Consider the following 55,027-nt stretch of genomic DNA (forward strand, 5'->3'; position numbering starts at 1 on the left):
AGGAGCTGCTGCCGCACCTCTGCGTCGAGCGCACGATCGGTTCGGCCGTGCTGCACCCCACGTGCTCCATGGAGCACCTCGGTGACGTGGCCCAGTTGCGGGCGGTCGCCGAGGCCTGCGCCGACGAGGTCGTCGTCCCGGACAATGTGGGCTGCTGCGCCTTCGCGGGCGACCGCGGCATGCTCCACAAGGAGCTGACCGAGAGCGCGACCCGAAGAGAGGCCGCGGAGGTCGCCTCCCGCGACTACGACGCGTACCTGTCGGCGAACCGGATGTGCGAGGTAGGCATGGATCACGCGACGGGTCGTACGTATCGCTCCGTGCTGGTGGAGCTGGAGCGGGCGACGCGTCCCGCGTAGCCCGCCGGGCATGTGGACCATCCGGCATGTGATGCGTCCGGCGCGCGCCCGGCACGTGGACCGGCCGGCATGCGATGCGTCCGGCGCGTGAGGCATTCGGCGCGCGGTCCGTCCGGCGCGCGGTCCGTCCGGCGCGCGGTCCGTCCGGCGCGCGGTCCGTCCGGCGCGCGGTCCGTCCGGCGCGCGGTCCGTCCGGCGCGCGGTGACAGAAGTCCAACTTCCTGTTCTCTTCCGTCCCTTGCGTCCCTCTCTCGGCCCCTCCAAGGTGGCAGGCGTTTGCCCGGCACCGCACCCGCCAGCCTTGAGCCTTGGAGGTCCGATGCACGACGACAACCTGCCCTCGCACGAGACGCCCGAGCCCGACGAGCAGACCGGGACCGGCTCCGGGCCCGACGGCCACTCCCGACGCGACGTCCTGCGCACCGCGGGCGTCACGGGCGCCGGACTCGGTCTCGCCGCGTTCGGCGGCACGGGCGCGGCCCACGCCGCCGCCGAGCCGGACTCCGCACCCACCGCCGCCTCCCAAGCCGCCGCGCCCGCTCGCCAGGGCCGCACGATGGTCGGCGTACCGTTCGAACGGCGCTCCACGGTCCGCGTCGGCATCATCGGACTCGGCAACCGCGGCGGCAGCATGATCGACCTGTTCCTCGCCATGCCGGGCGTCCGCGTCGTCGCGCTCTGCGACCCGGTGAAGGAGAAAACGGCCCGCGCGGCGGCGAAGGTGACGGCCGCGGGCCAGCCGGCTCCGGCCACGTACACCAAGGGCGATCACGACTTCGAGAACCTCTGCACGCGCGGTGACCTCGACTTCGTGTACGCGGCAACGCCCTGGGACCGGCACTTCGAGATGGCGAGGACGGCGATGCTGAACGGCAAGCACGTCGGCGTCGAGTGCCCCATCGCCCTCCAGCTCGACCAGCTGTGGGAGCTCGTGAACCTCTCCGAACGCACTCGCAGACACTGCATGCAGCTGGAGAACTGTTGCTACGGCCGCAACGAGATGCGCGTCCTGCGGATGGCGCACGCGGGTAAGTTCGGACAGCTCCTGCACGGCGCGGGCGCGTACAACCATGATCTACGGGGCCTGATGTTCGACCCCGACTACTACGAGGGCCCATGGCGCCGCCTGTGGCACACCAGACTGCGCGGCGACCTGTACCCGAACCACGGTTTCGGCCCGGTCGCCAACTACATGGACGTCAACCGCGGCGACCGCGTCACCCACATCTCCAGCTTCGGCACCCCGTCCCTGGGCCTGGCCGAGTACCGCGCCGCGCACATGCCGAAGTCCGACCCGAGCTGGAAGGAGTCGTACATCGAGTCGGACCGCACGATCAGCCTCGTCCAGACGGCGAAGGGGCGCGTGATCCGCCTGGAGCACGACGTCAGCACCCCGCACCCCTACTCCCGCATCAACCAGCTCGGCGGCACGAAGGGCGTGTTCGAGGACTATCCGGAGCGCATCTACATCGAGCCCGATCACACGGACGACGCCTGGGGCGACTTCAGCACCTATGCCGACTTCGACCACTGGCTGTGGAAGGAGCACGCCAACCCGCCCGGCGGACACGGCGGCATGGACTACATCATGGTGTACCGCCTGATGCAGACGATGCGGCTGGGACTCGTACCCGACTTCGACGTGTACGACGCCGCGACCTGGACCTCGCCGGTTCCGCTGAGTCACCTCTCCATCAAGGCGAAGGGCGCGCCGCAGGAGATCCCCGACTTCACACGCGGCGAGTGGAGCAAGAGGCGCACCGGGGTGGACTCGGAGAAGCCCGCCGAGGAGTGATCCGGGCGGCGGCGCACGGCTGACGCGGGCCTCGACCGCCGCCCGTGCCGCCAGTACGCTCCCGGCGCACCGGCGCACCGCTGCGCCAAGGGGAGGCGGGGGACATGGGCGAGGACGACGCGCGGCCCGAACCGGGCGCGGCGGCGCTCGCACCGGTGGCCTGGCGGCCGCTGCTGTGCGTCGTCGCCGCGTACGCGGGCGCCTTGACCCTGCTCTCGGCGCGCTACGGCTACCACCGCGACGAGCTGTACTTCCTTGCCGCGGGCCGCCACCTCGACTGGGGCTACGTCGATCAGCCGCCACTCACTCCCCTGCTCGCCCGCGCCTCCACCGAGGCCTTCGGGGACAGCCTGGCAGGACTGCGCGTGGTGGCGACGCTGGCCGCGTCGGCGACCGTGCTCGTCGTCGCTCTGCTGGCAAGGGAGTTGGGCGGCGGGCGCGGCGCCCAACTCCTCGCGGCCGTGCTCGCCGCGCTCGCGGCGCAGGCGCTCGCGGTCGGGCACATGGTGTCCACCGCCACGTTCGACCTGCTCGTGTGGGCGACGGTCAGCTGGATCGTCCTGCGGGTGCTGCGGACCGGGGACGGGCGCTGGTGGCTCGCGGCGGGCGTGGTCACCGGGCTCGGCGTGCAGAACAAGTTCCTGGTGGTACTGCTCGTCGCCGTGCTGCTGGCGTCGATCGCGTGGGTGGGGCCGCGCCGGGTGCTGCGCGGCGGCTGGTTCCTCGGCGGTTTCGGGGTGGCGCTGCTCCTGGCCGCGCCGACCCTGTGGTGGCAGGCGACGCACGACTGGCCGCAGTTCACGGTGGCGCGCGGCATCAGCGAGGACGACGGGGCCGAGAACCGTGCTCTGCTCGTCCCCCGACAACTCATCTACCTCTCCCCGCTCTTCGTGCCCGTGTGGGTCGCCGGGTGGCTGCGGTTGTGGCGTACGCCCCGGATGCGGTGGGCGCGGTCGTTCGCAGTCGCGTATCCGCTGCTGTGTGCGGTGGTGCTGGCGCTCGGCGGCAAGGGGTACTACACGGTGCCGCTGCTCGTGGTGCTGCTCGCGGCGGGCTGTGAGCCGACGGTGCGGTGGGTGACGGCATCGGGGACACGGGCGGTGCGGCGCTCTCTGCTGGTGGCCGCCGTGGTGGTGTCCGCCTTGGTCAACGTCTTGATCACGTTGCCCGTGCTGCCGCCCTCCGCGCTTGCCGTGCCGATGGCGCTCAACAAGGAGCAGGGCGAACAGCTCGGCTGGCCCGAACTGGCCGACGCCGCGCGGCAGGGATGGGTTCGCATTCCACCTCGGGACAGAGCCCGCGCCGTTGTTCTCACCGGCAACTACGGCGAAGCGGGCGCCCTGGCACGCTACGGCCCGGGGCGGGGGCTGCCCGTCCCCTACTCCGGCCATATGAGCTACGCCGACTGGGGTCCGCCGCCCGACTCCGCGAACGGGCCCGTCCTGCTCGTCCGGATGGCCGACGCCTCCGGCATCGACCGGCATTTCACCGGCTGCCGCACGGTCGCCCGGGTCGACAACGGTTACGACGTGGACAACGAGGAACAAGGCGCGGCGATCGTCCTGTGCGACGGCCCCGCGCGGCGGTGGTCCGTGCTGTGGCCGTCATTGCGCCACGCGTACTGAACCCGGACCCGAGCCGGGGCGGCGGTCGTCGGGCCGCTGTCACGCCTTGAGTTCGGCCTTGTCCCCCATCACGACGACCGGGTGCTGCGCGGGGTCGAGCGTCTTGAGCAGGTACTCCATGTTCGCCTTCGACTGGCTCACACAGGCCGACGTCCCGCTGCCGTGGTCCATGTGCAGCCAGATGCTGCCGCCCTTGGACTGGCCCTGCGGGCGGGTCGGGTCGTTCGGCGGGGTGCCCTTGGCGCGGTTGTAGTCGATGGCGATGACGTAGTCGAAGTCGTGCCAGTGGGACTTGGCCCAGTAGTGCGGCGCCTGGATCGACGCGGTCTGCGTGTAGGGCAGCTTCGCGCCCGGGTCGGCGAGGACACCACCGGCGTCGCTGAGCGTGAACACGCCCACGGGGCTGCGCTTGTCACCCTCGCGGTGGTTCGTCGTCCAGCCCTTCTTGCCGTTGTGCCCGGACCAGCTGCGCTCCTTCTTCCAGGTGTCGCCGGACTTGGTGAACAGGGCGATGGTCGCGTTCGCCGAGTCCTCACCGTCCCCGTAGACCGCCACGACCTGACGCGAGTTCGCCGGAATCTGCTTCTGGTAGCGGTCGCCGACATCCGGGATGCGCTTGAGGTCGACGGCCTTGGCCTCGTCGCCGTGCGCGTCGTCCGCACCACGGTGACCGCTCGACGAGTCCTGCCGGCCGCCGTCGTCGGACCCGCACGCCGCCAACGTGGTCAGAAGGACTCCACACGCCGCCAACGCGACACCCGCTCGAACCGCTCCCGCATTACGCATGCGTTCCATGGTCGCACCACACGTCGGGAACCTTCGGCGCGGGCCGCAGGCCCCCGCCGATCCGGGCCGAATCTTTGCCGCGCACCGGAAAACCGTTTGCCTCCGGTCACGGCGGAGCGCGAACCTTTCACGGTTTGTTCCACCCGCGGCTTCTCCTGCCCTCGCGGTTCTCCCTTTCGAGCTCTGGGACGTCATGCAGATCTCCGACCTTCCGTATCCCGACCCGGGCGTGCCCGACGCGCGCTCCGGCCCCCGGTTCCTGCTCTGGCTCGGCCGCAACCAACTCGGCGGCCAGCTCAAGTCCCTCGCCTGGGGTCTGCTCCACTTCACGTCCGTCGCCGGTCTGCCGTACGGCGTCGGCTACGCCGTACAGGCCGTCGTCGACGGTTCCGGCGCCCGCCTCGCCGCGGCCGGCGGCCTGATCGTGCTCCTCGGCATCGCCATCGCGTGCGGGGACACGATGCTGCACCGCACGGCGGTGACGAACTGGATCACCGCCGCCGCCCGCGTGCAGCAACTCCTCGCCCGCCGCACCGCGGCGCTCGGCTCCGCTCTCACCAGGCGGGTCGCCGCGGGCGAAGTGGTGGCCGTGTCCACCGGCGACGTGGAGAAGATCGGATGGTTCGTCGAGGCGCTCTCCCGCTTCGCCGCTGCCGCCGTCACCGTCGTCCTCGTCTGCGTCGGCCTCCTCGTCTACCAGCCCGCGCTCGGTGTCGTCGTCGCGCTCGGCATGCCGGTGCTCGCCCTCGCCGTGCTTCCGCTGCTGCCCCGCGCCACCCGGCGCGCGGACCACCAGCGCGACAAGGCCGGTAAGGCCACCGAACTCGCCTCGGACACCGTCGCCGGACTGCGCGTGCTGCGCGGCATCGGTGGCGAGGAACTCTTCCTCGACCGCTACCGCCGCGCCTCGCAGGAGGTCCGCGAGGCCGCCGTGCGCAGCGCCCGCATGTGGTCGCTCATCTCCTCGGTGCAGGTGCTCCTCCCGGGGCTGCTCCTCATCGTGATCGTCTGGTACGGCGTCCACCTCGCGCGCGAGGGCCGGATCAGCGTCGGCGAACTCGTCACGGTGTACAGCGCGGTGATGATCCTCAATTATCCGTTGCGCCACTTCGAGGAGATCGCCATGGCGTACTCCTTCTCCCGGCCCTCAGCCCAGCGCGCCGCCAGGGTGTTGTCCCTGGAACGCGTCATCGAGCCGTCTGGCGGGCTGCGCGACGCGGCCGCTCCGACCGGGGATCTGTACGACCCCGCGACCGGCCTGCTCGCCCCGGCCGGGCTGCTCACCGCGGTGGTGTGCGGCGACCCGGACCTGGCGGGACGTCTCGCGGACCGCCTGGGCGGGCACGCGACGACCGGCGACACACCCGACCCCGGCTCCGATCCCGGGCCTGAGGTGGATACGGATGCCGGCTCCGGCTCCGGCTCCGGCTCCGGCTCCGGCTCCGGCTCCGCGAAGGGTGGCGGAGGTCGCGCCGGCACGCCCTCCGTACTCATGGGCGGCGTACCGCTCGACGAGTTGCCACTGGACACCGCTCGGACAGTGGTCCTGGTCCAGGACAAGGACCCGGTGCTGCTCTCCGGCACGCTGGCCGAACTCTTCGACGTGCCGTCCTCCGGGGCCGTCCGCCCCGAGGAGGCGCTGGCCGCGGCGCAGTGCTCCGACGTTCTCGCCGCACTCGCCCAGGCTTCGTTGGACGACGACCCGATGAACGCACGCATCACCGAACGCGGCCGGTCCCTGTCCGGCGGCCAGCGCCAGCGCCTGGCCCTCGCGCGCTCCCTCGTCACCGACCCCGAGGCGCTGGTCCTCGACGAGCCGACGTCCGCCGTCGACTCGCACACGGAGGCCGGCATCGCCCAGGGCCTGCGCACCTTGCGCCGGGGCCGCACCACAGTGGTCCTCAGTTCGTCACCGCTGCTGCTCGACCGCGCCGACCGCGTCGTGTTCGTGCACGAGGGCGAGGTGGCGGCGGTCGGTGAACACCGTGAACTGGTGCACACCGAGCCCCGGTACCGCGCCGTGGTCACGCGCGAGACGGACGAGGAGACGGCCGCCGCCCACGCCCACGCGAGCGCCGGGGCACGCGACTGGACCGGCGCCGGATCGAGCACCGCCCCCGGCCCCGGGTCCGCCATCGAGATCGACATCGAGGAGACGGCATGATCGGCGTAGCGCCACCGGCCTACGATCCGGCGGCCCCCACCACGGCGAACACGCTGCCGGTCGGCGCCCCGGCCACGGTCCGCGCGTACGTCCGCGAGCTGTACCAGCGGCACCGCCGCGCCTTCCTGCTGCTGATCGGGGTGAACACGCTCGCCGTGGTCGCCTCGATGGCGGGCCCCTATCTGCTGGGTGGCGTGATCCAGGACGTGGCGGACGGGACCGAAGGGGCCGGTGCCGCCCTGCGCGACCTGCCTCTGGAACGCACCATCGGCCTGTTCGCCCTGGCCCTGGTCGTCCAGGCCGTCTTCGTGCGGCAGGTGCGGCTGCGCGGGGCGATGCTCGGCGAGCGGATGCTGGCGGACCTGCGCGAGGACTTCCTGGTGCGGTCCGTCGGGCTGCCGCCGGGCGTCCTGGAGCGGGCGGGCACGGGTGACCTGCTGTCCCGGATCACCACCGACATCGACCGCCTCGCGAACGCGATGCGGGAGGCCGTGCCGCAGCTGTCCATCGGCGTCGTGTGGGCGGGGCTGCTCATCGGCGGGCTCGCGGTGACGGCGCCGCCGCTGGCCCCCGCGATCCTCGTCGCCGTACCGGTCCTGGTGTTCGGGTGCCGCTGGTACTTCAAGCGGGCCCCCTCGGCCTACCGTTCGGAGGCCGCCGGGTACGCGGCCGTCGCGGCAGCGCTCGCGGAGACCGTGGCCGCCGGGCGCACCATCGAGGCGCACCGGCTCGGTGCCCGGCGCGTGGAGCTGTCCGAGCGCCGCGTCAAGGAGTGGACGGCCTGGGAGCGCTACACGCTCTATCTGCGCTCCGTCTTCTTCCCGGTGATCAGCGCCGTGCACGTCCTGGTCCTGCTGTCCGTCCTGCTGATCGGCGGCGCCTTCGTCCTCCAGGGCTGGATCGGCGTGGGCCAGCTGACGACGGGCGCGCTCATCGCGCAGATGCTGGTGGACCCGCTCGGCCTGATCCTGCGCTGGTACGACGAGCTGCAGGTCGCCCAGGTGTCCCTGGCCCGCCTCGTCGGCGTGCGGGACATCGAGCCGGACGCGGGCGACGCCTCGGTCCGGCCCGACGGCCGCGACGTACAGGCGGACCAGGTGCACTTCGGCTACCGGGAGGGCGTCGATGTACTGCGTGAGGTCACCCTCGACGTCGCTCCCGGCACCCGGCTCGCCCTGGTCGGCCCCTCCGGCGCGGGCAAGTCGACGCTCGGCCGACTGCTCGCCGGGATCTACGCGCCCCGGCTCGGACAGGTCACGCTCGGCGGCGCGGAGCTCTCGCGGATGCAGGCGGAGCGGGTACGGGCCCACGTGGCCCTGGTCAATCAGGAGCACCACGTCTTCGTGGGTTCGCTCCGCGACAACCTCCGGCTGGCCAGCACGGGCGCGGAGGACGCCGAGCTGTGGGCGGCCCTGGGCGCGGTCGACGCCGACGGATGGGCCCGCGCCCTCGCCGACGGCCTGGACACGGAGGTCGGCTCGGGCGGGGCGGCGCTCACCCCGGCGCAGGCCCAGCAGATCGCGCTGGCCCGCCTGGTCCTCGCCGATCCGCACACGCTGGTCCTGGACGAGGCGACATCGCTGCTCGACCCGCGCGCGGCGCGGAACCTGGAGCGCTCGCTCGGCCGCGTCCTCGACGGCCGTACCGTCGTGGCCATCGCGCACCGGCTGCACACCGCGCACGACGCGGACCTGATCGCGGTGGTCGAGGACGGCCGGATCCAGGAGCTGGGCAGCCACGACGAACTGGTCGCGGCGGACGGGGCGTACGCGGCCCTGTGGCGCTCCTGGCACGGATAGCCGCCGCGCCCCGGAGGGGCGGCGGGGTGCGGCCGGGCTCAGATGAAGTTGAGCGCGGCCGCGCACCCGACGCCGCCGAGCACCATGAAGGCGGGCATCAGCACCTTCAGCTCGACCCAGCTGCCCGCCCGGAACCGCATCGCCTTGGGCGGCCCGATCGGGTACCAGCGCTTGCGGCCGATCGGGATGGGCCACAGGATCGGACAGCCCGAGACGGTGAGCGCGTCCCCGATGTCGTGGATCAGCGCGCCGAGGATGATGGGCAGCCCCAGCCACAGGTACTCCTGGCCCGGCTCCTCGAAGAGCCAGCCCGCCCCGTTGTTCGGCTGGTCCAGGATGCCCGCCAGGATCCAGGCGCTGGTGGCGGCGAGCAGCCACACCAGGATGTCGCTGCTCGAGCCGCGCGCGGCGCGCCAGAGCAGGCCCTCGATGGCGAGCACCATGTGGACGAACAGGATCCCGAGGACGGTCCAGCGTCCGCCGTAGATCGCGGCGGCGGAGGTGCCCGCCCCTATGAGGACCGCCCACAGCCAGGTGTGCGTGAGGGTGCGGTGTCCGCCGGAGCGACGCGGGTCGCCCTGCTTGCGGGTGGCCTTGTAGACGGCGTACGACAATTTGTCGACGATGCCGCAGACGGCGCGGGAGATCGGTCCGAAGGCGCGGGAGATGGTCGCCGACTTGTGGTCGAGGTCCGGGGCGAGGGCGGCGCCCGCGCAGATCAGCGCTCCGACGAGGACGACCGGCCAGGGCATCGGGTGCCCGGCGGCGGCCGCGGCCGCGCCCACCCCCAGCCAGGCCGCCGCTCCTGACAGCGAGTGTGCCGGTCCCATCATGGTGGTGTTCCGCCCCATTCTTCTTATGTCGACGCCCGATCGCCCCCGTCGGGCCGTGCGCGTGCTGACGCCGCGTCGGCCACTCAGCGTAGCGTTCATGATCTTCGTACGGGCATCCGATTCCCTGATCGGGACAGAAGCCAGGCAAGATGGTGACGTGACCCTTATCGATCAGCTTCCGCAGACCGCCGACCCGGACGCCCTCTACGACGCCTTCGAGTCGTGGGCCACCGAGCGTGGTCTCACCCTCTATCCCCACCAGGAGGAGGCGCTGATCGAGGCGGTGTCCGGGGCGAACGTGATCGTCTCCACGCCCACCGGCTCGGGCAAGAGCATGATCGCGGCCGGCGCGCACTTCGCCGCCCTCGCGCGCGACGAGGTCACCTTCTACACGGCGCCCATCAAGGCGCTCGTCTCCGAGAAGTTCTTCGAGCTGTGCAAACTCTTCGGCACGGAGAACGTCGGCATGCTGACCGGCGACGCGTCCGTGAACGCGGACGCGCCCGTCATCTGCTGCACCGCCGAGGTCCTCGCCTCGATCGCGCTGCGGGACGGCGCGCAGGCCGACGTCGGCCAGGTCGTCATGGACGAGTTCCACTTCTACGCGGAAGGCGACCGCGGCTGGGCCTGGCAGATCCCACTGCTCGAACTGCCCCAGGCGCAGTTCATCCTGATGTCGGCCACGCTCGGCGACGTCTCGATGTTCGAGAAGGACCTCACACGCCGCACCGGCCGTCCGACCTCGGTGGTGCGCTCGGCGACCCGCCCGGTCCCCCTCTCCTACGAGTACCGGCTGACCCCCCTCACGGAGACACTGACCGAGCTGCTCGACACACGGCAGGCGCCGGTCTACATCGTGCACTTCACGCAGGCGCAGGCCGTCGAGCGGGCGCAGGCGCTGATGAGTATCAACATGTGCACGCGCGAGGAGAAGGACAAGATCGCCGAGCTGATCGGCAACTTCCGCTTCACCACCAAGTTCGGCCGCAATCTCTCCCGTTACGTACGGCACGGCATCGGCGTGCACCACGCCGGCATGCTGCCGAAGTACCGTCGCCTCGTCGAGAAGCTGGCCCAGGCGGGTCTGCTCAAGGTCATCTGCGGCACCGACACGCTCGGCGTGGGCGTCAACGTCCCCATTCGCACGGTGCTGTTCACCGCCCTCACCAAGTACGACGGCAACCGCGTCCGCACGCTGCGCGCCCGCGAGTTCCACCAGATCGCGGGCCGTGCCGGGCGGGCCGGGTTCGACACCGCCGGCTTCGTCGTGGCGCAGGCGCCCGAGCACGTCATCGAGAACGAGAAGGCGCTCGCGAAGGCCGGCGACGACCCGAAGAAGCGCCGCAAGGTGGTCCGCAAGAAGGCGCCGGAGGGCTTCGTCGGCTGGACGGAGAGCACCTTCGAGAAGCTGATCGGCTCCGACCCCGAGCCGCTGACCTCCCGCTTCCGTGTCACGCACACCATGCTCCTGTCGGTCATCGCCCGGCCCGGCAACGCCTTCGAGGCGATGCGCAAGCTGCTCGAGGACAACCACGAGCCGCGCAAGGCGCAGCTGCGCCACATCCGCCGCGCCATCGCGATCTACCGCTCGCTGCTCGACGGCGGGATCGTCGAGAAGCTGGACAAGCCGGACCCGACGGGCCGCATCGTGCGGCTCACCGTCGACCTGCAGCAGGACTTCGCGCTGAACCAGCCCCTGTCGACGTTCGCCCTCGCCTCCTTCGACCTGCTCGACAAGGAATCGCCGTCGTACGCGCTCGACATGGTCTCGGTCGTGGAGTCCACGCTCGACGACCCGCGGCAGATCCTGCACGCCCAGCAGAACAAGGCGCGCGGCGAGGCCGTCGCCGCCATGAAGGCGGACGGGATCGAGTACGAGGAGCGCATGGAGCGCCTCCAGGACGTCTCGTACCCGAAGCCGCTGGAAGAGCTGCTCCACCACGCGTACAACACCTACCGCACGAGCCATCCGTGGGTCGGCGACCACCCGCTGTCGCCGAAGTCCGTCATCCGTGACATGTACGAGCGGGCGATGACCTTCACGGAGTTCGTCTCCTACTACGAGCTCGCGCGTACCGAGGGCATCGTCCTGCGGTACCTGGCGAGCGCCTACAAGACGCTCGACCACACCGTGCCCGACGACCTCAAGTCGGAGGACCTGGAGGATCTGATCGCCTGGCTCGGCGAGATGGTGCGCCAGGTCGACTCGAGCCTCTTGGACGAGTGGGAGCAGCTCGCCAACCCCGAGGTGATGACCGCCGAGGAGGCACAGGAGAAGGCCGACCAGGTCAAGCCGGTCACGGCGAACTCGCGCGCCTTCCGCGTCCTCGTCCGCAACGCCATGTTCCGGCGCGTCGAACTCGCCGCCCTCGACGACGTCCACGAGCTCGGCGAGATGGACGCCGACTCGGGCTGGGACGCGGACGCCTGGGGCGAGGCCATGGACAAGTACTGGGACGAGTACGAGGACCTCGGCACCGGCCCGGACGCGCGCGGCCCCAAGCTGCTCATGATCGAGGAAGATCCGGAGCACGGCCTGTGGAAGGTCCGGCAGACGTTCGCCGACCCCGAGGGCGACCACGACTGGGGCATCAGCGCCGAAGTCGACCTCGCTGCCTCCGACGCCGAAGGCCGTGCCGTCGTCCGGGTCACGGACGTCGGCCAGTTGTAGATCCGCGGCCGGGCGGACACCAAGGTCCGCCCGCGCCCACGCGCCGGAACCTTCCGGCCGCGCACACGAGAGAGAACCACGCATGACGAACCCTGCGGAACGGCTTGTCGACCTGCTCGACCTGGAGCAGATCGAGGTCAACATCTTCCGCGGACGCAGCCCCGAGGAGTCCCTGCAGCGGGTCTTCGGCGGCCAGGTCGCGGGCCAGGCCATGGTCGCGGCCGGACGTACGACGGACGGCGACCGTCCGGTGCACTCGCTGCACGCGTACTTCCTGCGTCCGGGCCGCCCGGGCGTGCCCATCGTGTACCAGGTCGAGCGGGTCCGTGACGGCCGCTCCTTCACCACGCGCCGGGTCACCGCCGTGCAGCAGGGTCGCACGATCTTCAATCTCACCGCCTCCTTTCACAAGCCCGAGGAAGGTGCCTTCGAGCATCAGTTGCCGCCGGCCCGGCACGTGCCGGACCCCGAGTCGCTGCCGACCATCGCCGAGGAGATCAGGGGTCATCTCGGCGCTCTGCCGGAGGCGTTGGAGCGCATGGCGCGCCGCCAGCCCTTCGACATCCGGTACGTCGACCGGCTGCGCTGGTCGCCCGAGGAGATCGAGGCCGCGGAGCCGCGCAGCGCCGTGTGGATGCGTGCCGTCAGCCCGCTGGGCGACGATCCGCTCGTGCACACCTGCGCGCTCACGTACGCGAGCGACATGACGCTGCTCGACGCGGTGCGTCTGCCGATCGAGCCGCTGTGGGGCCCGCGCGGCTTCGACATGGCCTCGCTCGACCACGCCATGTGGTTCCACCGTCCTTTCCGGGCCGATGAGTGGTTCCTCTACGACCAGGAGTCGCCGATCGCCGTGGGCGGCCGGGGTCTGGCCCGTGGCCGCATCTACGACATCGAGGGGCGCCTGCTGGTCTCCGTGGTGCAGGAGGGCCTGTTCCGCAAGCTCCAGGAGTGACCGGGCGCCTTCGAGGGCGCCGCACAGCCGGCTCAGCCTGTGTGGTTCAGCCTGGGCGCATCAGCCTCGTCTGCCGAGGAGTCGCCCCCACAGTCCGTGCGCCGGTCGGTCCTCCGCGGTCTGTGGGGCGGGTGGGGTCTGTGGGGTGAGCGCGTGCTCTGCCCGGGGGTCGGACTCAGGCATCGCTTCGGGCGTCGTGGGGCGTGGGGCGGGCCGCAGGCGGCGCGCCTCCGCCATGCTCAGCAGCAGGTTCGCCCGCAACCAGCTGATCTCGGCGGGGTTGTCGGCGATCACGATGCGCTCGACGACCTGTGCCGTCGCCGACTCGGGCGATCCGTACCAGGACTCCTCGGGCCGCAGGTGGCGCAAGTAGGCGCGCTCGTAGGGGTTCTCGACGAGTTCGGTGAGCTGGACCGCGTCCATGAGCGTCGCCATCGCGGCGGCCCGGTCCCAGGGATCACTGCTCTGTCCCAGGAGATATCCCGCGTGCCGCGCCCGCCACCTCCTGGGCCGCAGATCCTCACCGGCCGAGAGGCGGGCACGCAGTTTCTCCGGGGCGCGGCCGGTCAGCAGTGGCGCGTGCAGCTCCGAGGCCGCGAACTCCCGTAGCTCCTCGGCGAGATACAGCCACACCACCGTTCGATAGCGGTTCAGATAGAACTTGGCCGGGACGAGCAGGCCCGCGCGGGCGAGCCGGGTGAAGCGGGTCGGCGGGATATCCATGAGGCGCGCGCCCTCCGCCGTGCCCACCACCTTCACCTGCGCCCGAAGCGCCTCGGGGAAGCCGTCGCTGTCGCGGATCCGCTCGATCTCCGTGCGCGGCACCCGGCGGCGGCCTCCGTCCGTCGCCGCGACCGTACGGATACGGCCGAGGCGTACGGCGAGATCGAACTCGCTGCGTTTCAGACCCAGTTCACGGGCGGCGCTGCCCTGGGGCCTGGTCATGATGGAGCCCTGCATGGTGGTTCTCCCCCGTCGGTCGACGACCTCGGTCACGCTCCGTGACCGCTCGGGAGAACCGTAGCCCGTTCCGAAGATTTCCGTTCGGGCCTGTGGACAACTCTGCCGGGCCCACCCCACGCAGCGGCATCACCACAGGTCAGAGCTCTATAACGGGTGACCTGCCGGGATGCCTGGCATCGACCGCCAGATGTTCCCCGACCCGGTTCACGAGCAGCGTCATCTCGTACGCGACCTGCCCGATGTCGGCCTCGGCGGAGCTGAGCACGCACAGACAGCTACCGTCCCCGGCGGCGGTGACGAAGAGCACCGCGTCGTCGAACTCGATCATCGTCTGGCGCACACCGCCGGCGCCGAAGTGGCGGCCCGACCCCTTCGCGAGGCTGTGCAGCCCGGAGGAGACGGCGGCGAGATGCTCGGCGTCCTCGCGCCGCAGGTCCGTACTGGCTCCGGTCACGAGGCCGTCGTTGGAGAGGACCAAGGCGTGCCGCACATGTTCGACGCGCTGCGTCAGGTCGTCCAGCAGCCAACCGAGTCCCGCGTTCTGCCCCATGATCCCGTCTCCCCGCTTCCTCTGGCTCCCCATGCCCCGGAGGGGACCGCTCCCCTGCCCGGAGGATCTCTCTCGCCAGCCTTCCCCACGGTCGGCGTCCGGGCAAGCAGGATGACCTCATGGCACACAAGATGAACGATGAGGAATGGCATGCCTTCGTCTCCGAGGGCACGCGCACCGCGAAGCTGTGCACCGTGCGGGCCGACGGCAGCCCGCACGTCGCGCCTGTCTGGTTCGTTCTGGACGGCGACGACATCGTGTTCAACACCGGCAAGGACACGGTCAAGGGCCGCAACCTGGCGCGCGACGCGCGCGTGGCCCTGTGCGTCGACGACGAGCGGCCGCCGTTCTCGTTCGTGACGATCCAGGGCCGCGTCGAACTCAGTGAGGACCCGGCCGAACTCCTCGACTCCGCGACCCGGATCGGCGGCCGGTACATGGGCGAGGACCGCGCCGAGGAGTTCGGCCGGCGCAATGCCGTGCCGGGTGAACTCGTCGTGCGCGTGAAGGTGGAGAAGGCCGTCGCCATGGGCGACGTCGCCGACTGACCCACGCCCGAGGACAAGCCCCCCCCGGCCGTCCCGCCCCCCGCCCTCACGCGGGAGGACGGGGCGGCGGTCCGGCCGTGGTCAGCCCGCGGCGGACGGGTGCCGAGCGCGCCCGGTCCCCGTACGGAGGTGCTCGCCCTCCGTACGGAGGTGCTTGCCGACCTTGCCGACCAGGCGCGCCGTCTCGTAGGCGACGAGACCGATGTCGGCGGTCACGTCGCCCAGGACGGCGAGACAGGAACCGTCGCCTGTGGCGGCCACGAAGAGGAAGCCGCTGTCCATCTCCACCATGGTCAGCCGTGCGCCTCCCGTGCCGAAGCGCCGCCCGGTCCCCTTGGCGAGGTTGTTGAACCCGGAGGCGACGGCGGCCAGATGCTCGGCGTCCTCACGGCCGAGCGCGGCCGACGCGCCGACGGGCAGACCGTCGCTGGACAGGACCAGGGCGTGGCGCAGCTCGGGCACGCGGAGCGCCAGAGCGTCGAGGAGCCCGTCGAGCGCGGTGGAGCGGCGGGTCGCCGTGAGGGCTGCCGAATCTTTGATCATCTCGGGTCTCCTTCGCCGGCGTCGCCGCCGGGCGGACGTCCGCCGCCTCTGGCCCAGCCGTCCCGGAAGGACGTCATACGGGCCCGCGCCTGCTCGGGGGTGCGCTCACCCCGGTTCTGGACGTGCACGGGCGCGGTGCGGGGGTCGGGGCGCTCCCGCAGTTGGGGCGCGAGGCTCGCCCGACGTACGCGACGCGGCAACTCGTTCTCGGGTGGAAAGGCGGTAGGGGCGAAGTGGGCATCCATGGGCGCTGCTTCCGCTCAGGCACGTGCGCGTAGCGGCGCAGTTCCGGAAGATGGGTGAAGGTCGCGACCCGGCAAGCTAGTCATGGCGGGGGCGCACCACGGGAGCGCGTTTCGAAAGGTGCTGCGATCTAACGGAGATGCTCCAGCAACGACCGCCTTCACGCCGCCTTCGAACCATCTTCGAACCGGATCCGAACTGCCGCGGGGCCCGGTATCGCGGAAGCGGCGAGCACAGCGGCCGACACCCGCACCGCAGGGCGGGGCGCCGCCCGTCAGCGGGGAGCGCCATCATGGGGTCCATGAAAGATGACCACGCGCGCGTGCAGGAGTTCTTCACGGCCCGAGCCGCCGGCTGGGACACCCGCTTCCCCGACGACGGCCCCGCCTACGCCGCCGCCGTGGCCGCCCTCGGGCTCCGCCGGGGCGACAGGGTGCTCGACGCGGGATGTGGCACCGGCCGCGCCCTGCCGCCGTTGCGAGCGGCCGTCGGGCCGTCCGGTGTGGTGCTCGGCGCCGATCTGACATGGGCCATGCTGGAGGCCGCCGTGCGAGCCGGACGGGACCGCGAGGGGCAGCTGCTCCGCACGGACGTGGCGCGGTTGCCGCTGGGCACGGCCACGCTGGACGCGGTGTTCGGCGCCGGGCTCGTGTCGCACTTGCCGCAACCGGCGACGGACCTGCGTGAGTTGGCGCGTGTGGTGCGGCCCGGTGGGCTGCTCGCGCTGTTCCATCCGATCGGGCGCAGGGCGCTCGCCTCACGACAGGGCCGGGAGATCACCCCGGAGGACCTGCGGGCGGAACCGAATCTGCGCCCGCTGCTCGCCGGTTCCGGCTGGCGCATGACCTCGTACGTCGACGAGGACACACGCTTCCTCGCACTGGCGGTGCGCACGGACTGACCTCGCCGGGCATCCTGCCACCGCGCGGGTCAGCCCCTGCCGGCCGCCGCGAAGGCGTCCGGGTTGTCGAACATGACGTCGTGTCCCGCGTCCGGTATCTCCACGATGTGGACACCGGCCGCCACCGAGGCGCGCTGTCCCGGATGTTCACCGCTCCGCGCACCCTGGAGGCAGACCCGGTCGGCCTTCGCCTCCGCAGCATCTGCCGCATCGGGGGCTCCGTGCCGCGCACCGGATCGACCGCACCGCGGTGCAGCGCCGACGGGTCGGTGAGGCGCATCGTGGCCGCCCACAGGGGACCGGCCTCATTCCGCGCGCGCAACGAGCCGTGCCGGGCTCGCCTGGTTGCGCGCCACGCTCAAGAGCCTCGGTCCGGCGAACCGCTGACCGGTTCCGTACCGGCCCTCTTCTGTCACCATGAAGTCACCATGGCGCCGACTCCGCGTCGCGTGCGAGGAGTCGGCGGGACGGTGCCCTTCGGGGCTTCGGCCGGGGACGGTGACGCACATGCTCGACAGGGTCCGCAAGTCCTGGAGCGCCTGGCGCAGGAAGGTCGCCCGCCGCGAGGAGCGGCTGCGCGACGAGCAGCGGTCCGCGCGCAAGGCGCGTCGGCCGACCGAAGGACAGCGCCGGCCGCACAACCTGTTCGAGGCGGCGGCCGCTTATGTGGCGGCGTGCGCCGAGGACGACCAGGAGCGGATCGACGAGGCCGAGGGGTGGGTCGAGCCGAGCGCGCTGGTCTTCGGCGTCAACGAGCTGGCGTGCCGGGCGCTCATCGTCCTCGCGCGCGAGCGGGACGAGTCGCCACGCGCGGTGGCGCGCAACCTCCTCGGACTGCCCGCGGCCTGACGTGTCCCGACGGAAAGGTGGCGAAGGCGTCACCTCCCGCACTCCGGCACGAGAACCACACGAAGTGCACACGCGATGCCGACATGTCCCCGACAGAGCCGCCGACGACGGCGTGTCGCTTGATTTTCCTGGTCACCGCCCCTGTACGGCGTCGACCACGACTGACTAAGGTCACGCCGACGAACCGAAGCTCAGGGGAGGCAGGCATGGCCGGGACGGACGACGCTGTCGCCACCGAGGACGACGCGCTGTACGTACTGACGGCGCTGTTGCTCACTCCGGCGACGTTCCCCAGCGTGCTGGGCGACGACTACCCCGAGGCGTGCGCCGCCCTGGGCCTCGCTCCGTCGGCCGACGGTTACGGGCTGGTCCTCGGCCAGGACGGCGAGGGCGCGCGCTGGACGGTCGTCGTCGACGACGTGTCCCTCGTGGCCGTGGCCGTCGCCTCCTGGGACTGCGGCATGGAGTACGACCTCTCCCCGGACGAGAGGAGCATGGTCGCCGCGTTGCCCGGCTGGCCGCTCGCGCTGGCGGTGGCCGCCCCGAACGTTCCCGCGCCCCACGACCCGGAGCCCGATCCGGAGAGCGCCGACGTGCCGCCTCTCAGCCCGCCGGACACGCAGACGTGGGGTCCGGCGCAGCGGCGCCTCGGAGCGGACGAGATAGCCCTCCAGTGGGCTTCCTGGCGCTCCCAGCTCGACGACGACCAGTTCGCCACGGGCTCCGACGCCGAGGAGCCGAAGGAGGACGCGGAGAACCCACCCGTTTCGTCGGGCAGTTCGCACCAGGGTGTCCAGCGCGTCCTGACCGAAGCGCGCGCCTACGTGGACGCTCCCCCGCCGCTCGGTCGCGTACGGTCGGCGTTCGCGTCGGGCGGCGCCCGTACGCTGCGCGCCGACGGTCCTGGCTGGTCGATGGTGGCGCGCACGGACGACATCGCCTTCATCCTGCTCGACGACGAGCCGGGCGAGGTGCTGCCGGTCGGCCGCGGCCCGGAGCTGCCCGGTCTGCTGGAGGCGCTCGACAAGATGGCCGTCCGGCCCGCCTGAACCGCCGCCCCACATAGGGCGCGTACCCCGCATGTGCTCCCCGCCCATGGATGCGGGCCGGCTCCGCCCCGACGATGAGTCCTCTTCCCGCCGCTTCGAGGAGGTCTTCTCATGCGCACGCCCGGAACCGTTCCCCTGTTGGCGGCAGCGCTGCTGGCCCTGGCCGCGTCCGGGCCGCAGGCCGCGAGCGCGGCTCCCGCGCGCGAGGGCCACTGCGCCCGGTCGGCCCACGCGCGCGTGCCGGGCGCGCACCTGCAGCAGCGGGCCTGTCTGGACGACCTGACGACCGCCGGGCTCGCGGGCACCCCGTACACCGACGTGGCCGACCAGGCCGGACTGACCGCGACAGGGACGCGGAACCCGTCCGGTGTGCCCGGCCTTCAGATCGACGGGTACTTCGGGGACGGCTCCCGGACGAACACGACGCACGGCTGGAACCACGACGCCCAGTTCGTCATACGGCTGCCCGACCGCTGGAACGGCGGCCTGGTCGTCACCGCCGCCCCGGGCAACCGCAAGCAGTACGCGACCGACACGGCGATCTCCGACCGTGTCCTCGCCCAGGGATACGCGTACGCGGCGACCGACAAGGGCAACACCGGGCCCGACTTCTACCGGGACGGCACCCGCCCCGGCGACGCCGTCGCCGAATGGAACGCCCGCACCACGCAGCTCACCCGGGCCGCGAGGAAGGTCGTGGCCCAGCGCTACGGTTCCGCGCCGCGGCACACGTACATGACCGGCATCTCCAACGCGGGCTATCTGACGCGCCGGCAGCTGGAGAACCATCCGGAGCTCTACGACGGAGGCGTCGACTGGGAGGGCGTCCTGTGGACGGCGGACGGGCCGAACCTGTTGACGTCCCTGCCGACGGCCGTGGCGCTCGGCCAGGGAGCCGCCGACGCGGACGACATGTACGCGGCCGGTTTCGCGCGCGGCTCGGAGTTCCTGTGGCCCTACCACCAGAAGGCGTACTGGGGGCTCACGCAGAAGGTGTACCGGGCGGAGTTCGACCCCGCGTACGACCGTGACTGCCCTGGCGCGTCCGCCGGTTCGACGACGGAGAAGGTCCTCGCCCCGTGCGCGTCCGACGCCTCGTACGACTACGCGGCGCGTCCCCGGTCGGTGCACAGGGCCGTCGCGCGCGTGGCCCTGACCGGGCGGATCGGGAAGCCGCTGATCACCCTGCAAGGCGACCTGGACACGCTACTGCCGATCGCGACGGACGCCGACGCGTACCGGCGCATGGTCGACGCGCGGGGTCGCGGCCGGCTGCATCGCACGTACACGATCCGGGGCGGCACGCACACCGACAGCCTGTACGACACTCATCCGGACCGGCTACGGCCGATCCTGCCCTGCTACCGCGACGCCTTCGACGCCCTCACCCGCTGGTCGCAGGACGGGGCGGAGCCGCCCGCGAACCGGACCGTCGGGCGGCCCGCGAGTGGCGACGTCGTCAACGTCTGCTCGCTGCGGGCTTCCTAGTGCCCGAGCTCCTTGCGGCTGACGCGGCGGAGCCTGCGCCGCTGCGAGGGGTCGAGCATCAGGTATGCCGCGGTGGGCACGCCCAGCACGATGAGCAGGGCCGCCCACCAAGGCAGCCAGATCAGCAGAATGATTCCGGCCGCCACGCCTCCCGCGGCGATCTTCGCGTTCCTCGACATGTGTGTGGCCTCCTTCGGAGCGGCTCGCCCTCGGACGAGTGGGGCGAGTTCGCCTCTGCTCTGAGAAACGGATCCACGACGTCGGCAGTTCCGGCGCCCGACCCTGATACAACCCTGATCCCGTACCCCTGAGACGCCACCGGGACGTGGGTCAGATGTCGGCGCGCAGCGGCTCTCCCACTTCATACATGTGGCGCAGCGCCTGGCGATAGGAGTCGACGAGACCGGTCTCGGTGAAGGGGATGCCAAGGCTTTCGCAGTGCGCCTTCACCATGGGCTGGGCGAGGCGCAGGTGGGGCCGCGGCATGCTCGGGAACAGGTGGTGCTCGATCTGGTAGTTGAGGCCGCCGAGGAACCAGTCGGTCAGGGCGCCGCCCTTGATGTTGCGCGAGGTGAGGACCTGGCGCCGCAGATGGCCCCACTTGTCGCCGTCCGGGTCGGGCATCTCCATGCCCTTGTGGTTGGGCGCGAAGGCCATCCCCAGGTGGAGTCCGAACAGGGCCTGGTGCAGTGCGGCGAAGGCGAGGGCGTGGCCGAGCGGCATGGTGGTCAGCAGCAGTGCCACGTAAGCGACGACATGGGCGACGAGGAGGGCGCCCTCGATGAGGCGCTCCCGTCCGCTCTGCCGCCGCAGGTCCTGGAAACCGGAGACCTTGAGGGCGAGCCCTTCGAGCAGGGTGAGCGGGAAGAACAGCCAGGCCTGGTGGCGGGTGAGCCAGCCGCGGAAGCCCACGCGCGTGGCGGCCTGTTCGCTGGTGAAGACGAGGACGTCGGCGGCGACGTCGGGGTCCTTCTCGATGTGGTTCGGGTTGGCATGGTGCCTGTTGTGCTTGTCGTTCCACCACGCGTAGCTCATACCGAGCAGCAGGTTGCCGTGGATCAGGCCGATGACGCGGCTCACGGACCGGTCGCCGGTGATCTGCGCGTGCCCCGCGTCATGGCCGACGAACGCCGTGCGGGCGCCCAGGACCGCCAGGACGGGCGCCAGGGCGAGGACCCACCACGAAGAGCCGATGAGAGCCATGCCGGTGACGACCGCGGCCAGTGCTAGGGCGTTGACCACGATGGTGCGTACGTACCAGCCGGTGCGCCGGTCGAGCAGGCCCTGCCCCTTGATGTCGCGCAGCAAGGGCGTGAACTCGCTGCCTCCTTCCGGCGGAGGCTGCCGTGCGCCGGCTGCTGCGGCGTTTTCCGGCAGGGGGACAACGGCCAAGGCCATGGCGGAACTCCGGTCTGTGGAAGGAAGGTGAGAGGGCGGTGGAGGCAGCGGGCCGCGAACCCGGACCGACCTGGAAAAACCTACGAACCGCGGACCTTGGTCGGCCATGGCGCCATCACCCGGGCACGACAGGGGGCCAGCCCACTCCGGCGGTGGGGCCAGCCCCACCCTTAGGGGTCAAGTGACCGAGAACACCTCCTGCAGGCGCCCATCCGGGTTGACTGCCGTGTACCCTCGCGTCTTCCAGGGCGAGTAGTCAAACTTGAGGAATACGAGGAAGCCGCCATCTCCGAGCACACGCATCCTGCACCCACTCTTGCCGAGACCGCCGAACTCGCCCGTTGCTGCGCGGTGTTCACGCCGGGCGACCCGGCGCGCACCTCGACCGTCGCCTTCTGGCGTCCGGACGGCGACGAACCGCCCCTGCCCGACGCGGGCAGCCGTGTGGAGCTTCCGCTGGCCCTGCCCGGGGGCGACGGGGTCGAGCTGGTGACCGTCGCCGCGGTCGCGCTGCCCGTACGGTCCGCGCTGCCGGTCCTCACACGCGCGCGTGCTGCCGCGCAGGCGGACCCGACAACGGCCTTCTGGGGCGCGGCCGCCCTGCTCGCGCTCCAGCTCGTCGCGCGGGGGCTCCTGCTGCCCGGACTGAGCACCGACGACCACGACGCATGGCGCGCCGGACCGCTGCGCCCCGCGGACCTGGAGCGGCTGCGGGAGCTCGCGGCGGCGATGCCCGCCGAGGCGCACGCGGTTGCGCTGGACGGCCCTGAGCCGCTCCGTCTGCAGGCGCCCGAGAAGCTGCTGCGCGCCTTCCTCGACGCGGTGGCCGACACTCTGCCCCGCTCCCCCGCCGCCGCGCTCGCCGCGGGCGCCCCCGCGTTCGCGGCACGGGCTCCGCGGCGCGCCCCCGCACTGCGCGCCTGGGCGGCCGACGTGGCCGCCGGGCACGACGCCGGGGTGCGGATCTCGCTGCGCGTCGAGGTGCCGGGACTCGCCCAGGTCACGGACGGCGAGACCCTGCTGCCGTTCCGCGCCGTGCCGCAGATGCACAGCGTCAGCGACCCGACGCTGGTCGCGGACGCGGCCCAGGTGTGGGCGGGTTCCGGTGCGGCGGGCAAGGCGTTCGGTTCGCGGGCCCGGATGGACGCGCTCCTGGCGCTGCGGCGCGCCGCGCGCGCGTGGGCGCCGCTCGCCCCTCTCCTCTCGGCGTCGGTCCCGGACGCCGTGGAGCTGGCCGACGACGAGGTCACCGAACTGCTCGGGGAGGGGGCCCGCGCCCTGTCGGCGGCGGGCGTCGAGGTGCACTGGCCCCGGGAGATGGCCCGCAAGCTGACGGCCCGCGCGGTGATCGGGCCGCCGCGGAACGACGGCCCGGACGCGCTCTCCTCGGACACCCCGTCGTTCCTGTCGGCCGACGCGCTGCTGGCGTTCGACTGGCGGTTCGCCCTGGGCGATCAGGAGTTGAGCCGCGCGGAACTGGACCGGCTCGCCGAGGCGAACCGTCCCGTGGTGCGCCTGCGCGGCCAGTGGGTGCTCATCGACCCGGTCGAGGCCCGCCGCGCCCGCGCGCACGAGGACCGCAAGGTGACGCCGGTCGACGCGCTCAGCGCCGTTCTGACGGGCTCCACGGAGATCGACGGCCGCCAGGTCGAGGTGCGGCCCACCGGCTGGCTGGCGACGCTCAGGGACCGCCTCGCGGACCCCGAGGGCCTGGACTCGGTCGGGCAGCCGGCCGCGCTCGCCGCCGACCTGCGCGACTACCAGCTGCGCGGTCTGAACTGGCTCGCCCGCATGACCTCCCTCGGCCTCGGCGCCTGTCTCGCCGACGACATGGGGCTCGGCAAGACGATCACGTTGATCGCGCTGCACCTGCACCGGCAGACCGCGCGGGAGACCGCGGGCCCCACCCTCGTGATCTGCCCGACATCCCTCATGGGCAACTGGCAGCGCGAGATCGAGAGGTTCGCGCCCGGCACCCCCGTACGCCGCTTCCACGGCGGCCGCCGGTCCCTGGAGGGCCTGGCCGAGGGCGAGTTCGTGCTCACCACGTACGGCACCATGCGTCTGGACGCCGCCCAACTGGCCGACCGGGGCTGGGGCATGGTCGTCACGGACGAGGCGCAACACGTGAAGAACCCGCACTCGGCCACCGCCAAGGAGCTGCGCACCATCGGCGCCCGCGCGCGCGTGGCGCTCACCGGCACCCCGGTCGAGAACAACCTCAGCGAGCTGTGGGCCATCCTCGACTGGACCACGCCGGGGCTCCTGGGCCGCCTCGGCACCTTCCGCACCCGCTATGCGAAGGCCGTCGAGGGCGGCAAGGACCCGGCCGCGGCCGAGCGCCTGGCCAAGCTCGTGGGCCCCTTCCTGCTGCGGCGCCGCAAGTCGGACCCGGGGATCGCCCCCGAGCTGCCGCCGAAGACCGAGACCGACCGGGCCGTGCCCCTCACCAAGGAGCAGACCGGGCTCTACGAGGCCGTGGTGCGCGAGACGCTCGCGGAGATCGCCGGGGCCGACGGTTTCGCACGACGCGGCCTGATCGTCAAGCTGCTCACCGCCCTCAAGCAGATCTGCAACCACCCGGCGCAGTACCTGAAGGAGGACAAGCCGCGCATCCCCGGCCGCTCCGGGAAGCTGGAACTCCTCGACGAGCTCCTGGACACGATCCTGGCCGAGGACGCCAGCGTCCTCGTCTTCACCCAGTACGTGCAGATGGCCCGCCTTGTCGAGCGTCACCTGGCACAGCGCGGCATCGCGTCGCAGTTCCTGCACGGCGGCACACCCGTCGCGGGCCGGGAAGCCATGGTGCGGCGCTTCCAGGACGGCGAAGTGCCCGTCTTCCTGCTCTCCTTGAAGGCCGCGGGCACCGGGCTCAACCTTACGCGCGCGGAGCACGTGGTGCACTACGACCGCTGGTGGAATCCGGCGGTGGAGGCACAGGCCACCGACCGCGCGTACCGCATCGGACAGACCCGGCCGGTGCAGGTGCACCGGCTGATCACCGAGGGCACCATCGAGGACCGCATCGCCGACATGCTGCTGCGCAAACAGGAGTTGGCCGACGCCGTGCTGGGGGCGGGCGAGTCGGCGCTGACGGAACTGACCGATGCCGAACTGGCCGACCTGGTCGAACTGCGAGGGGGCGCCCGATGAGCGACATCCACGACGAGCACGACCATGACGCGGCGATCACGGACCCGGACGAGGAGCGGACGTTCGCGGCGTTGCCCGCGGCGGCCGGGCGAAGCTTCGCCGAGACGTGGTGGGGGCTGGCCTGGTTGAAGGCCCTGGAGGACACGGCGCTCGACCTGCAGCAGCTCAAGGCGGGCCGCAGGCTGGCGCGTGCGGGGGCGGTCGGCGCCGTGTCGGTGCGTCCCGGCCGCGTCACCGCGGTCGTCGAGGACCGCGGCGGCGCCGTGCACCGCTCGGACGTGCTGCTGCAGCGGCTCGACGAGGACGACTGGGACCGCTTCCTCGGGATGGCCGTCGAGCGGGCCGGACACATCGCGGCCCTCCTGGACCGCGACATGCCGCCGCACCTCGTGGAGGACGCCGCCGCTGCCGGTGTCGAACTCCTGCCCGGCATCGGGGACCTGGAGCCGAGCTGTGACTGCGACGCCTGGGACCACTGCGCGCACACGGCCGCGCTCAGCTATCAGCTGGCACGCCTGCTCGACCAGGATCCGTTCGTGCTGCTCCTGCTGCGGGGTCGCGGCGAGCATGCGCTGCTGGACGAGATCCAGGCACGCACCGCCGCGCGCCCCGAAACGGAGGCCGTGGCGGCGCCCGAGGCGGAAGGCGTGGACGCGGCCGAGACGTACGCGTCCGCCTTCGTGCTGCCGCCGCTGCCCCAGCCGCCCGGACTGCCGGCCGAGCCGGGGGTTCCGCCGTCCCTGGACACGGAGACGGCTCCTCCGGGGGACACCGACGTCGCCGCCCTCGGTTTCCTGGGGAGGCAGGCGGCCGTGGAGGCACATCGGCTCCTGGCGGAAGCGCTCGCCGCTGGGCACGAGCAGCGCGCGCCCCGGCCGGAGCCGACCGCCGCGCAGGACGCCGTACGCCTGGCAGCCGGCCGGCCCGAGCGGCACATCGCCGAGCGGCTGGCCGAGAGCTCGGGCCGGGACCGCGAGGGCCTGGCGCTCGCGGTGCGCGCCTGGGAGCACGGGGGCGCCGCCGCGCTCACCGTCCTGGAGGACGAGTGGACCCCGGACCCGGAGAGCGCGGCACGCGCGCGTGCCGCGCTCGCGGCGGCCTGGGAACCGGACGAACAGCCCACGCTCAAGGCCGCCCGCGCCCGCTGGACCGTCTCGGGCGCGCCCGCCCAACTGCGCCTGGGCCGCGACGGACGCTGGTGGCCCTACCGCAAGGAGAGGGGGCGCTGGGCCCCCGCGGGCCCGGCCGCGTCCGACCCGGCGTCGGCGCTGGCCATGGCGCTGGAGGCGGGCGAGGAGTAGCGCGACGGACACGCGGGCCCGGCACGGCCGGGCCCGCACCGCCATCTCCTGCTCAGCGGATCGGCATGCCGGACAGGGTGCGGGCGATGACCAGGCGCTGGATCTCGCTCGTGCCCTCGAAGATCGTGTAGATCGCCGCGTCGCGGTGCATGCGCTCCACGGGGTACTCACGGGTGTAGCCGTTGCCGCCGAGGATCTGGATCGCCTGGGCGGTGACCTTCTTGGCCGTCTCGCTCGCGAACAGCTTCGACATGGAGCCCTCGGCGTTCTCGAACTTCTTGCCCGTGGTCGCCATCCAGGAGGCGCGCCACACGAGCAGCCGCGCGGCGTCGACCTGCGTGCGCATGTCGGCGAGCTGGAAGGCGATGCCCTGGTTGTCGATGATGGGGCGGCCGAACTGCTCGCGCGTCTTCGCGTACGCGAGCGCCTCCTCGTAGGCGGCGCGGGCGGTGCCGACCGCCATGGCGCCGACGGCCGGGCGCGACGCCTCGAAGGTCGCCATGGCGGCGTTCTTCACGCGCTCGCCGCCCTTCCTGGCCTTCTCACGCGCGCGGGCGAGGCGCTCGTCGAGCTTGTCCTTGCCGCCGAGCAGGCAGGAGCCGGGCACCCGGACGTTCTCCAGGACGACCTCGGCGGTGTGCGAGGCGCGGATGCCGTGCTTCTTGAACTTCTGCCCCTGGGACAGGCCCGGTGTGTTCGGCGGGACGATGAAGGAGGCGTGGCCCTTGGAGCCGAGTTCGGGGTCGATGGAGGCGACCACCACGTGGACGTTGGCGATGCCGCCGTTGGTCGCCCACGTCTTGGTGCCGTTGAGGACCCACTCGTCCTTGGCCTCGTCGTAGACGGCCCGGGTGCGCATGGCGGCGACGTCGGAGCCCGCGTCCGGTTCGGAGGAGCAGAAGGCGGCCACCTTGACGTCGTTCACGTCGCCGTACATCTGCGGGATCCAGGTGCCGATCTGCTCCTCGGTGCCGTTGGCGAGGACGCCCACCGCGGCGAGGCCCGTGCCGACGATCGACAGGGCGATGCCCGCGTCGCCCCAGAACAGCTCCTCCATGGTCATCGGGATGCCGAGGCCGGACGGGTCGAAGAACTGCTGCGCGTAGAAGTCGAGGGAGTAGATTCCGAGCTTGGCCGCTTCCTGGATGACCGGCCAGGGGGTTTCCTCGCGCTCGTCCCACTCGGCGGCCGCGGGGCGGATCACATCGGCGGCGAAGCCGTGAAGCCAGTCACGGACTTCCTTCTGCTCGTCGTTGAGATCCATTGTGAACTCGGCCATGACCCCTCCAGGACTGCGGACACTGCATAGGTTACTTACGGTAACAGGAGTCTGTTACCGACCAGTAGACCATGTCAACCTCCGAGCGCACGTTCGATACCGGTCCTGGCCCGGGTGTTACCTTTCGCGGTGCGTCGAGCAATCGCAAGGGCGGGGAGATCCTCATGGAGACCACACATCGGACCGATCAGCGCGCGGAACAGCAGCCCGCCGCGGAGCGTCGGCGGCGCGAGCTGCTCGAGGCCGCGGACCGCGTGGTGCTCCGGGACGGCCCGGGCGCCTCGATGAACGCGATCGCGGCCGAGGCCGGGATCACCAAGCCGATCCTGTACCGGCACTTCGGTGACAAGGGCGGCCTGTACGCCGCCCTCGCCACCCGCCACACGGACGCCCTGCTCTCCTCCTTGCGGGCCGCGCTCGACGCGCCCGCGCAGCGCCGTGAGCGCGTGGAGGCGACCCTGGACACCTACCTGGCCGCGATCGAGGCCAGACCCCAGGTCTACCGGTTCCTGATGCATCCGGCGGAGGGCTCGCCCGGCGACTCCGGGTTCGACGTGGGGCGCCACTCGGCGCCTCTCCTGCGCCGCATGGGCGAGGAGCTGGCGGAGGTCATAGAGGAGCGCGTCGATCTCGGCCCGGCCAGTCAGCAGCTCGCGCGCGTCTGGGGCCACGGGATCGTCGGCATGATGCACGCCGCCGGCGACTGGTGGCTCGGCGAACGGCCGTGCACGCGTGCCGAGTTGGTCCAGGGCCTCGCCGACCTGCTCTGGGGGCGGCTCGCCGCCGCGGGCGACAAGGCGGGCGGCCCCGGGTTCTGAGCCGCGGCCCCGGTTCCCGAACCCCGCGGCCCAAGCTTCTGAACCCCCGAGGGGGCAGGTCAGCGGTCCTTCGCCCAGGGCGCCCGTGCCGCCTGGCGCAGCACCCGCCGCCTGCGCCAGCCGGTGACCCGGTCCGTGTACGTACGGCCTTCGAGGTGGTCGCACTCGTGCTGGAGGCAGCGGGCGAACCAGCCCGTGCCGTGGATCACCACAGGTTCGCCGCTCACGTCGAAGCCCTCCACGCGCGCGTGGTCGAAGCGCGGCGTGCCCGCTTCGAGGCCAGGCAGCGACAGACAGCCCTCGGGGCCCCGGATCACGTCGCCGTCGGCCTCGGCCAGGCGCGGGTTGACGACATGTCCGATGTGGCGCACATCGTCGTCGTCCTCGCAGTCGTAGACGAAGACCTGGAAGGGCTCGCCGACCTGGTTGGCGGCGAGGCCGACGCCCTGGGCCGCGTACATCGTGGCGAACATGTCCTCGACGAGGCGCGCGAGCCCCGGACCGAAGTCCGTGACCTGTGCGCAGGGTTGATGCAGCAAGGGATCGCCGAGCAGCGTGAGGGGTCGTACGCGCCCGGAAGCGCCCTGGATCGAGCCGTGTCGCATGGCCGTAAGGGTACGGTCCCGGGAGCACCCCGATCCGCCGGTGGTGCCGGAGTTCGGGCTTGTCAGAGGATCTCGATAGGCTGAGGCCGGAAAGCGATGCCCGGGGCAGGCGCGGCGCCGTACGCAAGGAGGACCCAGGAATGTCAGGCAACTCGGAGTCGATGACTCCGCGGGCCAAGCTGGCCGTGACGGCCGGGAAGGCCGCGGCCGCGGTGTCACGGGCGGCGGGCCGCGGCAGCGGATCGGTGATCGGCGGCAAGGTCGCGCTCAAATTCGACCCCGAGCTGCTCGGACGGCTCGCGCAACACCTCGACGTGGTGCTCGTCTCCGCGACGAACGGCAAGACGACGACCACGCGTCTGATCGCCGAGGCGCTGCGGGCCAGCGGCCCGGTCGTCTCGAACGCGCTGGGCGCGAACATGCCGGCGGGTATCACCTCCGCCCTGGCCGGCGGCTCCGACGCCAAGTTCGGTGTCATCGAGGTCGACGAGAAGTACCTGGCGGGCGTCGCGCGCGACACCGCGCCCAAGGCGATCGCCCTGCTGAACCTCTCGCGCGACCAGCTCGACCGCGCCGCGGAGACCCGCATGCTCGCCGAGAAGTGGCGCGAGGGCCTGGCCGGCTCCAAGGCCATCGTGATCGCCAACGCGGACGACCCGCTCGTGGTGTGGGCCGCCTCCTCCTCGCCGAACGTGGTGTGGGTGGCGGCGGGCCAGGAGTGGAAGGACGACGCCTGGTCCTGCCCGGCGTGCGGCGGCGTGATGCAGCGCCCCGGCGACGACTGGTTCTGCGGCGAGTGCGGCTTCCGGCGCCCCACCGCGAGCTGGGCGCTGCAGGGCGACTACGTCCTGGACCCGCACGGCTCCGCCTGGCCGATCCACCTCCAGCTGCCCGGCCGCGCCAACAAGGCGAACGCGGCGTCCTCGGCCGCCGTCGCCGCCTGCTTCGGCGTGCCGCCGCAGGTCGCCCTGGAGCGCATGTACCAGGTGCAGGCCGTGGCCGGCCGCTACGACGTCGTGCAGTTCCACAACCGCGACCTGCGGCTGCTGCTCGCGAAGAACCCGGCGGGCTGGCTCGAAACGTTCACTCTGATCGACCCGCCGCCCACCCCGGTGATCCTGTCGGTCAACGCGCGCGGCGCGGACGGCACCGACACCTCCTGGCTGTGGGACGTCGACTACACGCGCCTCGCCGGCCACCCGATCTGCGTGATCGGTGACCGCAAGCTCGACCTCGCGGTCCGCCTGGAGGTCGCGAACCTGGAATTCCGGGTCTGCGAGACGCTCGACGAGGCGGTACAGATGTCCCCGCCCGGACGGATCGAGCTCATCGCCAACTACACCGCGTTCCAGGACGTCCGCCGCCGCGTGGGCAACTGACCGGACCCAGACGAGGATCAGCTAAGGATCATGAGCATGAGCGACAACAGCCTGCGTCTGGTGTGGGTCTACCCCGACCTGCTGAGCACCTACGGCGACCAGGGCAACGCCCTGGTCGTGGAGCGCCGCGCGCGGCAGCGCCGCCTCCAGGTCGAGCGGTACGACGTGCGCAGCGACCAGCCGGTGCCGACCTCCGGCGACATCTACCTGATCGGCGGCGGCGAGGACCGGCCGCAGCGCCTCGCGGCCGAGCGGCTGCGCCGTGACGGCGGTCTGCAGCGCGCGGTGGGCAACGGCGCGATCGTCTTCTCCGTGTGCGCCGGGTACCAGATCCTCGGCCACGAGTTCATCAACGACCTCGGTGAGCGCGAGCCCGGCCTCGGCCTGCTCGACGTCGTCTCCACGCGCGGCGAGGGCGAGCGGTGCGTCGGGGACGTACTGGGCGACATCGACCCCAACCTGGGCCTGCCTCCGCTGACCGGGTTCGAGAACCACCAGGGCGTCACGCACCTCGGCCCGTCCGCGCGGCCGTTCGCCCGCACCCGGATCGGCAAGGGCAACGGCACGGGGGACGGCACCGAGGGCGCCTTCAACGACACGGTGTTCGGTACGTACATGCACGGGCCCGTCCTCGCGCGCAACCCGCTGATCGCGGACCTGCTGCTCAAGCTGGCGCTCGACGTCAACGCGCTGCCCCCGGTGGACGACCAGTGGTACGAGGCGCTCCGCAACGAGCGGATCGCCGCCGCTACCGCTCAGCCCGCCTAGGCATCCGCCCCGCTCTGTCCGCCTGGCGGGTGCGGTTCGTTCATGGTCGCTCGCGCCGTTCCCCGCACCCCTTTAGGGCGCTCCCGCGCCCATCTGAGCGGGGGTGTCCATCTGGCGGACGGGCCTTCCGGTGAGGCCCAGGGGCGCCGATAAGGTAGCCGGAATTCAGCCGGACGGCGTGGTCCGGCCACCGGCCCACGTTTGCAAAGGTATTCCGGGCTTATGCGTATTGGTGTCCTCACCTCCGGCGGCGACTGTCCCGGGCTGAACGCGGTGATCCGTTCGGTCGTGCACCGTGCCGTCGTCGACCACGGCGACGAGGTCATCGGCTTCCACGACGGGTGGAAGGGCCTGCTCGAGTGCGACTACCGCAAGCTGGACCTGGACGCGGTGGGCGGCATCCTCGCCCGCGGCGGCACCATCCTCGGCTCCTCCCGCGTGCAGCCCGCGCATCTGCGGGACGGCGTGGAGCGCGCCAAGGGCCACGTAGCCGATCTCGGCCTTGACGCGATCATCCCGATCGGCGGCGAGGGCACGCTCAAGGCGGCCCGGCTGCTCTCCGACGCCGGTCTGCCGATCGTGGGCGTACCCAAGACGATCGACAACGACATCGCTGTCACCGATGTGACCTTCGGTTTCGACACGGCCGTCGGGGTCGCCACCGAGGCGCTCGACCGGCTGAAGACAACCGCCGAGTCGCACCAGCGAGTGCTGATCGTCGAGGTCATGGGGCGCCACACCGGCTGGATCGCGCTGCACTCCGGCATGGCGGCGGGCGCGCACGCGGTGGTCGTACCGGAGCGCCCCTTCGACATCGAGGAACTGGCCAAGAAGGTCGGCGAGCGGTTCGAGGCGGGCAAGAAGTTCGCCATCGTCGTCGTCGCCGAGGGCGCCAAGCCGCGGGCCGGCTCGATGGAGTACGACGAGGGCGGCAAGGACGTCTACGGCCACGAGCGCTTCGCGGGGATCGCACGCCAGCTCTCCATCGAACTGGAGCAGCGTCTCGGCAAGGAGGCGCGTCCGGTGATCCTCGGCCATGTGCAGCGCGGCGGCACCCCGACCGCGTACGACCGCGTCCTCGCCACCCGGTTCGGCTGGCACGCCGTGGAGGCCGTGCACCGGGGCGAGTTCGGGAAGATGACGGCATTGCGCGGCACCGACATCATCATGGTGCCGCTCGCCGAGGCCGTCGAGACGCTGAAGACCGTGCCCGCGGAGCGGTACGCCGAGGCGGAGTGCGTCCTGTAGCCGGAGTGCGTCCGTCAGCCGGAGTGCGTCCGGTAGCCACCTGAGTGGTCTGTTTGTCGTTCCTTTGAGCAAGCTGCCCCCGGCCGAGACCCCGGCCGGGGGCAGTTCTAGTCTGGTGGCGCACAATCCGTACGAAACGCGAGCAACAGGAGCCGGCGGATGGATCACAGCGGGCACGGCATGATGACGGATCTGCCGCCGTTCACGCTGGGGCGCGGCCTCGGCTGGTCGGCAGACCCCTTCTTCCTCGTCGGCTGCCTCCTGGCGCTCGCCCTGTACGGATGGGGCGTCGTCCGGCTCAGGCGGCGCGGTGACTCCTGGCCGGTGGCGCGGACCGTCGCGTTCGTCGTGGGTGTCCTGAGCGTCGGCCTCATGATGTGCACCAAGCTGAACGACTACGGCATGGTCATGTTCAGCGTGCACATGGTGCAGCACATGGTCATCAGCATGCTGTCGCCGATCCTGCTGCTCATGGGCGCGCCGATCACGCTCGCCCTGCGGGCGCTGCCGGTCGCGTCGCAGCGCGGCTCCAAGGGCCCGCGCGAGCTGCTCCTCATGCTGCTGCACAGCCGCTACATGCGGATCATCACGCACGCCGCGTTCACCATCCCGCTGTTCATCGCGAGCCTGTACGCGCTCTACTTCACGCCGCTCTTCGACTTCCTCATGGGTTCGAAGGTCGGGCACATCGCGATGATGGTCCACTTCCTCGCCGTGGGCCTGGTCTTCTTCTGGCCGATCATGGGCGTCGACCCCGGCCCGCACCGTCCCGGCTATGTGATGCGGATGCTGGAGCTGTTCGCGGGCATGCCCTTCCACGCCTTCTTCGGCATCGCGCTGATGATGGCGAGCTCGGCCATGGTCGGCACGTTCGACGATCCGCCCGCCTCGCTCGGCATCGATCCGCTCTCCGACCAGGTGGCGGCGGGCGGCATCGCGTGGGCGTTCAGCGAGGTGCCGTCCGTCCTGGTGCTGCTCGCGCTGCTCTTCCAGTGGAAGAAGTCCGAGGAGCGGCAGGCGCGCCGCAAGGACCGCGCCGCGGACCGGGACGGCGACCGGGAGCTGGCCGCGTACAACGCCTACCTGGCCTCGCTGAACGCGCGCGGACAGTAGCGCCACCACCCCCTCACGGGTGACTATGGCCTTCTGGCCGCGGTCCGGGCGTCGCACGGCGCGTACGCCGTCCGGGCTGCCGGGAGGAGCGTGCGTGATGCCCGGTTCCACGAAGACGATGGGTGTGTTCACCGTCGGCGGTCTGGTGGCCGTCACCGCCTACACGGCGGCGCTCGGCAGCAACGGCTGGCTGTGGTTCGGCTGGGTCGTGCTCGGACTGATCACGGTGGCGATGGTGGCCTCGCGCAGCGCATGATCCCGCGCGACGGGGGCACTGTGGGCACCCACGCGCGCGTGCTGCCGTCCTACTACGCATGGGGGAGGCGTTCGGCATGTTCTACCGGCTGCTCAAGTACGTGATCCTCGGGCCACTGCTGCGGCTGATGTTCCGGCCGCGGATCGAGGGGCTCGAACACATCCCGGAGTCGGGAGCGGCGATCGTCGCGGGCAATCACCTGTCGTTCTCCGACCACTTCCTGATGCCGGCGATCATCAAGCGGCGGATCACGTTCCTGGCGAAGGCCGAGTACTTCACCGGCCCCGGCGTCAGGGGGCGGCTGACGGCCGCGTTCTTCCGCAGCGCGGGCCAGATCCCGGTCGACCGCTCCGGCAAGGAGGCGGGGCAGGCCGCGATCCGCGAGGGGCTCGGGGTGCTGCGCCGCGGCGAGCTGCTCGGCATCTACCCGGAGGGCACGCGCTCGCACGACGGGCGGCTCTACAAGGGAAAGGTCGGCGTCGCCGCGATGGCGCTGAAGGCGCAGGTCCCGGTGGTGCCCTGCGCGATGATCGGCACGTTCGAGGCGCAGCCGCCGGGCCAGAAGATCCCGAACATGCGGCGGGTGACGATCCGGTTCGGCAAGCCGCTCGAATTCTCCCGGTATGCCGGGATGGACGGCGAGAAGGCCATACTGCGTGCCGTCACCGACGAGATCATGTACGCGATCCTCGAGCTGTCCGGGCAGGAGTACGTCGACAAGTACGCGGCGCTCGTCAAAGCGGAGGCCGAGGAGGCGACGGCGCGGAGGTTCCCGAGGATGCCCCTCAGCTGACCCGCTGTCCGCCCCGCACTCTGCGCTGAGCAGATTTCCTCGTCCCGCGCGCGTGGCTCGCCGTACGGTCCCGCTCATGAAGACGGCTTTGGTGCTCGGTGGAACGGGTCAGATCGGGCGTCCGGCGGTACGGGCGCTCGCGCGCGACGGCTGGGCGGTGACGGCGGCCTCGCGGGGTGGTGGCCGGGACGCGTCCTGGCCGGGCGAGGTGCGCGCGGTGCGGCTCGACCGGGACGACGACGCCGCGCTCGCGGAGCTGGTCGGCGACGGTGTCGACCTGGTCGTGGACATGGTGGCGTTCACGCGGGCGCACGGCCAACAGCTCGCGGCGCTCGCCGGAAGGATCGGCTCCGCGGTCGTGCTCTCCAGTGGCGCTGTCTACGAGGACGAGTGGGGCCGCGGCTTCGACACGCAGGAGGAGCCGGACGGCAAGCCGCGCTTCCCCGTGCCGGTGCCCGAGACGTGGCGGACGGTGGCGGCGGGCGACGCGACGTACGGGACGCGCAAGGTGCAGGTGGAGCAGGGCCTCCTCGCGCTCGGCGAGAAGCTGCCGACGACAATGGTGCGGGCAGGCGCGGTGTACGGGCCGCACTGCCGTACGCCGCGCGAGCTGTACTTCGTGAAGCGCAACCTCGATGGGCGCCACGCGCGCGTGCTCGCGTACGGCGGGGAGAGCCGCTTCCACCCGGCGAGTGCGGAGAACCTGGCCGAGCTGGTGCGGCTCGCGGCCGCCCGGCCGGGCTCGCGGGTGCTCAACGGCGCGGACCCGGACTGCCCGACGGTCGCCGAGATCGGCGTCATGATCGATGCGCTGATGGGGGTGGAGACGGAGACGGTCCTGGTGGACGGGGAGCCCCCGGCGCCGACGGTCGGGGACACGCCGTGGTCGCTGCCCCACCCGCTCGTCCTCGACATGAGCGCCGCGGAGCGGGAGCTGGCGTACCGGCCCGTCACGACGTACGCGCAGGCGCTCCCGGCGACGGTGGAGTGGCTGGCCGAGCGGTTGCGGCGGCAGGACTGGGTGGACGGTTTCCCGACGATGGTGGCGAACTACACGACCGGTCTCTTCGACTACGCGGCCGAGGACGCGTGGCTGGCCGGGCGAGGCTGAGGGCAAGAGCGAGCCCCGGCCCCGCCATGGTGGCGGAGACCGGGGCTGTACACGTTCAGGCGATCGTCACGGCTTCGGGGTGGCGTGCGGGGCGCACGTCACGTCCTTGCTGTCGGTCTTGCCGGTGAGCAGGTAGGTGTCGACCCGGTCGTTGACGCAGGGGTTGGTCAGACCGGTGACGCCGTGCGAGCCCGCGTCCTTCTCGGTGATGAGGCGGGAGCCCTTCAGGCGCTTGTGCAGCTCGACGGCGCCCTCGTACGGGGTGGCGGCGTCACGCTCGGACTGCACGATGAGGACAGACGGCAGGCCCTTGCCGGTCTTGACGTCGACCGGCGTCTGCTGCTCGGTCTTCCAGGTGGCGCAGGGCAGGTTCATCCACGCGTTGGCCCACGTCATGAACGGGTAGTCCTTGTGGAGCCGCGTGTTGTCCTTGTCCCACTTCTGCCAGCTGGTGGGCCACTTGGCGTCGGCGCACTCGACGGCTGTGTAGACCGCGTTGCTGTTCTCCGACGCGGCGTTGCCCGCGGTGTCCGACAGGTCGGGGGCGATGGCGTCGACCAGGGCCTGCTTGTCACCGGCGACGTACTTGCTCCACGTCTGGGCGACCGGCACCCACGACGAGTCGTAGTACGGCGCGCTCTGGAAGAAGCCGATCAGCTCGGCCGGGCCGACGACCCCGCCGAGCGGGCTCTTCTTCGCCTCGGCGCGCAGCTTCAGCCACTGCTGCTGCACCTTGGCGCGGGTGTCGCCGAGGTGGAAGGTGGCGTCGTTCTTGGCGACCCAGTCCTGCCAGTCCTTCCAGCGGCCCTCGAAGGCGATGTCCTGGTTCAGGTTGGCCTGGTACCAGATGTTGTCCTTCGCCGGGTTGACGACGCTGTCGACGATCATGCGGCGGACGTGGTTCGGGAAGAGCGTGCCGTAGACGGCGCCCAGGTAGGTGCCGTAGGAGACGCCCAGGTAGTTGAGCTTCTTGTCGCCGAGGGCGGCGCGGATGACGTCGAGGTCGCGCGCGGTGTTCGGCGTCGTCATGTGCGGCAGCATCTCGCCGCTGCGCTCGTAGCAGCCGTCCGCGTACTCCTTGGCGAGCTTGCGCTGGGCGCGCTTGTCCGCCTCGCTGTCCGGGACCGGGTCGTCCTTGGGCGCCTTGACGAACTCCTGCGGGTCGATGCAGGAGATCGGCGTCGAGTGGCCCACGCCGCGCGGGTCGAAGCCGACGAAGTCGTACGCCTTCGCGGCCTTGGCGTAGATCGGGTTCTTGGTCGTCACGCGCGTGGGGAAGCGCAGACCCGAGCCGCCGGGGCCGCCCGGGTTGTAGACGAGGGAGCCCTGGCGCTCGCTCTTGGTGCCGGTGTTGCCGACACGGTCGACGGCGAGCTTGATCTGCTTGCCGTTCGGCTTGGCGTAGTCGAGCGGCACGGTGACCCAGCCGCACTGGATCGGCGCGGCGAAGCCCCAGTCGGCCGGGCAGTCCTTCCAGTCGACGCCCTTCTTGGCGGCCCGGGCGGCGGCGACGGCGGCGCCCACCGCCTCACGGGCCTGGCTGTGGCCGCCGGTCGAACGCTGCTGCTCGGCGTTGGCGGGAGCGGCGACCGCCCCCGCTATCAGCGCCACGGCGGCGAACGCGCCCGCGGAGCCGATCACCACGTTCCGGCTGCCGCGACCCGTCTGTCGAGTCCGTCTCAAGTGAGGCCTCCCGCACATCGATACGATCGTTACGTCGATCGTGTTGCCGATCGGTACGCGGATCCTGTCGTGTGTGGGGTCCCTGACAACAGAGATGACGGACGTTCTTTACCAATCCGATAAATGGTATGGCCGTCCCGCTGAGCGGTCAGGCCCATCGGGCGAGCGCGGCGTCCAGGGTGCGGCGCAGGCGCAGCGCGTCCGGAGCGACGACGGTGACCAGGACAGCGGGGCCCGCGAGCGGCGTGAGCGCGGCGGTGCCGTCCGCGTCGAGGATCGTGGCGGACGGCGGATCGGCTTCGAACTCCGGCCGTACGATGACGAGCTGGCCCAGGGCCCGGTGGCCGGCCAGGACCGCGGGGCCGTCCCAGCCGCCCGGAGCGCCGGGTCCGCAGGCGAGCTCCTGGTCGAGCAGGGGCCGTCCCGCGCGGTACAGCGTCAGACGGCTGGTGAGGCGGCCGGGCTGCTCGCCCGCGCGGCCCAGGACCTGCTCCTCGCGCAGCACGAGACGGGCGTCCGCGGCCAGCTCCGCGCGCGTGGTGACGCGCAGGTCGCTGCCGTTCGCCGAGATCAGCTGCTCGGGCAGCCAGTCGAGACGGGCGCCGTCGGCGACGGTGAGCCGTACGTCGTAACGGGCCTCCCCCTTGGCCTGGCCGGGCAGGGCGAGGGTGGCGGCGACCGAGCCGACGTGCAGGCGGGCGCCTTGTTCCGCGCGGGCCTCGACGGTGAAGTGGTCTCCGCCGAGGGGGCCGCTCATGGCGCCGACGAGCATGACGCGGGACTCGTCGGCGGTGGCGCCCCGGACGCGGCGGAGGGCGAACGAACCCTCGCTCTCCATCACGGGCAGGGCGGTGCCACCGCTTCCGTCACCGCGCGCGACAAGGCGGGCGCTGGAACGGACGCCCACGCGCGCGTGGCCGCGCACGCTCACGCGGTCCACGCGGCATACTGCGCCCGCACCCACGCCGCGACGTCCACCACGCCGCTCTCGGAGCGCAGGGACTGGAGCACGACGGGGAGTTCGGCGCGCGCCGCCTCGGCGTCGGCGGCCATGCGCGCGAGGTCGGAGCCCACGTAGGGCGCCAGGTCGGTCTTGTTGATGACGAGCAGATCGGCGGTCGTCACACCGGGGCCGCCCTTGCGCGGAATGTCATCGCCGCCCGCGACATCGATGACGAAGATCTGTGCGTCGACCAGCCCCTTGGAGAAGGTCGCGGTGAGATTGTCGCCGCCGGACTCGACCAGGACGAGGTCGAGCGGCCCGGCGCCCTCGGCCAAGTCGTTCTCCAGGTCCTCGACGGCTTCGAGGTTGGCGGAGATGTCGTCGCGGATCGCGGTGTGGGGGCAGGCCCCGGTCTCCACGGCGGTGATCCGCTCGGGCGGCAGCACGGCTTCGCGCAGCAGGAACTCGGCGTCCTCCCGCGTATAGATGTCGTTCGTGACGACAGCGAGGGAGAGCTCGTCGCGCAGGGCACGACAGAGCGCGGCGACGGTGGCCGTCTTCCCGGAGCCGACGGGCCCACCGAGCCCTATGCGCAGGGCGCGACGCGTGCCGTCGGGCCGGTGCGCGTCGGCGGAGAGGGCGGCGGGGCCGTCGTGGGAGTGCGAGTGGTCGAGGTGCATCATGCGGCTCCGGGGTCGTGGGGAGGTGCGTCAGGGGCTTGAGGTGGGTGGTCTACGGCTCCGAGGCCGGTGAGGGAGCGCGGCCGCGAGCCCCGCGGTTCACGAGGCGAACAGCCGCACCGCCCATCCCGCATGCGCCTCCGCCCCGACCTCGAGCAAGGGCGCGGAGCCCGCGGGGAGTGCGTCGGTGCCCTCCGTGGTGGCGCGTCTCGCCGCCTCCACCGATGCGCTGACGACCAGGTCCGTCTCGGGCGCGAGCCGCGCCAAGACGCGGGTCGCGTCGAAGGGGTCGAGGCTCAGCAGGCGTACGACGGCGGTCGCGGGGCCGCTGACGGCCTCGTACGCGGAGCAGTACGCCGCGTCCTCGGGGCCGAGTCCGGCGGCGTGGGCGGTGAGGCCGAGGACGACGGGCTGGTGGGCTCCCTTCGGGAACTGCCGGGCGAGGGCGTCCAGTTCGGGGGCCGGCCATGTCGCTCGGGCGGCACGCAGCAACTGTCGGCCGAGTCTGCGTGCGGTCACGCGGAGGGCCGCCGACGGGGTGCGGGCGTCGGCAGCCTCGTCGAGGACTGCGGGGTCGATGCCGAGCGCCGCGGCGGCGGCGAGGGAGGCCGCGACGGCGGCGCTGGTGTGCAGGCGGCCCCGGCAGAACTCCTCCAGGCTCGCCGCGTCGCGGATGCGGCCCGCCTTGACCGCGGCCTCCGCTCCGCCGGAGTGTGCGTGCCCTCCGGCGGGGAAGCGGCCGTCGGCCAGGACGAGCAGGGTCGCGCGCGTCATGACGTACTCATATGGCAGCTCAAAGGACTCAAGGGCTCAGGCTCAGGGACTCAGGGACTCAGGGACTCAGGGACTCAGAAAAGGAAGTACCGCTGGGCCAGCGGCAGTTCCGTGGCCGGCTCGGGTTCGACGAGTTCGCCGTCGATGGTCACGGCGAACGAGTCGGGGGCGACCTCGACGCGCGGCAAGGCGTCGTTGTTGCGCATGTCGGCCTTGGTACGGCCGCGCGTCGAAAGGATCGGAACGAACGTTCGTCCCAGGCCGAGGCGGTCCGGGAGGCCGTCCTCCAGGGCCCACGCGCTGGTGAAGTTGACCGAGTTGGCCGCGGGCGCTCTGCCGTACGCCCCGAACATCCGGCGCGGCAGCACCGGCTGCGGCGTCGGGATGGAGGCGTTCGCGTCGCCCATCTGCGCGTACGCGATCTGCCCGCCCTTGATGACGAGCTGCGGTTTCACGCCGAAGAACGCCGGGTCCCAGAGCACCAGATCCGCGAGTTTGCCGGGTTCGACGGAGCCGACCTCGTGCTCGATGCCCTGGGCGATCGCCGCGTTGATCGTGTACTTGGCGACGTAGCGGCGGGCGCGCTGGTTGTCGGCGCGGGAGTCGCCGGGGAGGAGGCCGCGGCGGCGCTTCATGACGTGGGCGGTCTGCCAGGTCCGCATGATGACCTCGCCGACGCGGCCCATGGCCTGCGAGTCCGACGACATGATCGAGATGGCGCCCAGGTCGTGCAGGATGTCCTCGGCCGCGATGGTGGTGGGCCGGATACGGGACTCGGCGAAGGCGAGGTCCTCGGGGACCGCCGGGTTGAGGTGGTGGCAGACCATCAGCATGTCGAGGTGTTCCTCGACGGTGTTGACGGTGTGCGGCCGGGTCGGGTTGGTGGAGCTGGGCAGCATGTTGGGCAGCGAGACCGCGGTGATCATGTCGGGCGCGTGCCCGCCGCCCGCGCCCTCGACGTGGAAGGCGTGCAGAGTGCGGCCGCCGACGGCGTCGAAGGTGTCCTGGACGAACCCGGCCTCGTTCAGCGTGTCGGAGTGCACGGCGAGTTGCGCGCCGGACTCCTCGCACACGTCGAGGCAGGCGGAGATCACGGCCGGGGTCGCGCCCCAGTCCTCGTGGATCTTGAAGCCGAGGACGCCGGCGCGCAGCTGGTCGCGCATGGACTCCTTGGACATCGTGTTGCCCTTGCCGAGGAACCCGATGTTGACGGGGCTGTGCTCCATGGCCTCGAACATCCGGGTGAGGTGCCAGGAGCCGGGGGTAATGGTGGTCGCCTTGGACCCTTCGGCGGGTCCCGTGCCGCCGCCGATGAGGGTCGTGACGCCGGAGGCGAGGGCCTCGTCGACGATGGTCGGCGAGATGAAGTGGATGTGCGTGTCGATGCCGCCCGCGGTGACGATCTTGCCGTTGCCCGCGACGATCTCCGTCTCCGGGCCGATGACGAGGCCGGGGTGGACGCCGTCCATGGTGTCGGGGTTGCCGGACTTGCCGATACCGGTGATGCGGCCGTCGCGGATGCCGATGTCGGCCTTGACGATGCCCCAGTGATCGATGATCAGGGCGCCGGTGATGACGGTGTCCGGGGTGCCCTCCGCGCGCGTGGCGCGCGATTGGCCCATGGACTCGCGGATGACCTTGCCGCCGCCGAAGACGGCCTCGTCCCCGGAGCGGCCCGGTCCGCCGGAGCGGTCCTCCTCGATCTCGACGAACAGATCGGTGTCGGCCAGGCGGACGCGGTCCCCGGTGGTGGGGCCGAACAGGTCGGCGTAGGCGGCGCGGGAGAGCTCAGGCATCGAGGGGTCCTCCGGTCTCGCCGCGCAGGCCGGGGACGGTGCGAGCGCCCGCGAGCGGTACGAGTCCGACCTCGACGGGGATGCCGGGCTCGAAGCGGACGGCCGTTCCGGCCGGGATGTCGAGGCGACGGCCGCGGGCCGCGGCGCGGTCGAGTTCGAGGCCGGGGTTGGCCTCGGCGAAGTGGTAGTGGGAGCCGACCTGGATGGGCCGGTCGGCGGCGTTGAGCACCGTCATACGTATGACGTCGCGGCCCTCGTTGAAGGCGACGGGCTCGTCGGCGAAGAGGATCTCTCCGGGGATCACGGTCGCGGCCCGTCAGACGATCGGCTCGTGGACGGTCACGAGCTTGGTGCCGTCCGGGAAGGTCGCCTCGACCTGGACGTCGTGGATCATCTCGGGGATCCCCTCCATGACGTCGTCGCGGGTGAGCAACGCGCGCCCGGAGGACATGAGTTCCGCGACGGTGCGGCCGTCGCGGGCGCCCTCCAGGACGTGCGAGGTGATCAGGGCGACGGCCTCGGGGTGGTTGAGCCTGAGACCCCGGGCCCGCCGCTTGCCGGCCACGTCGGCGGCCACATGGATGAGCAGTCTCTCCTGCTCGTGCGGGGTCAGTTGCACGCGTCCCACCTCACAGTCCTTCGCCACGGGCCGTGCGGGGCCCGGCTGCCGCGGCCACCGCGACGGGTATAGATGTAACACACATGTAGCGCGCATGATCTTGCGCACCCTGGTTACCAAAACCCCTGGTGGCGTGCGGTGCAGGCTAGTTGGGCGGAGTTTCAACGAGGTTAACCGTCGCTTGACCGCACCATTGCCGTCAGCTGACCTCGCCCATACTCATCAGGCCGCGCAGGCCGATCTGCAGAGTCTCGACCGGCACCTCGCCGAAGAGCGCCTGCTGCGTGAGGAAACCCTGCGCCGCGGAGATCATCGTGCGCGCCACCGCGTCCGGATCCGCGTCGGCGCGCATCATCCCGGCGTCCTGGTACCCCTGCACGATCTTGACCCAGATCGCACGGACCCGTTCGAAGCCGTCGCGGATCAGGGCAGCGAGGTCGTCGTTGCGCAGCGTCTCCGTCCACACCTGCACCACGAGGCGCGGGAAGTACGAGGTGCCGTCGACGCGCAGACCCGGCCGCTCGCGCAGCACCTCCCCCATCACGATGCCGACCAGCTCGTACGGCGGCGGTGGCGGCGTCTGCAACCCGGTCGTCTCGAAACCGGCCCGTACGTCGTCGAGCACCTCCGTCACGATGGCGTGGATCAGCTCGTCCTTGCCGCGGAAGTAGCGGTACACCGCGCCGGCCGAGAGGTCCACCTCCCTCAGGACGTCCTGCATCGATGTGGCGTGGAAGCCGTTGCGGGCGAAGCAGAGGGCGGCGCCGTCCAGGATCTGGCGGCGGCGGGCGTCGAGGTGTTCCTGGGATACACGGGCCATGGTCATCAAAGTAAAACGAACATTCCTTCTTGACAAGCGTGCGCGGTCTCGCGACAGTGAGGACACGGTAAAACGAACGCTCATTCTTTCAGATCCAAGCTGAAGCTCACCGTTGGAGACCTCATGCCCTCCGCCTCCCCGGCCCACGGCCGCAAGGTGATCGCCGTGGTGCTGCTCGTCCCGCTACTCGCCGCGCTGGCCCTCTGGGCCTTCGCGTGGCCCGCCGCACGGACCGCACCGCGTGATCTCCCGCTCGGCGTCGCCGGGCCCGCCGCCACGGCCGCGCCCCTGGACCGGCAACTGCGCGCGCAGGACGGCGCGTTCGACGTGCATCGTTATGCGGACGAGGCCGCCGCCCGCGCGGCGATCGAGGACCGGGTCGTATACGGAGCGGTGGTGGCCGCGCCGGACGGGCCCCGGGTGCTGACCGCCTCGGCGGCGAGCCCCGTCGTCGCGCAGTTGCTGCGGCAGGCCGTGAAGGCACAGGCACCCCAGGCTGCCCGGGTGACGGAGGTCGACGTCGCACCGGCTCCGGCGGCCGATCCCCGTGGCGCGGCCCTGAGTTCGAGCGTGCTGCCGCTGGCGATCGCCGGGGTCGCGGGCGGGTCCGTCGTGACGCTGCTGCGGCTGCGCGGGGTGCGGGCAGCGGGCGCGCTGCTCGCGGCCTCCGCGGTGGTGGGCGTCGTGGCGGCCGCGCTCGCGCACAGCTGGCTCGGCGTCCTGACGGGCGACTGGTGGGCGGAGGCCGGGGTGCTCGGCCTGTCGTCCCTCGCGGTGGGGGCGACGGTGGCCGGGTGCGCGGCGCTGCTCGGACCGGCGGGGATCGGCGTGGGCGCGCTGCTGATGGTGCTGCTCGGCAACCCGTTCTCCGGGGTGGCCTCCGCGCCCGAGCTGCTGCCCGAACCGGTCGGCTCCCTCGGCCAGTTGCTGCCGCCGGGCGCGGGCGGGACACTGCTGCGCTCGGTCGCCTACTTCGACGGGGCGCGGGCCGCGGCACCGGCGCTGACGCTCACCGTGTGGGCGCTGCTCGGCCTGACGGCCGTACTGCTCGGGGCGCGTCGCGGGCGGCGCACCACCACGGCGCCCGAACGGACGACCGAGCCGACGCGGGCCCCGCTTCCCGTGGGCTGAGCAGGCCGAGCGCCACCGGCCCACGGGCACGGACCGGCCGTGCGTCCCCGCTGTAGCGGACGGGGGTGCACGGCCTTCTTCGTCGGCGGCGTGCTTGCCCTACCTGACGTCCGGCCCTCGGCGCTCCGCCGCGATGCCGAACCTCTGGCGTTCGCCCGGAGCGGACGGGAGGGAGCCGACGCGGGAGACGGAGCTGATCATCGGCTCCTCCGCGGACTCGGTGGCGGCGTCCCCGAGGGCTTCGAGTCGCTCCAGGTCAGCGGCGGAGACGAGGGCGACGAGGGGCTTGCCGTGCCGGGTGACCACGACGCGTTCGGCGCCGTACACCACGCGGTTGATCAGATCCGCCAGCTCGGCCCGGGCTTGCGTCACCGGAATCTCGTAGGCCATGCTCCCCATCGTACGTGATGTACGTCCTGTACGTTTTCTACAGAGCGATGAGCAGATGAGCACAGGAGGCGCGAGCACCATGACCCGTCCGTCCGGCCGCCATGTCCTGCCCGAGTTCACGGAGCGCACCGCCTCGGGGCACCGCACGCTCGACCCGTACTCGAAGCTGCTCGAGGAGCGCATCGTGTTCGTCGGGACGCCGATCGACGAGACATCGGCCAACGATGTGATGGCCCAGTTCATGCACCTGGAGTACGCGGCCCCCGACCGGGACATCTCGCTGTACATCAACTCCCCCGGCGGCTCGTTCAGCGCGATGACGGCGATCTACGACACGATGCAGTTCGTCAGTTGCGAGGTGGAGACGATCTGTCTGGGGCAGGCCGCGTCCGTGGCCGCCGTGCTGCTCGCGGCCGGGGCGCCCGGCAAACGGCTGATGCTGCCGGGCGCGCGCCTGGTGCTCGACCAGCCGGCGCTTCCCGAGCCGGTGCGGGGCCACCACTCCGACCTGGAGATCCAGGCCCGCGAACTGGTGCGGACGCGTGAGCGACTGGAGGAACTCCTCGCGCGCCACACCGGGCAGGAGAAGGAGCGCGTCAGCCGGGACATCGAGCGGGACACCGTGCTCGACGCGCGGCAGTCGGTGGAGTACGGCCTGGTGGACCGGGTCGTACAGAGCCGCAAGGGCGTGCCCGGCGTGCCGGCCGGGCGGTGACGCGCCGATGTATCCGCCCGAACTTCCGCCGCTGCCCGCGCTGACCCGCGCCGAGTGCGCGCTGGTGGACAGTTATCTGGCGGTGGTCGATCTGCTCGCCCGTATCAACCCGGCGCGCGGCGAGGACACGTACCGGGGGCTGCGTGCGGCGCAGGCGCTCGTGGGCCGGGCGACGGAGCTGCGTGACGCGCTGGAGCTGATGCACCGAAGGGGTGAGCGCGAGGTGCATGCCGCAACCCTGGAGCGGGCTCTGCGCGTCCTCGACGGCGAGAGGCGCACCCAACGGATCACTTTGCCGCCCGAAACGGTCGCGTGAGGTCGCCGGAGGTCACTTGTGGTCGACTGCGGTCAACCGCGGTCGGTTGGCGTCCCCTTCGGTCACTTTCGACACGAACTGTCTGCGCCTCGACCGAAACGGCCCAGATGGTGGACCGCCGAACAGCCTAGACATCCGTACGTCGACGAGGCGGCCCGAGTTGCGCTCCGGCGGTACGCGAACCATGGAATTGGGCGTTCCGTGCCTGGTACGCGCGTGGTCGGGGGTCGTTGCCGGGGATCGAAAGGCGCACTGTCCACCTGAACGGGTCAAGCGTGAGGAGCCTCACTTACCGCCGGTTCAACTCGGTTTCCACCCCACATGTGCGTGAAGATCCCTTCGACGACAAGCCCCCGCCGCCGCGGCGGGGCGGTCCGTGCGGACGCCGAGTCCTGCCGCCGTACGGATGCCAGGTCGACAAGAAGTGCACCGGCAGGAGTGGAGGACCCAGGCACGACGGGCCACCGGCCCACCTTGACGAAGGTGGTGTCCGAGCGGCCCTTGGGGTGAAGCCGCGCACGCGGCCGGGCATCTTCGCCTGCCCGAACCCGACAGGTCACCCTTCACAGGCGGCAGACGAAGGGTTGCGCATGACTGCGCTCAATCGTGTTCCGTCGCTGCTGACCCGGGCCGGCACCGCGTCGGCCCTCACGCTGGCGGTCGCCGGAGCGGGGCTGATGGTCCCCGGCACCGCGTCCGAGGCATCGGCGGCCACGGCCTCGACCAAGGCACTGAAGGTCGCGGCCTCGAAGAAGGGTGCACCGTACAGGTGGGGCGCCTCAGGCCCGCACCGGTTCGACTGCTCGGGGCTCACGCTCTACTCGTTCAAGCGGGCGGGCAAGAAGCTGCCGCGCACTGCGGCCCAGCAGTACAACAAGACACGCCATGTCTCCGCGTCCCACCGCAAGACAGGTGACCTGGTCTTCTTCCATTCGGGCCGGAGCGTGTACCACGTCGGCATCTATGCCGGAAAGGGGCGCATCTGGCACTCGCCGAAGACCGGTGACGTGGTGCGGCTGCAGAAGATCTGGACGAAGAGCGTCTGGTACGGCCGGGTGCGCTGAGCGCGCCCTTGCGTGACACCAGTGGGGGCGGGCCGGGCGCCAGGCGCGCTCCCACGCGGCCGCACACGTGTGAGCGGGCCGGGATGGTCAGCAGACCGTGCCGGGGCGGGACGCGCTGCCGTTGAGCCCCGTGATCCACGGCAGGGAGATCCATACGGTCTTGCCGCCCTCCGCGGTGGGCGCGACCGACAGGCGGCCGCCGCACTCCGCGGTGAGGCTGCGGACGATCACCATGCCGCGCCCGTTGTCCTGCGCGACGGCGGCGGGGAGGCGCTTGGGGTAGCGCGGGTGGCTGTCGGTGACGCCGATCCGCAGCTGTTCGTCGCGTTCGAGCTCCACGTCGACGGTGAACGTGGGTGACTGACCCAGCGTGTGCTGCACGGCGTTGGTCGCGAGCTCCGAGACGATCAGGCGCACCGTGTCCGCCGCGTCGGTGTCCCCTGGCAGTCCCCATTCGGCCAGCACGGTGCTCACGTACCGGCGGGCGGCGGAGACCGAGGCGGCGGTGCTCGGCAGCGTGACGGATGCTTCCTGGTGGTCTGCCATGGCGACGTCGTCCCTTTCCCACCGGGGCCGCGCCTGCGACTCTGGCGGTGCGCTGGCGTGCGGCCTCCGACTTCTGCTTCGCGCCAGACTGCCACTTGGATGCCCTTCCGTGCTGACGATCCCGCGAGAAATGCATATATCTGTCGCTCGATGCGGTGAACTCTGCGACGGTAGACCGTATTTGGGCGCGCGCACACCGGTTCCTCTACCGTCTGCTCAAAGGTCGTGCTGCTCGGGCCCGGAAGGAGCCCGGTGACGCGGCCCGGTGAGCGTTGAGGAGTCGGCATGAAGTACGGTCCCGCGGTGCGTCGTCGCAAACTCGGTTCGGAGCTGCGCGCGTTACGAGTCCAGGCCGGTCTGACGAGCGGCCAGGCGGCGCGTCTTGTCGGCTGGCACCAGTCGAAGGTGAGCCGGATCGAGACAGGACGCAGCGGCGTGAAGGCGTCGGATGTGCTGCGGTTGCTCGACGCGTTCGAGACAGCCGACCCGCGGCGGCGTGAGCTCGTGGTCGCGCTGGCCGGTGCGGAGGATGTGGGCGGCCATCACTGGTGGCAGGCGTACCGGGGGCTGCTGCCGCCGTCGTACCGCGACTTCATCAGTCTGGAGTCGCAGGCGTGCCGGATCCGGACGCTGGAGACGAGCGTGGTGCCGGGTCTGTTGCAGACACCTGAGTATGCGCGCGCGGTCACACGTTCCGTACTGCCCGACATGCCCGGCTCACATATCGACGCGCTGGTCGAGGTGCGGCTCGCGCGCCAGGAAGTGCTGCGGGTGCAGCCTCCGTTGCAGTTGAGCGCGGTGCTCGATGAAGGGGTATTGCGCCGCGAAGTGGGAGGAGCGGGCATTCTGCGGCGGCAGGTGGCACATCTGGCCGAGGCGGCGCAGGTGGAACATGTCCGGATTCAGGTGCTCCCATTCTCCGCAGGTGGCCACATCGGCCTCACTGGCCCTTTCGTTGTGTTTTCATTTCCGAACACTTCTGATCTGGATGTGGTTGTTCTCGACCATTTGACGAGTAGCCTCTACCTGGAACGGAAAGAAGACCTCACGGCGTACACCGACGCCTTCGACGCTCTTCTCCTCCGTGCCATGTCACCCGAGGACTCGTTGGAATTCATCGCACAGATCGCCGGATAACGAGGACGAGGACGCCGACACCTCGCCCCCGCCCGGCACTGCGAAGGGGGCACCATGAACGCACTGCCTCGGCATGTTCCTTCCGTTCCCTCAAGCTCGTCGCTGAGCGGCGCGCGGTGGCGGCGCAGCAGCCGCAGCACCGGTGCCAACAACTGCGTCGAGACAGCCCCCCTGACCTCGGGGCACACGGCCCAACTCGTGGGTGTCCGCGACTCCAAGAACATCGCGGGCCCCGCGCTCCTCTTCACACCTTCCGCATGGGAGGGGTTCATCGACTCCCTGCGGTGAACGCGCCGTTCGGAGCCTTGCGGCTGATCACCCGCACCGCCTCGCCGAGCTGTTCGTCGGTGAGGTCGGCGCGGGCGGTCAACCGCAGCCGCGAGATGCCGTCCGGCACCGACGGCGGACGGAAACACCCCACCGAGAGACCTTCCGTACGACACTCCGCGGCCCAGCGCACCGCCTCGTCCGGTGACGGGGCCCGCACCGAGACGACGGCGGCGTCCGGCCGCACGGCCGACAGGCCCTCGGCGATGAGCAGTCGGTGCAGGGTGGCCGCCACCTCGCGGGCGCGGTCCGCGCGGCGCGGCTCGCGGCGCAGCAGACGCAGGGCGGCCAGCGCCGCCCCGGCCGCGGCGGGGGCGAGGCCGGTGTCGAAGATGAACGTACGGGCCGCGTTGACGAGGTGGTCGATGACGTGTGCCGGGCCGAGGACCGCGCCGCCCTGGCTGCCGAACGACTTGGAGAGGGTGACGGTGACCACCGTGTCCGGGGCGCCCGCGATCCCCGCCGCGTGCGGGGCGCCGCGCCCGCCGGCGCCGAGGACGCCCAGACCGTGCGCGTCGTCGACGAGCAGTCCGGCCCCGAACTCCCGGCAGGCACCGGCCAGTTCACCGAGCGGCGCCCGGTCCCCGTCGACGGAGAAGACGGTGTCCGAGACGACGACGGCCGGGCCTTCGTGGGCGGCGAGGGCCTTGCGGACGGCGGCCGGGTCGGCGTGCGGGACGACCTGGGTGGTTCCCCGGGCGAGCCGGCAGCCGTCGATGAGCGAGGCGTGGTTCCCGGCGTCGGACACGATCAGCGAACCGTGCGGGGCGAGCGCGGTGACGGCGGCGAGGTTCGCCGCGTAACCGGACGACAGGACGAGCGCGGCCTCGGCGCCGCAGAACCCGGCCAGTTCGCGCTCCAGTTCGGCGTGGAGTTCGGTGGTGCCGGTGACCAGGCGGGAGCCGGTCGCGCCGCCTCCCCAGCGGCGCGCCGCCTCGGCGGCGCCCCCGACGACCTCGGGGTGGCGGGCCAGGCCCAGGTAGTCGTTGCTCGCGAGGTCGAGCAGCGGGGAGTCGGCCGGGCGCGGGCTCAAGGTGCGGACGAGTCCGGCGGCTTCGCGGGCACGACGCTGCTCTTCGAGCCAGCCGAACGCACGCGTGGAGGTGGTACCCATGACTCCCTCTACTGGTAGATGCTCGGTGGAGCGCGGGTAGATATTTTTGTAGGTAATGCACAGACCTTAGTCGCCTCGCCACCGGGTCACGGTGTGGTGATACCCACACGTCGAACGCGGTCCTTTGTACGAAGTCTCCTTTCGCCGGGGTGGCTCGATAGGCAAAAATCAGGCGCCATGGACCTGCTGAACACGCTGGTGGACAAGGGGCTGCGGCGCGAGTCGCCGAGCCGTGAAGAGGCGCTCGCCGTACTGGCGACGTCGGACGACGACCTGCTCGATGTGGTGGCGGCGGCCGGGAAGGTGCGCCGTACGTGGTTCGGGCGCCGGGTCAAGCTGAACTACCTGGTCAACCTCAAGTCGGGGCTCTGTCCCGAGGACTGTTCGTACTGCTCGCAGCGGCTCGGCTCGAAGGCGGAGATCCTCAAGTACACGTGGCTGAAGCCCGACGAGGCGTCCAGGGCGGCCGCCGCGGGGGTCGCGGGCGGTGCGAAGCGGGTGTGTCTCGTGGCGAGCGGGCGCGGACCGACGGACAAGGACGTGGAGCGGGTCGCGAAGACGATCGACGCGATCAAGTCCGAGAACGAGGACGTCGAGGTGTGCGCCTGTCTGGGGCTGCTCTCCGACGGGCAGGCGGAGCGGCTGCGCGGGGCGGGCGCGGACGCGTACAACCACAACCTGAACACCTCCGAGGCCACCTACGGGGACATCACGACGACACACACGTATGCGGACCGCGTCGACACCGTGCGCAAGGCGCACGAGGCCGGTCTGTCGGCGTGCTCCGGGCTGATCGCCGGTATGGGCGAGAGCGACGAGGACCTGGTCGACGTGGTGTTCGGCCTGCGCGCCCTCGACCCGGACTCGGTTCCGGTCAACTTCCTGATCCCCTTCGAGGGGACGCCGCTGGCCAAGGAGTGGAACCTCACGCCGCAGCGCTGCCTGCGCATCCTGGCCATGGTCCGCTTCGTCTGCCCGGACGTGGAGGTACGGATCGCGGGCGGGCGCGAGGTGCACCTGCGCTCGATGCAGCCCCTCGCCCTGCACATCGCCAACTCCATCTTCCTCGGCGACTACCTGACCAGTGAGGGGCAGGCGGGCAAGGCCGACCTGGACATGATCGCGGACGCCGGGTTCGAGGTGGAGGGGGCCGGTGAGGTGACGCTGCCCGAGCACCGGGCGGGCGGGTGCGGGTCCGTGTGTGCCGGTGACAGTGGCGAGGTGGCTGCGGAGGTGCCCGAGGCGCGGACCGATCTGGTGGCCGTACGTCGTCGGGGCGCGGGGACGGATGTCGCACCGAATGCCTGACGCACGTGTGACCGAGTTGCTCGCGCTCGACCGGCAACACGTGTGGCATCCGTACGGGCCCATGCCGGGCCGGCAGGAGCCCCTCGTCGTGGAGTCCGCGGCGGGGGTGCGGCTACGGGTCGCCGGGCACGGGGAACTGGTCGACGGTATGTCGTCGTGGTGGTCGGCGATCCACGGCTACCGCCACCCCGTGCTCGACGAGGCGGCCCGCGGGCAGTTGGAGCGGATGAGCCATGTCATGTTCGGCGGGCTCACCCATGAGCCCGCCGTGCGACTCGCGAAGCGGCTCGTCGACATGGCACCGGACGGTCTGGAACATGTGTTTCTGGCCGACTCCGGTTCAGTGTCGGTCGAAGTGGCCCTCAAGATGTGTCTGCAGTACTGGCGCTCGCTCGGCCGGCCCGAGAAACGCCGGCTCCTCACCTGGCGCGGCGGGTATCACGGCGACACATGGCAGCCGATGTCCGTGTGTGACCCCGAGGGCGGGATGCACGGGCTGTGGGCCGGGGTGCTGCCGGAGCAGGTGTTCGCCGACGCACCACCGAGCACGTACGAGGAGTCGTACGCGGAGGGGCTGCGGGAGCTGGTCGCGCTCCACGCGCATGAGCTGGCCGCGGTCGTGGTCGAGCCCGTGGTGCAGGGGGCGGGCGGGATGCGGTTCCACTCCCCCACGTATCTGCGGGTGTTGCGTGAGGTGTGCGACGCGCACGACGTGCTGCTCGTGTTCGACGAGATCGCCACCGGGTTCGGGCGGACGGGGGCGTTGTTCGCGGCGGAACACGCCGCAGTGACGCCGGACGTGATGTGTGTCGGCAAGGCGCTCACGGGTGGGTACATGACGCTCGCCGCGACGCTGTGCACGGCGCGGGTCGCCGAAGGTATCTCGCGCGGCGAGGTGCCGGTGCTCGCGCACGGGCCGACGTTCATGGGCAATCCGCTGGCGGCGGCGGTGGCGTGCGCGTCGATCGACCTGTTGCTGGGGCAGGACTGGCGGTCCGAGGTCAAACGTGTCGAGGACGGGTTGCGGGCCGCCCTGGCCGAGGCCGTTGATGTGCCGGGTGTCCGGGACGTACGGGTCTTCGGCGCCATCGGTGTCGTACAGCTCGACCACGAGGTCGACATGGCGGCGGCGACGCGGGCGGCGGTCGCGGAGGGGGTCTGGCTGCGGCCGTTCCGGGACCTCGTCTACACGATGCCGCCGTACATCACCGGGGACGAGGACGTGGCACGGATCGGGCGCGCGGTGTGCGCGGCGGCGCGGAAGGGTTGAGCCGAGTTGAGCCAAGTGGTGTCTTCGAAGGTGCTGGTGGTCACCGGGACCGGGACCGAGATCGGCAAGACGGTGACGACGGCGGCGATCGCCGCCGTCGCGGTGCGGGCGGGGCGTTCGGTGGCCGTGCTCAAACCCGCGCAGACAGGTGTCGCGCCGGGTGAGCCAGGGGACGTCGACGAGGTGGTGCGGCTGGCCGGGTCCGCGGTGACGCCGGTCGAGCTGGGCCGTTTCCCCGAGCCCCTCGCACCCGGGACGGCCGCGGCGCGGGCCGGGATGGAGCCCGTACGGCCCGCGCAGGTCGCCGAGGCCGCGGCGAAGTTGGCGGCTTCGCACGATCTGGTTCTGGTCGAGGGTGCGGGCGGGCTGTTGGTGCACTTCGACGCGGAGGGGTCGACGCTGGCGGACGCGGCGCGGCTGCTCGGCGCCCCGGCCCTGGTGGTCGCCCGGGCGGGTCTCGGCACGCTGAACTCGGTTCAGCTCACGGCGGAGGCGCTCCGCTTTCGGGGCCTGTCACAGCTGGGGGTCGCCATTGGCAGCTGGCCCGATGAGCCCGGGCTGGCCGAGCGCTGCAATGTGGGCGATCTGCCGCGGGTGGCGGGGGCCGGGCTGGTGGGGGCGGTACCGGAGGGTGCGGGGTCCTTGTCGGAGGACGCGTTCCGGGCGCGGGCGTCGGGGTGGCTCGGCCGAGAGTTGGGCGGGGTGTGGGACGGGGAGGGGTTCGCGCGGCGGGTCGGGTGAGGGGCGCTGCGCGGCGTGGGCCTGCTGGAAGTGAGCGGGGCGATGGCCGGGCCGGCGTCTCTCCGGGCGTGCCTCGCGCCGGGCCGGGGCGAGCCCCTTGAGCATGCGGCCCAGCCGCCATCAGCAGGTGGGCGTCTGCCATGTTCTGGCGTATTGCCGGGTGCCGCGCCGGCCCGTGCGGGCCCCTTGAGCATGCGGCCCAGCCGCCATCTGCGGGTGGGCGTCTGCCATGTTCTGGCGTATTGCCGGGTGCCGCGCCGTCCTGGCTGGTCGCGCAGTTCCCCGCGCCCCTGAGATGCGCACTTCGTGCGCCATCTCGGGCCTTCGCCGCTCCGCGCTCGGTTCGCGGCCCCCCGGCGTCCCTGAGATGCCCACCTCGTGCGTCATCTCGGGCGTTCGCCGCTCCGCGCTCGGTTCTCGGCTGCCCGGGTCCCTGCGGTGCGCGCCTCGTGCGCCATCTCGGGCGGGGCGGAAGTTCGTTCGTTCCGGGGTGAGGGCGGGAAGAATCGGCGTGACCAGTCGGACTGGCCTAGGAGGGTCCCATGGTGGGCCGGAAGCCGTTCCCTGTCAGGAAAGCCGCGCGGGATGCGGTGCGTCATCCCGTCTTCGCCCGGTATTACGCCCGCTTCAGCGAACGGGCCGAACCCTCGATGGCGCCGGTGCGGAGCGAACTGCTCGGCGGGCTCTCCGGGCGGGTCATCGAGGTCGGCGCGGGCAACGGGCTGAACTTCTCCCACTACCCGGGCACCGTCTCGGAGGTCGTCGCCATCGAACCGGAGCGCATCCTGCGGCAGTTGGCGGTCGAGGCGGCCCGGCGCGTCGAGGTGCCGGTGGATGTCGTGCCGGGGGCCGCGGAGGCGTTGCCGGTGAAGAGTGAGGGGTACGACGCGGTCGTGCTGTCGATCGTGCTGTGCAGCGTGCGCGACGTGGCCCGCGCGCTCGCGGAGGTACGCAGGGTGGTGCGACCGGGCGGGGAGGTGCGGTTCTTCGAGCACGTACGGGCGCCGCACCGCACCATGCGGGGTGTGCAGACGGCGCTCGACCGGACGGTGTGGCCACGGTTGTTCGGGGGGTGCCATGTGGGGCGGGACACGGTGGCGGCCCTGCGGGACGCCGGGTTCGAGGTGGGGCCGTACCGCACTGTGCTGATGCCCGAGCGCGGGCCACGGCTGCCCACCTCCTACTGTGTCCTCGGTACGGCAAGGCGTCCCGAACTCACGGACACGTAGAGCGCGCGAGCCGCTATCCTCGTACCCGACCCGGTGCACAACTGACTTACGAAGTAAGGGAGTTGGGGTGGGGGATGCAGGCGTGGTCACGGAGGTCGTCGCCGCGCGGGCCAGGGGCCTGACGAAGGCGTACGGCTCCGGGGAGACCCAGGTGCTCGCGCTCGACGCGGTGGACGTGGACATCGCGCGCGGCCGCTATACGGCGGTCATGGGGCCTTCGGGCTCGGGCAAGTCCACGCTGATGCACTGCCTGGCCGGCCTCGACACCGTCTCGGCGGGACAGGTGTGGCTCGGCGACACGGAGATCACCGGTCTGAAGGACCGGGAGCTGACACGTCTGCGGCGCGACCGCATCGGGTTCATGTTCCAGTCCTTCAACCTCATACCTACGCTGGACGCGCTCGAGAACATCACGTTGCCGATGGACATCGCGGGCAAGGCCCCGGACCGGAAGTGGCTCGACCAGGTCATCGACACGCTCGGGCTCCGGGACCGGCTGAAGCACCGGCCCGCGCAGTTGTCCGGCGGGCAGCAGCAGCGGGTGGCGTGCGCGCGGGCCCTCGCGGCGCGACCTGAGCTGATCTTCGCCGACGAGCCGACGGGGAATCTGGACTCGCGGGCCGGCCTGGAAGTACTCGGGTTCCTGCGGGAGGCGGTCGACAGCCTCGGGCAGAGCGTGGTCATGGTCACGCACGACCCGGGCGCCGCCGCCCACGCCGACCTGGTGCTCTTCCTCGGCGACGGGCGGCTCGTGGACGAGATGCACGAGCCCACGGCGGAGACCGTCCTGGAGCGGATGAAGCGGTTCGACGTCGCTTCCGCGCGCGGAGCCGTGGCCGACCAGAACGCCGACCAGAACGCCGGCCACCACGCCGACCAGCACGCCTCCGGGCAGTAACCATGCTGAAGGCGACGCTGCGTAGCTTCCTCGCGCACAAGGGGCGCCTGACGCTGTCCGCGCTGGCCGTGATCCTGTCGGTGGCGTTCGTCGCGGGCAGCCTGATCTTCTCGGACACGGTGGCCCGCACCTTCGACCGGCTGTTCGCCTCGACCTCGGCCGACGTGCGGGTCAGCCCCAAGG

54 protein-coding genes and 1 riboswitch (2 of these 55 only partly in view) are annotated in these 55,027 nt (G+C 71.6%); of the genes, 34 read left to right on the forward strand and 20 right to left on the reverse strand.

The window, feature by feature from the left end:
* The 3 genes from ACH4RC_RS21505 to ACH4RC_RS21515 all read left to right on the forward strand — a co-directional run.
* Positions 1–359: the 3' portion of an FAD-binding and (Fe-S)-binding domain-containing protein gene (locus ACH4RC_RS21505; protein WP_398203181.1), read on the forward strand. Its footprint begins 2,563 nt before the window's first position; only the last 359 of its 2,922 coding nucleotides appear in the window; its start codon lies beyond the left edge, outside the window; its stop codon occupies positions 357–359.
* Between the two features lie 319 nt (positions 360–678).
* Complete coding sequence (locus ACH4RC_RS21510; RefSeq protein ID WP_398203183.1) at positions 679–2,154, forward strand: Gfo/Idh/MocA family protein; 1,476 nt, start codon at positions 679–681, stop codon at positions 2,152–2,154.
* Between the two features lie 104 nt (positions 2,155–2,258).
* A complete protein-coding gene (locus ACH4RC_RS21515) occupies positions 2,259–3,779 on the forward strand; it encodes an ArnT family glycosyltransferase (protein ID WP_398203186.1) in 1,521 nt (506 codons plus the stop codon).
* Between the two features lie 39 nt (positions 3,780–3,818).
* On the opposite strand, the gene ACH4RC_RS21520 is transcribed toward ACH4RC_RS21515, so the two are convergent.
* On the reverse strand, positions 3,819–4,565 hold the full coding sequence (locus tag ACH4RC_RS21520; protein WP_398203188.1) for a hypothetical protein: 747 nt from the start codon (positions 4,563–4,565) through the stop codon (positions 3,819–3,821).
* 193 nt (positions 4,566–4,758) lie between these two features.
* Here ACH4RC_RS21520 and ACH4RC_RS21525 point away from each other — a divergent pair, with 193 nt between their 5' ends.
* Together ACH4RC_RS21525 and ACH4RC_RS21530 are read left to right on the forward strand one after the other, a co-directional pair.
* Positions 4,759–6,729 (forward strand): ABC transporter transmembrane domain-containing protein, encoded by a 1,971-nt coding sequence (locus tag ACH4RC_RS21525; RefSeq protein WP_398203191.1) that lies wholly within the window; start codon positions 4,759–4,761, stop codon positions 6,727–6,729.
* Entirely contained in the window at positions 6,726–8,528 is a 1,803-nt protein-coding gene (locus ACH4RC_RS21530; protein WP_398203194.1) for an ABC transporter ATP-binding protein, read from the forward strand. Before ACH4RC_RS21525 ends, ACH4RC_RS21530 begins: the two co-directional genes overlap by 4 nt.
* A gap of 38 nt (positions 8,529–8,566) precedes the next feature.
* Here the strand turns inward: ACH4RC_RS21530 and ACH4RC_RS21535 are convergent, their stop codons facing one another.
* Positions 8,567–9,361, reverse strand: a complete 795-nt coding sequence (locus ACH4RC_RS21535) for a metal-dependent hydrolase (RefSeq protein WP_398203196.1) — start codon at positions 9,359–9,361, stop codon at positions 8,567–8,569.
* Between the two features lie 97 nt (positions 9,362–9,458).
* On the opposite strand from ACH4RC_RS21535, the gene ACH4RC_RS21540 reads away from it, so the two are divergent.
* Complete coding sequence (locus ACH4RC_RS21540; RefSeq protein WP_398203198.1) at positions 9,459–12,032, forward strand: DEAD/DEAH box helicase; 2,574 nt, start codon at positions 9,459–9,461, stop codon at positions 12,030–12,032.
* Positions 12,033–12,114: 82 nt separating this feature from the next.
* The gene (locus ACH4RC_RS21545; RefSeq protein ID WP_398203201.1) at positions 12,115–12,987 is read left to right on the forward strand and encodes an acyl-CoA thioesterase; all 873 of its coding nucleotides are present in this window, start codon (positions 12,115–12,117) and stop codon (positions 12,985–12,987) included.
* 60 nt (positions 12,988–13,047) lie between these two features.
* On the opposite strand, the gene ACH4RC_RS21550 is transcribed toward ACH4RC_RS21545, so the two are convergent.
* Both ACH4RC_RS21550 and ACH4RC_RS21555 read right to left on the reverse strand, forming a co-directional pair.
* On the reverse strand, positions 13,048–13,947 hold the full coding sequence (locus ACH4RC_RS21550) for a DUF6397 family protein (protein ID WP_398203204.1): 900 nt from the start codon (positions 13,945–13,947) through the stop codon (positions 13,048–13,050).
* 139 nt (positions 13,948–14,086) lie between these two features.
* Positions 14,087–14,500 carry a roadblock/LC7 domain-containing protein gene (locus ACH4RC_RS21555; RefSeq protein ID WP_398203207.1) on the reverse strand — a complete coding sequence of 138 codons (414 nt, stop codon included), beginning with the start codon at positions 14,498–14,500 and terminating at the stop codon, positions 14,087–14,089.
* A 119-nt stretch (positions 14,501–14,619) separates the two neighbouring features.
* Between ACH4RC_RS21555 and ACH4RC_RS21560 the strand changes: the two genes are divergently transcribed.
* Positions 14,620–15,048, forward strand: coding sequence for a PPOX class F420-dependent oxidoreductase (locus tag ACH4RC_RS21560; protein WP_398203210.1), 429 nt, complete (start codon positions 14,620–14,622; stop codon positions 15,046–15,048).
* Between the two features lie 81 nt (positions 15,049–15,129).
* Here ACH4RC_RS21560 and ACH4RC_RS21565 read toward each other — a convergent pair whose 3' ends face one another.
* On the reverse strand, positions 15,130–15,591 hold the full coding sequence (locus ACH4RC_RS21565) for a roadblock/LC7 domain-containing protein (protein ID WP_398203212.1): 462 nt from the start codon (positions 15,589–15,591) through the stop codon (positions 15,130–15,132).
* Positions 15,592–16,135: 544 nt separating this feature from the next.
* Between ACH4RC_RS21565 and ACH4RC_RS21570 the strand changes: the two genes are divergently transcribed.
* From ACH4RC_RS21570 to ACH4RC_RS21585, 4 genes are all read left to right on the forward strand, one after another.
* Entirely contained in the window at positions 16,136–16,735 is a 600-nt protein-coding gene (locus ACH4RC_RS21570; protein WP_398203215.1) for a class I SAM-dependent methyltransferase, read from the forward strand.
* A gap of 507 nt (positions 16,736–17,242) precedes the next feature.
* Positions 17,243–17,584, forward strand: a complete 342-nt coding sequence (locus tag ACH4RC_RS21575) for a hypothetical protein (protein ID WP_398203217.1) — start codon at positions 17,243–17,245, stop codon at positions 17,582–17,584.
* Between the two features lie 206 nt (positions 17,585–17,790).
* A complete protein-coding gene (locus ACH4RC_RS21580; protein ID WP_398203219.1) occupies positions 17,791–18,633 on the forward strand; it encodes a hypothetical protein in 843 nt (280 codons plus the stop codon).
* Between the two features lie 111 nt (positions 18,634–18,744).
* Positions 18,745–20,121, forward strand: coding sequence for a tannase/feruloyl esterase family alpha/beta hydrolase (locus ACH4RC_RS21585; RefSeq protein ID WP_398203222.1), 1,377 nt, complete (start codon positions 18,745–18,747; stop codon positions 20,119–20,121).
* Here ACH4RC_RS21585 and ACH4RC_RS21590 read toward each other — a convergent pair.
* Complete coding sequence (locus ACH4RC_RS21590; protein WP_398203224.1) at positions 20,118–20,300, reverse strand: hypothetical protein; 183 nt, start codon at positions 20,298–20,300, stop codon at positions 20,118–20,120. The genes ACH4RC_RS21585 and ACH4RC_RS21590 overlap by 4 nt on opposite strands.
* A gap of 151 nt (positions 20,301–20,451) precedes the next feature.
* Entirely contained in the window at positions 20,452–21,519 is a 1,068-nt protein-coding gene (locus ACH4RC_RS21595) for a fatty acid desaturase family protein (protein WP_398203226.1), read from the reverse strand.
* A 351-nt stretch (positions 21,520–21,870) separates the two neighbouring features.
* Between ACH4RC_RS21595 and ACH4RC_RS21600 the strand changes: the two genes are divergently transcribed.
* Both ACH4RC_RS21600 and ACH4RC_RS21605 read left to right on the forward strand, forming a co-directional pair.
* A complete protein-coding gene (locus tag ACH4RC_RS21600) occupies positions 21,871–24,672 on the forward strand; it encodes a DEAD/DEAH box helicase (RefSeq protein ID WP_398203229.1) in 2,802 nt (933 codons plus the stop codon).
* Positions 24,669–25,973, forward strand: coding sequence for an SWF or SNF family helicase (locus ACH4RC_RS21605; protein WP_398203232.1), 1,305 nt, complete (start codon positions 24,669–24,671; stop codon positions 25,971–25,973). The genes ACH4RC_RS21600 and ACH4RC_RS21605 overlap by 4 nt, the downstream gene beginning before the upstream one ends.
* A gap of 52 nt (positions 25,974–26,025) precedes the next feature.
* On the opposite strand, the gene ACH4RC_RS21610 is transcribed toward ACH4RC_RS21605, so the two are convergent.
* The gene (locus tag ACH4RC_RS21610) at positions 26,026–27,252 is read right to left on the reverse strand and encodes an acyl-CoA dehydrogenase family protein (protein ID WP_398203235.1); all 1,227 of its coding nucleotides are present in this window, start codon (positions 27,250–27,252) and stop codon (positions 26,026–26,028) included.
* 164 nt (positions 27,253–27,416) lie between these two features.
* Here ACH4RC_RS21610 and ACH4RC_RS21615 point away from each other — a divergent pair, with 164 nt between their 5' ends.
* A complete protein-coding gene (locus ACH4RC_RS21615) occupies positions 27,417–28,070 on the forward strand; it encodes a TetR family transcriptional regulator (RefSeq protein WP_398203238.1) in 654 nt (217 codons plus the stop codon).
* A gap of 59 nt (positions 28,071–28,129) precedes the next feature.
* Here the strand turns inward: ACH4RC_RS21615 and def are convergent, their stop codons facing one another.
* Positions 28,130–28,675: a peptide deformylase gene (gene def, locus ACH4RC_RS21620; RefSeq protein WP_398203241.1), complete on the reverse strand. Its 546-nt coding sequence runs from the start codon at positions 28,673–28,675 to the stop codon at positions 28,130–28,132.
* Positions 28,676–28,815: 140 nt separating this feature from the next.
* Between def and ACH4RC_RS21625 the strand changes: the two genes are divergently transcribed.
* The 7 genes from ACH4RC_RS21625 (at position 28,816) to ACH4RC_RS21655 (ending at position 35,343) form a co-directional block, all read left to right on the forward strand.
* Positions 28,816–30,054: a MurT ligase domain-containing protein gene (locus ACH4RC_RS21625; RefSeq protein ID WP_398203243.1), complete on the forward strand. Its 1,239-nt coding sequence runs from the start codon at positions 28,816–28,818 to the stop codon at positions 30,052–30,054.
* A gap of 36 nt (positions 30,055–30,090) precedes the next feature.
* Positions 30,091–30,822, forward strand: coding sequence for a glutamine amidotransferase (locus ACH4RC_RS21630; RefSeq protein ID WP_361063278.1), 732 nt, complete (start codon positions 30,091–30,093; stop codon positions 30,820–30,822).
* A gap of 222 nt (positions 30,823–31,044) precedes the next feature.
* The gene (locus tag ACH4RC_RS21635; RefSeq protein ID WP_398203246.1) at positions 31,045–32,070 is read left to right on the forward strand and encodes a 6-phosphofructokinase; all 1,026 of its coding nucleotides are present in this window, start codon (positions 31,045–31,047) and stop codon (positions 32,068–32,070) included.
* Between the two features lie 159 nt (positions 32,071–32,229).
* Positions 32,230–33,183: a cytochrome c oxidase assembly protein gene (locus ACH4RC_RS21640; protein WP_398203248.1), complete on the forward strand. Its 954-nt coding sequence runs from the start codon at positions 32,230–32,232 to the stop codon at positions 33,181–33,183.
* A gap of 97 nt (positions 33,184–33,280) precedes the next feature.
* The gene (locus ACH4RC_RS21645) at positions 33,281–33,439 is read left to right on the forward strand and encodes a hypothetical protein (RefSeq protein ID WP_398203251.1); all 159 of its coding nucleotides are present in this window, start codon (positions 33,281–33,283) and stop codon (positions 33,437–33,439) included.
* Positions 33,440–33,515: 76 nt separating this feature from the next.
* Positions 33,516–34,232: a lysophospholipid acyltransferase family protein gene (locus tag ACH4RC_RS21650; protein ID WP_398203584.1), complete on the forward strand. Its 717-nt coding sequence runs from the start codon at positions 33,516–33,518 to the stop codon at positions 34,230–34,232.
* A gap of 76 nt (positions 34,233–34,308) precedes the next feature.
* Positions 34,309–35,343, forward strand: coding sequence for an NAD-dependent epimerase/dehydratase family protein (locus ACH4RC_RS21655; protein WP_398203253.1), 1,035 nt, complete (start codon positions 34,309–34,311; stop codon positions 35,341–35,343).
* A 66-nt stretch (positions 35,344–35,409) separates the two neighbouring features.
* Here the strand turns inward: ACH4RC_RS21655 and ACH4RC_RS21660 are convergent, their stop codons facing one another.
* The 8 genes from ACH4RC_RS21660 to ACH4RC_RS21695 all read right to left on the reverse strand — a co-directional run bounded on the left by ACH4RC_RS21660 (position 35,410) and on the right by ACH4RC_RS21695 (position 42,658).
* Entirely contained in the window at positions 35,410–36,987 is a 1,578-nt protein-coding gene (locus ACH4RC_RS21660) for an alpha/beta hydrolase (protein WP_398203587.1), read from the reverse strand.
* Positions 36,988–37,174: 187 nt separating this feature from the next.
* Positions 37,175–37,966 carry an urease accessory protein UreD gene (locus ACH4RC_RS21665; RefSeq protein WP_398203255.1) on the reverse strand — a complete coding sequence of 264 codons (792 nt, stop codon included), beginning with the start codon at positions 37,964–37,966 and terminating at the stop codon, positions 37,175–37,177.
* Positions 37,954–38,649, reverse strand: a complete 696-nt coding sequence (ureG, locus tag ACH4RC_RS21670; RefSeq protein WP_398203589.1) for an urease accessory protein UreG — start codon at positions 38,647–38,649, stop codon at positions 37,954–37,956. The genes ACH4RC_RS21665 and ureG overlap by 13 nt, the downstream gene beginning before the upstream one ends.
* A 99-nt stretch (positions 38,650–38,748) precedes the next feature.
* Positions 38,749–39,423 carry an urease accessory protein UreF gene (locus ACH4RC_RS21675; protein ID WP_398203257.1) on the reverse strand — a complete coding sequence of 225 codons (675 nt, stop codon included), beginning with the start codon at positions 39,421–39,423 and terminating at the stop codon, positions 38,749–38,751.
* Between the two features lie 74 nt (positions 39,424–39,497).
* Complete coding sequence (locus tag ACH4RC_RS21680; protein WP_398203259.1) at positions 39,498–41,219, reverse strand: urease subunit alpha; 1,722 nt, start codon at positions 41,217–41,219, stop codon at positions 39,498–39,500.
* Positions 41,212–41,523 (reverse strand): urease subunit beta, encoded by a 312-nt coding sequence (locus ACH4RC_RS21685; protein WP_394435793.1) that lies wholly within the window; start codon positions 41,521–41,523, stop codon positions 41,212–41,214. The genes ACH4RC_RS21680 and ACH4RC_RS21685 overlap by 8 nt, the downstream gene beginning before the upstream one ends.
* A gap of 12 nt (positions 41,524–41,535) precedes the next feature.
* The gene (locus tag ACH4RC_RS21690; protein ID WP_398203592.1) at positions 41,536–41,838 is read right to left on the reverse strand and encodes an urease subunit gamma; all 303 of its coding nucleotides are present in this window, start codon (positions 41,836–41,838) and stop codon (positions 41,536–41,538) included.
* Between the two features lie 199 nt (positions 41,839–42,037).
* Positions 42,038–42,658 carry a TetR/AcrR family transcriptional regulator gene (locus ACH4RC_RS21695; protein ID WP_398203263.1) on the reverse strand — a complete coding sequence of 207 codons (621 nt, stop codon included), beginning with the start codon at positions 42,656–42,658 and terminating at the stop codon, positions 42,038–42,040.
* 123 nt (positions 42,659–42,781) lie between these two features.
* Here ACH4RC_RS21695 and ACH4RC_RS21700 point away from each other — a divergent pair, with 123 nt between their 5' ends.
* On the forward strand, positions 42,782–43,789 hold the full coding sequence (locus tag ACH4RC_RS21700; RefSeq protein ID WP_398203266.1) for an ABC transporter permease: 1,008 nt from the start codon (positions 42,782–42,784) through the stop codon (positions 43,787–43,789).
* A gap of 99 nt (positions 43,790–43,888) precedes the next feature.
* Here the strand turns inward: ACH4RC_RS21700 and ACH4RC_RS21705 are convergent, their stop codons facing one another.
* Positions 43,889–44,179, reverse strand: coding sequence for a type II toxin-antitoxin system Phd/YefM family antitoxin (locus ACH4RC_RS21705; RefSeq protein WP_398203269.1), 291 nt, complete (start codon positions 44,177–44,179; stop codon positions 43,889–43,891).
* Between the two features lie 79 nt (positions 44,180–44,258).
* Here ACH4RC_RS21705 and ACH4RC_RS21710 point away from each other — a divergent pair, with 79 nt between their 5' ends.
* From ACH4RC_RS21710 to ACH4RC_RS21720, 3 genes are all read left to right on the forward strand, one after another.
* Positions 44,259–44,894 (forward strand): ATP-dependent Clp protease proteolytic subunit, encoded by a 636-nt coding sequence (locus tag ACH4RC_RS21710; RefSeq protein WP_398203271.1) that lies wholly within the window; start codon positions 44,259–44,261, stop codon positions 44,892–44,894.
* 7 nt (positions 44,895–44,901) lie between these two features.
* Positions 44,902–45,210 carry a hypothetical protein gene (locus ACH4RC_RS21715; RefSeq protein WP_398203274.1) on the forward strand — a complete coding sequence of 103 codons (309 nt, stop codon included), beginning with the start codon at positions 44,902–44,904 and terminating at the stop codon, positions 45,208–45,210.
* Between the two features lie 373 nt (positions 45,211–45,583).
* Positions 45,584–45,797, forward strand: a riboswitch (cyclic di-AMP (ydaO/yuaA leader).
* A 3-nt stretch (positions 45,798–45,800) separates the two neighbouring features.
* On the forward strand, positions 45,801–46,274 hold the full coding sequence (locus ACH4RC_RS21720; RefSeq protein WP_398203277.1) for a C40 family peptidase: 474 nt from the start codon (positions 45,801–45,803) through the stop codon (positions 46,272–46,274).
* A gap of 87 nt (positions 46,275–46,361) precedes the next feature.
* Here ACH4RC_RS21720 and ACH4RC_RS21725 read toward each other — a convergent pair whose 3' ends face one another.
* On the reverse strand, positions 46,362–46,820 hold the full coding sequence (locus ACH4RC_RS21725) for an ATP-binding protein (RefSeq protein ID WP_398203280.1): 459 nt from the start codon (positions 46,818–46,820) through the stop codon (positions 46,362–46,364).
* Between the two features lie 285 nt (positions 46,821–47,105).
* Between ACH4RC_RS21725 and ACH4RC_RS21730 the strand changes: the two genes are divergently transcribed.
* Together ACH4RC_RS21730 and ACH4RC_RS21735 are read left to right on the forward strand one after the other, a co-directional pair.
* Positions 47,106–47,957, forward strand: a complete 852-nt coding sequence (locus ACH4RC_RS21730) for a helix-turn-helix domain-containing protein (RefSeq protein ID WP_398203282.1) — start codon at positions 47,106–47,108, stop codon at positions 47,955–47,957.
* Positions 47,958–48,011: 54 nt separating this feature from the next.
* The gene (locus ACH4RC_RS21735; protein ID WP_398203285.1) at positions 48,012–48,245 is read left to right on the forward strand and encodes a DUF397 domain-containing protein; all 234 of its coding nucleotides are present in this window, start codon (positions 48,012–48,014) and stop codon (positions 48,243–48,245) included.
* On the opposite strand, the gene ACH4RC_RS21740 is transcribed toward ACH4RC_RS21735, so the two are convergent.
* The gene (locus tag ACH4RC_RS21740; RefSeq protein ID WP_398203288.1) at positions 48,226–49,398 is read right to left on the reverse strand and encodes an 8-amino-7-oxononanoate synthase; all 1,173 of its coding nucleotides are present in this window, start codon (positions 49,396–49,398) and stop codon (positions 48,226–48,228) included. The genes ACH4RC_RS21735 and ACH4RC_RS21740 overlap by 20 nt on opposite strands.
* A 177-nt stretch (positions 49,399–49,575) precedes the next feature.
* Here ACH4RC_RS21740 and bioB point away from each other — a divergent pair, with 177 nt between their 5' ends.
* From bioB to ACH4RC_RS21770, 6 genes are all read left to right on the forward strand, one after another.
* On the forward strand, positions 49,576–50,706 hold the full coding sequence (gene bioB, locus ACH4RC_RS21745) for a biotin synthase BioB (RefSeq protein ID WP_398203290.1): 1,131 nt from the start codon (positions 49,576–49,578) through the stop codon (positions 50,704–50,706).
* Positions 50,699–51,976 carry an adenosylmethionine--8-amino-7-oxononanoate transaminase gene (locus ACH4RC_RS21750; RefSeq protein WP_398203293.1) on the forward strand — a complete coding sequence of 426 codons (1,278 nt, stop codon included), beginning with the start codon at positions 50,699–50,701 and terminating at the stop codon, positions 51,974–51,976. The genes bioB and ACH4RC_RS21750 overlap by 8 nt, the downstream gene beginning before the upstream one ends.
* A gap of 18 nt (positions 51,977–51,994) precedes the next feature.
* Entirely contained in the window at positions 51,995–52,717 is a 723-nt protein-coding gene (gene bioD, locus ACH4RC_RS21755; RefSeq protein WP_398203295.1) for a dethiobiotin synthase, read from the forward strand.
* A gap of 542 nt (positions 52,718–53,259) precedes the next feature.
* Positions 53,260–53,946, forward strand: coding sequence for a class I SAM-dependent methyltransferase (locus tag ACH4RC_RS21760; RefSeq protein ID WP_398203298.1), 687 nt, complete (start codon positions 53,260–53,262; stop codon positions 53,944–53,946).
* 67 nt (positions 53,947–54,013) lie between these two features.
* A complete protein-coding gene (locus ACH4RC_RS21765; RefSeq protein WP_398203301.1) occupies positions 54,014–54,844 on the forward strand; it encodes an ABC transporter ATP-binding protein in 831 nt (276 codons plus the stop codon).
* Between the two features lie 2 nt (positions 54,845–54,846).
* Positions 54,847–55,027: the start of an ABC transporter permease gene (locus ACH4RC_RS21770; protein ID WP_398203304.1), read on the forward strand. It continues 2,384 nt past the right edge of the window; the window shows 181 of its 2,565 coding nt (coding positions 1–181); it begins with the start codon at positions 54,847–54,849; the stop codon falls past the right edge of the window.

Source organism: Streptomyces sp. NPDC016845, from assembly GCF_044332585.1.
Taxonomy (GTDB): domain Bacteria; phylum Actinomycetota; class Actinomycetes; order Streptomycetales; family Streptomycetaceae; genus Streptomyces.

Excerpts from the sequence above, each read along its gene's own strand:
- ACH4RC_RS21720 (WP_398203277.1), top strand. The coding sequence starts at position 45,801 with ATGACTGCGCTCAATCGTGTTCCGTCGCTGCTGACCCGGGCCGGCACC.
- ACH4RC_RS21535 (WP_398203196.1), bottom strand. The coding sequence starts at position 9,361 with ATGATGGGACCGGCACACTCGCTGTCAGGAGCGGCGGCCTGGCTGGGG.
- ACH4RC_RS21635 (WP_398203246.1), top strand. The coding sequence starts at position 31,045 with ATGCGTATTGGTGTCCTCACCTCCGGCGGCGACTGTCCCGGGCTGAAC.
- ACH4RC_RS21625 (WP_398203243.1), top strand. The coding sequence starts at position 28,816 with ATGTCAGGCAACTCGGAGTCGATGACTCCGCGGGCCAAGCTGGCCGTG.
- ACH4RC_RS21545 (WP_398203201.1), top strand. The coding sequence starts at position 12,115 with ATGACGAACCCTGCGGAACGGCTTGTCGACCTGCTCGACCTGGAGCAG.
- ACH4RC_RS21550 (WP_398203204.1), bottom strand. The coding sequence starts at position 13,947 with ATGCAGGGCTCCATCATGACCAGGCCCCAGGGCAGCGCCGCCCGTGAA.
- ACH4RC_RS21560 (WP_398203210.1), top strand. The coding sequence starts at position 14,620 with ATGGCACACAAGATGAACGATGAGGAATGGCATGCCTTCGTCTCCGAG.
- ACH4RC_RS21730 (WP_398203282.1), top strand. The coding sequence starts at position 47,106 with ATGAAGTACGGTCCCGCGGTGCGTCGTCGCAAACTCGGTTCGGAGCTG.
- ACH4RC_RS21675 (WP_398203257.1), bottom strand. The coding sequence starts at position 39,423 with ATGACGCGCGCGACCCTGCTCGTCCTGGCCGACGGCCGCTTCCCCGCC.
- ACH4RC_RS21710 (WP_398203271.1), top strand. The coding sequence starts at position 44,259 with ATGACCCGTCCGTCCGGCCGCCATGTCCTGCCCGAGTTCACGGAGCGC.
- ACH4RC_RS21645 (WP_398203251.1), top strand. The coding sequence starts at position 33,281 with ATGCCCGGTTCCACGAAGACGATGGGTGTGTTCACCGTCGGCGGTCTG.
- ACH4RC_RS21705 (WP_398203269.1), bottom strand. The coding sequence starts at position 44,179 with ATGGCCTACGAGATTCCGGTGACGCAAGCCCGGGCCGAGCTGGCGGAT.
- ACH4RC_RS21630 (WP_361063278.1), top strand. The coding sequence starts at position 30,091 with ATGAGCGACAACAGCCTGCGTCTGGTGTGGGTCTACCCCGACCTGCTG.
- ACH4RC_RS21610 (WP_398203235.1), bottom strand. The coding sequence starts at position 27,252 with ATGGCCGAGTTCACAATGGATCTCAACGACGAGCAGAAGGAAGTCCGT.
- ACH4RC_RS21650 (WP_398203584.1), top strand. The coding sequence starts at position 33,516 with ATGTTCTACCGGCTGCTCAAGTACGTGATCCTCGGGCCACTGCTGCGG.
- ACH4RC_RS21740 (WP_398203288.1), bottom strand. The coding sequence starts at position 49,398 with ATGGGTACCACCTCCACGCGTGCGTTCGGCTGGCTCGAAGAGCAGCGT.
- ACH4RC_RS21575 (WP_398203217.1), top strand. The coding sequence starts at position 17,243 with ATGCTCGACAGGGTCCGCAAGTCCTGGAGCGCCTGGCGCAGGAAGGTC.
- ACH4RC_RS21595 (WP_398203226.1), bottom strand. The coding sequence starts at position 21,519 with ATGGCCTTGGCCGTTGTCCCCCTGCCGGAAAACGCCGCAGCAGCCGGC.
- ACH4RC_RS21715 (WP_398203274.1), top strand. The coding sequence starts at position 44,902 with ATGTATCCGCCCGAACTTCCGCCGCTGCCCGCGCTGACCCGCGCCGAG.
- ACH4RC_RS21590 (WP_398203224.1), bottom strand. The coding sequence starts at position 20,300 with ATGTCGAGGAACGCGAAGATCGCCGCGGGAGGCGTGGCGGCCGGAATC.
- bioB (WP_398203290.1), top strand. The coding sequence starts at position 49,576 with ATGGACCTGCTGAACACGCTGGTGGACAAGGGGCTGCGGCGCGAGTCG.
- ACH4RC_RS21700 (WP_398203266.1), top strand. The coding sequence starts at position 42,782 with ATGCCCTCCGCCTCCCCGGCCCACGGCCGCAAGGTGATCGCCGTGGTG.
- ACH4RC_RS21695 (WP_398203263.1), bottom strand. The coding sequence starts at position 42,658 with ATGGCCCGTGTATCCCAGGAACACCTCGACGCCCGCCGCCGCCAGATC.
- ACH4RC_RS21655 (WP_398203253.1), top strand. The coding sequence starts at position 34,309 with ATGAAGACGGCTTTGGTGCTCGGTGGAACGGGTCAGATCGGGCGTCCG.
- ACH4RC_RS21605 (WP_398203232.1), top strand. The coding sequence starts at position 24,669 with ATGAGCGACATCCACGACGAGCACGACCATGACGCGGCGATCACGGAC.
- ACH4RC_RS21540 (WP_398203198.1), top strand. The coding sequence starts at position 9,459 with ATGATCTTCGTACGGGCATCCGATTCCCTGATCGGGACAGAAGCCAGG.
- ACH4RC_RS21525 (WP_398203191.1), top strand. The coding sequence starts at position 4,759 with ATGCAGATCTCCGACCTTCCGTATCCCGACCCGGGCGTGCCCGACGCG.
- ACH4RC_RS21520 (WP_398203188.1), bottom strand. The coding sequence starts at position 4,565 with ATGCGTAATGCGGGAGCGGTTCGAGCGGGTGTCGCGTTGGCGGCGTGT.
- ACH4RC_RS21680 (WP_398203259.1), bottom strand. The coding sequence starts at position 41,219 with ATGCCTGAGCTCTCCCGCGCCGCCTACGCCGACCTGTTCGGCCCCACC.
- ACH4RC_RS21510 (WP_398203183.1), top strand. The coding sequence starts at position 679 with ATGCACGACGACAACCTGCCCTCGCACGAGACGCCCGAGCCCGACGAG.
- ACH4RC_RS21615 (WP_398203238.1), top strand. The coding sequence starts at position 27,417 with ATGGAGACCACACATCGGACCGATCAGCGCGCGGAACAGCAGCCCGCC.
- ACH4RC_RS21760 (WP_398203298.1), top strand. The coding sequence starts at position 53,260 with ATGGTGGGCCGGAAGCCGTTCCCTGTCAGGAAAGCCGCGCGGGATGCG.
- ACH4RC_RS21570 (WP_398203215.1), top strand. The coding sequence starts at position 16,136 with ATGAAAGATGACCACGCGCGCGTGCAGGAGTTCTTCACGGCCCGAGCC.
- ACH4RC_RS21725 (WP_398203280.1), bottom strand. The coding sequence starts at position 46,820 with ATGGCAGACCACCAGGAAGCATCCGTCACGCTGCCGAGCACCGCCGCC.
- ACH4RC_RS21530 (WP_398203194.1), top strand. The coding sequence starts at position 6,726 with ATGATCGGCGTAGCGCCACCGGCCTACGATCCGGCGGCCCCCACCACG.
- def (WP_398203241.1), bottom strand. The coding sequence starts at position 28,675 with ATGCGACACGGCTCGATCCAGGGCGCTTCCGGGCGCGTACGACCCCTC.
- ACH4RC_RS21640 (WP_398203248.1), top strand. The coding sequence starts at position 32,230 with ATGGATCACAGCGGGCACGGCATGATGACGGATCTGCCGCCGTTCACG.
- ACH4RC_RS21565 (WP_398203212.1), bottom strand. The coding sequence starts at position 15,591 with ATGATCAAAGATTCGGCAGCCCTCACGGCGACCCGCCGCTCCACCGCG.
- ACH4RC_RS21735 (WP_398203285.1), top strand. The coding sequence starts at position 48,012 with ATGAACGCACTGCCTCGGCATGTTCCTTCCGTTCCCTCAAGCTCGTCG.
- ureG (WP_398203589.1), bottom strand. The coding sequence starts at position 38,649 with ATGCACCTCGACCACTCGCACTCCCACGACGGCCCCGCCGCCCTCTCC.
- ACH4RC_RS21585 (WP_398203222.1), top strand. The coding sequence starts at position 18,745 with ATGCGCACGCCCGGAACCGTTCCCCTGTTGGCGGCAGCGCTGCTGGCC.
- ACH4RC_RS21580 (WP_398203219.1), top strand. The coding sequence starts at position 17,791 with ATGGCCGGGACGGACGACGCTGTCGCCACCGAGGACGACGCGCTGTAC.
- ACH4RC_RS21750 (WP_398203293.1), top strand. The coding sequence starts at position 50,699 with ATGCCTGACGCACGTGTGACCGAGTTGCTCGCGCTCGACCGGCAACAC.
- ACH4RC_RS21555 (WP_398203207.1), bottom strand. The coding sequence starts at position 14,500 with ATGGGGCAGAACGCGGGACTCGGTTGGCTGCTGGACGACCTGACGCAG.
- ACH4RC_RS21515 (WP_398203186.1), top strand. The coding sequence starts at position 2,259 with ATGGGCGAGGACGACGCGCGGCCCGAACCGGGCGCGGCGGCGCTCGCA.